We start from the raw sequence: 57671 nt of genomic DNA on the forward strand, positions 1-57671 counted from the left end.
TGGCGCCCATCAACAACGCTGCCAGGGGAAGATTCTGGGTCAGTGGCAAAACGACCACCAGGCGCATATCAAGCGCTTCATTTGCCAGGTCTGTGTTACCGCTGAGCTTGAAGGCTAGCGAAGGCCCCACAACCTGGAGTTCCGGATCCATGGTCAGCAGACCTTCGTTCAGCCTCGCCTTGCCTGAGATCGCATCAAACGCTACACCTCGCTCATACAGATCGGAAAAATCCAGTTTGAGCCTGCGCCACAGGGTATCGGCATTGAGCAGGTTGAATACCCGGAATATCTGGGCACTGTTGTTGCGCTCCAGAATCACACCATCATCCAGTCGTAAGCTGACCTCGCCGCTCAGCCCCGCAATCTCAAACTCATCCGGCCGACCTGGCCAGTCCAGTTCCAGCTGAACGTCCGTCTGCTTATTGGAAAGCGGGATATCCGTATCGAAGAGCTCGCCAAGATCCGCCAGCGCACCGCCAGAAACCGACCCGGTAAACCGGCTGGTTTCTCTGTTGTCTATTACGCCCCAGGTCATATCACCGAGAAGCGTGAGGGATTTTAACCGCCCCTCGATGCCGCTGATATTGAGTTGGGAGGGCTCTGGCCGCAGGTGGAAGGACCAACGCCCAAGGCTGCCCCCATTCAGTTGCAGTTCGGAAATATCTATATCCACATCTGGCCAGTTCGCTATATCCATCGCCCGGAAGGCTTCCAACTGCTGCTCGACCGTCAGCAATTCCGGCTCATCCTCCGCCGCAGCGCCGTCACTCCGGATAAGCCGTACTACTTCAAAATTTGCAGCTATGGGGCGATCGTCGGCCGGGAAAACGATTCTGCCGACCGCCCGCTCGGAGCGAGTTGTTAAAATCCAGCGATCGCCCAGATCGAGTGCTTCCAGGTGAATATTCGTGAGCGTCTGATCGCCGAGGTACAATTCGTCGAACGTCAGCTCAACACCGGAACTTTTCAGCAGCAGATCAAAGGTCGCCCGATCTTGCCAGCTCCCGGTGATGCCAACTCCGTCTGCCTCCGCCGGATCAATCTTTGCAACCAGCGGCGTCGCCTCTGCCGATTTTTTGGAAAACGGGCCGGGCCAGTCAATAGCCAATCCTTCAAGGGTTGAGCGAACGGTGATGATCGAAGCTGTATCTGCGTCCACATTGAGCTCCGCAGAATAATCAATACTCCCTTTCAACCCGTAATTGCTTTGTCCGCTGCCATTGTTCTCTCCCTCCTCAGCCAAACCGGCCTGACGGAGCGCGTCAGGTACAGACAGGGAGCCGGTTTGCCTGATGCTAAGCCCGTCGGCATCAGAAGCTTTATCTGAAGAGGATTGGCTGAACATAACCTCGACCGGCTCACCGAGAAACCGGGCACTGAGCGGATCTCCTGAAAAACCTTTCTCCGAGTGGTATTTCAGGGACCCGGAAATATCCTCCCAACTCAGGTCCGCACCCGGATACCCTACATAGCCGCTCGACGTACTGACATCGGCTTCCACGACCACGCCTTCAGCATTATCAAGTGGCAGGTCAATATCCAGATCAAGCAAGTAGTCGCCACCGTAATTCAGGTTTGAAGCCTGAGTGCCGGCCATCGCCCCAAACGGGCTGTCAGTCATCCAGAATGCGATAGCACTACCCGGCACAGGTGCTGACACATCCACTCGGACCCGCGCCCCGCCATCGCCGGGAATAACCGCAACGGTTGCGGGGTTCAGCGCCAATCCACCGGTTTTTCCCGACTCCAGAGACACCAGAGTGTCGCCATTCTGTATGGCAACTCTTCCACGTGCCTCCGTCACTTTCGGCCATTGTTCATCGTAGCGGACGATGCCGTTCTCGAATTCATACCACATGGAGGAAACAAACGACCCCGAAGGTGCGTCTCCACCAATCTGTCCATGGCCGTAGTACACACCCGAAGTAATATCTGCCTCTTCTATAGCGGAGGTAAGCCATTCGTAAAGGCCGGCATCCACGACCTTTGCAGGTACAAAGTCCGCCAACATGGATTCATCTGCATTCTCGACAGCCACTCGCAATCCGAGATCGTCCTCACCCTGCCTGTCCAGTTTCAGGTCAAAAGCGCCGGTCAGATGGGTGTCCTCGCCATAGGTCATGGTTATGTCTGACGCATATACCCGGGTTACAGATCCATCCAGCTTCCAGGCGACGGTAGCGGCAAGTTCGGGTAACGACCACTCGCTTCCAAAGAGTTGAGGAAAGCCGAGAGCAACAGGCTGACTGCCTGAGCGGGCCTCCACATAGCCTGATGTCTGATCAACGTAAATGAACCCGTTCACGTTCTGTACCGCTGGAGCACCCCCGTATGCGGCTGCCCCGACACCCCTGAGGCGCCCGGATAATTCGAAACTACTGCCTGTATTGCCCGGAATGCTGAGCGTCATACCATCGAGAAAACCGACGGGACGATACTGTTCGAGTGCTTCACGGGCCACATCAGGCAGCAGAGGCAGGGTTTCGGCAAGCCGTCTTAACGGGAGCAAGGGAAGAGCGTCAGCTGTTAAAGAGAACCCCTCGGGCTGGGGCGACAAAAGCAGACTGAACGGAGGCACTGTGTCACCATTCCAGGTCCAGGCCAGCTGTTTCAGGTGCCACTCCCCAATGGTTTCAGGTTGTGCGCTGGCACCCTCCTTTGCTTCGAGGACAGTATTATGGCGGCGCCAGCCGAATCGGGCGCTGATATCTTCTAGCGGCGCCAGAGACTCCCCTCCAACACCGAGCTGCAGGTACGGCGTCCTGACCGTCCCGTTGACTTGCTGCAAGACACCTGAACGGAAGGTAAGCCAGGCCTCACCACCCAGATCAAAGCCTTCTACGCGTATATCCTTCCATTGATACTCATCAATCAGGCCGTCGAACAGGCGTCCGGAATCCACATCGAGGTAAAGCTGGCCGGTAAAATCACCGCGAAAGAAGTGCTTCCCCACGAGCGTAAAACTGGCGAGCTGCTGGGTCGTTGCGGATCGCATAGCGCGCCCTGATGCACGAAAAAGGCCCTGTTGGTATCTCAGGTCAAGCTGGGGAATGTCGAGGTGCCTGAGCTGGCCCTGGTTATCCCGGATACCCAGGCTTACACGAGTGACTTTTATGTAAGGGTCTGACAGCCACTTTCCGGCAACTTCCAGCCAATACCGGAGTCGGTTGTTGAAGGGTTCCTGGAAATCCGCTCCTCGAACGCCGAGATCGCCACTGTCACGTTGATTCAGCGTCAAATCGAGCCCTTCAGCCTCAAAATCCTCGAATACAACTCTAAAACGCATCAACGAGGCCAATGCGTCAAACCGAATAGTCAGATGCTGCAGATGCAATGCCCGCACCCCGGTATCGGGGTTAGTGATCTCTATATTTTCCGCCGTAAAGGAAGGGTCAAGCCAGAACCAGCGAGAGGAGAGGCTGCCAATACTGACGTCGTGATCAAGGCGGGCGGATAGCTCGCGGGAAAGGTCATCCCGGAAGGCATCAATATTATGGGTGAGCTGCCTTCCGATTCCGGCGTAGAGAGCAAACAGCACCAGAGCAACCACCAACAGCCACCAGAAAGTGCTGGTCAGCAGCGCAATCAAACGGGCTGGCTGGCTGTCGGAAGGAGGCATCCGGGGTGTCACTCTAAGTCACCCCCTCCGCCGGTAGATTGCTCCAAAATCAGAGCAAAACCACATCGTATTGCTCCTGGCTATAAAATGGTTCCACCTGGAAACGGACCGTCTTGGCTATAAAGGTTTCAAGGTCAGCCACGTTGTCCGACTCCTCATCCAGCAGTCGATCAACCACACTCTGGGAAGCCATTACCAGATAGCTTTCGGCATCATAAACCCGGTTAACCCGGAGAATTTCCCGAAAAATCTCGAAACACACGGTTTCACTGGTTTTCAGGAAACCCCGGCCATCGCAGATCGGGCAAGGCTCGCAAAGAACCTGGCCAAGGCTTTCTGTGGTGCGCTTACGGGTCATCTCAACAAGGCCCAGCTCGGACACACCGGTAATCTTGGTTTTCGCGTGATCCCGCTCGAGCATCTTTTCCAGCATTCTGTGAACCTGGCGTTTATGCTCAGCGTCTTCCATGTCGATAAAATCGATGATGATAATGCCACCCAGATTGCGCAGGCGCAGTTGACGGCTGATCGCCCGGGCCGCTTCCAGATTGGTCTTGAAAATGGTCTCTTCCAGATTGCGATGCCCCACAAACGCACCGGTATTGATATCGATGGTTGTCATGGCTTCGGTCTGGTCAATGATCACATAACCGCCGGACTTGAGCTGAACTTTGCGGCTAAGCGCCCGCTGGATCTCATCCTCAACCGAATAGAGATCAAAAATAGGCCTCTCGCCCGGGTAGTATTCAACTTTATCGGCAAACTCTGTCACGAACTCTTCGACAAATTCCATCACGCGCTGATGGCTCTCGCGACTGTCGATACGCACTTTTTCAGTCTGAGGCCGGATAAGATCACGAATGGTGCGGATGAACAGGGGCAAATCTTTATACACAGCTGCAGGGGCCTGCACCTTTCCAATCCGTTCGTGAATGGACTGGCTGAGATGATGCAGGTAATTCATATCGGCCATCAGCTCTTCTTCCGATGCAGCCTCAGCCGCTGTGCGGATAATATAGCCTCCTTGCACATCGGCGTGTGCTGCAGCACCTTCCTCAACGAGAGCCTTCAAACGGTTACGTTCGGTCTCATCTTCAATCCGCTGGGAGATACCCACGTGGCTGACGTCTGGCATAAAGACCAGATACCGGGAGGGTATGGAAAGCTGAGTGGTTAGCCGGGCGCCTTTTGTGCCAATAGGATCCTTGGTTACCTGCACGACCAATGACTGGCCTTCTCGCAACAGGGTACGTATATCGGGAACCGTTTTTGGCCCTTCGCCGGAGTCTGCCGTGCCGGGCTGGTTCGCGACAACATCCGATGCATGAATGAAGGCGGCTCTTTCCAGGCCTATATCTACGAATGCTGCTTCCATGCCAGGAAGCACACGCACAACTTTGCCTTTGTAGATATTGCCGACAATTCCTTTGCGGCTGGCACGCTCGATATACGCTTCCTGCAGCATACCGTTCTCGACCAGCGCGACCCGGGTTTCAACCGGCGTTACGTTGATCAGGATTTCTTCGCTCATGATTGGCTCTCCCGACTACTCGGCCAGTGTTTCCAGACAGGGCAACCGGCATCGGCCAGCAAGGCAGCTGTTTCCTGCAACGGCAGGCCAACAACTGCACTGTAGCTCCCTTTGATTTCTTTCACAAAAATACCACCAAGGCCCTGAATTCCATAACTTCCAGCCTTGTCCATGGGCTCACCTGAAGCCACATAGGCTGCAATTTCTGGCTCCAGAAGCTTGCGGAACGTCACTTCTGTCGTCACCAAACGGGATTCACAACGCCCGCCCTGCACCAGCGCAATGGCTGTCATAACCCGGTGGGTTTTGGCAGACAACTCCGCCAGCATCGTTCCTGCTTCATACGCATCCGATGGCTTCCCGAGAATCACATTGTCCAGAACCACGGAAGTATCAGACCCGAGAATCAGCTTATCAGGAAAACTGATTGCAACAGCAAGGGCTTTTTCCCGAGCCAGCCGCTCAACGTAATCACCCGGCATTTCTACCGCTCGGGGTGTTTCGTCGATATGAGCAGGCTGCACAGTGAATGCAACACCGATCTGCTCAAGCAACTCCGCACGGCGCGGTGATGCAGAGGCAAGAATAATAGATGACATGGCTACCCCAGTTTCCGGTTGATGTTATCCATCAGGATGGAAAACAGGGGCCACACCAGAGCGCTGGTCAGTGCCGGCCACAAGTAACTGAAGCCGGCATCCTCGCCTCCGAACAGTTGCTTGAGGAAGTGCACCAGCATCTGATTGATGCCCAGAAGGAGAAACACCATGAGGCACTGTTGCGGCAGGGGGTACATCCGCAGCCGCTGGTGAACGGTAAGAACGAGAAACGCGATCAGCGCCATGCCCAAAGCATTGACGCCCAATGGCGTTGCCTCCAGCACATCGAGCAATAAGCCGAGGCACCAGGCAAACAGGATGCCGAACTGCCCCGGGGCCCGGAACGTCCAGTAAAACACTATCAAACCGAGCCACTCGGGCCGGAACTCGAACCAACCTACAGGAAACAAAGAAATGCTCAACACCAGTGACACGATCACTGACAGCGCAAAAACCGGATAACTGATTACAGATAACATCAGCCCTCACCCTCTTGCTCAGTAACCGAGTCAGACGACTCTGGCTGCGCCTCATCACCGATTGCAGGCTGAGACCGAAGCTCGCCTTTTGGCGGAAAAACCACCAGAGCGAGACGACTTTGATTGAGCTGAGCCTTAGGCCGCGCACGAATCGATACAAAGGGCTCGCCTGGTTCTTTGTTAATCAAGCTGACTTCTGCAACCGGATAACCCCTCGGGAAGCGCCCGCCAAGCCCGGAACTGACGAGAAGGTCGCCCTCACGAATATCCGCCGTGTCAGGCACATGAACCAGATCAAGGGCTCCTGAATCGCCAGTACCCAGAAGAACCGCCCTCAGCCCGTTCCGCACCACTTCAACCGGCACCGCATGACTGCTGTCGGAAACAAGAAGTACACGGGAGGTCACCTGACTGGTCTGTATGACCTGCCCCATCAGTCCATAGGCATCCAGTATCGCCTGCCCGACCTCCAAACCATCACTACGGCCTTTATTGATGATAATTTCATGGGAATAGGGGTCTGGCGACACGCTCACCACTTCACTGACGATAACGCGGTCATCCAGCAGTTCCGAGGAATTCATGAGGCGGCGGAGTTCGTTATTCTCAGACGCCAGGGCAGCGTACTTGAGCGCCCTTCTCTCAAGGATGAGAAGGCGGGCTTTCAGATCTTCGTTTTCCTGTTTCACATCTTCACGGGTGGTAAACAGGCCAGCAACCCAGTCACTGAACTGATAGGGCGCATTGCCAAGCCAGTAGACAGGGGTGAGGCCGGTTGCCAGAGTGCTTCGGACAGGCGTAACGCGGTCGAACTGCTGATCGGCAACAATCAGCGTTGCCGATACGATAATAACGAGCAGCAGCCTGAGGCCAGGAACTGGCCCCTGGACAAAAATGGTTTTAATGGCGATCCCTCCCCAAAGGATTATCCCTCCGGTGAGAACATTCCGATGCCACCCCGGTCAATCACTTCCAGCGCCTTGCCGCCACCACGGGCGACACAGGTAAGCGGATCCTCGGCAATAATAACCGGCAACCCGGTTTCTTCGCTGATCAGCTTGTCCAGCCCACGCAGCAGTGCACCGCCGCCGGTCAGAACAATGCCACGCTCTGCGATATCCGAAGCCAGCTCTGGCGGGGACTGCTCCAACGCACTTTTAACCGTTTGTACTATCTGAGCCAGTGACTCCTGAAGCGCGTCCAGGATTTCCTCACTGTTAAGGGTAAACGCCCGTGGCACGCCTTCAGCCAGGTTACGACCCCGAACATCGATTTCGAGAATCTCCAGCCCTTCATAGGCACAACCAATCTCATGCTTGATGCGCTCAGCAGTAGATTCACCAATCAGGCTGCCGTAATTACGACGCACATAGGTAACGATGGCTTCATCAAACTTGTCACCACCCACTCTTACGGAATCGGCATAGACGATGCCATTCAGGGAAATAATCGCAATTTCGGAGGTGCCGCCACCTACATCCACAATCATTGAGCCGCTAGCTTCTTCCACTGGCAAACCGGCACCGATCGCCGCGGCCATTGGTTCCTCAATCAGGAACACTTCACGAGCACCGGCGCCCAGCGCCGATTCGCGAATGGCCTTGCGCTCAACCTGAGTAGACTTGCTGGGAACACACACCAGAACCCGCGGGCTTGGCGTAATGAAGCTGTTCTCATGCACCTTGTGAATAAAGTGCTGTAGCATTTTCTCGGTCACCACAAAATCAGCAATCACGCCATCTTTCATCGGGCGAATAGCGGTGATGTTACCTGGCGTCCGGCCCAGCATACGCTTGGCTTCGGAGCCCACGGCGGCAACCATTTTCTGGGAATTCGTGGTACGAATGGCTACAACGGATGGCTCGTTCAGCACAATCCCGCGGTCACGCACGAAAATAAGGGTGTTGGCGGTGCCCAGATCAATGGACAGGTCGCTGGAGAATAAGCCTCGGAGTCTTTTAATCAACATTCGTGTAGTTTCAACCTGAGAGTTGCGGTTGCAGAAAGATGCGGCAACTTTAGCAGTGCCCCCCCGCTCAGGCAAGGCGCAGCCTGCTGTAAAGGCAAATGATATTGAACTTCGCGTGAACAATTGTTCATACGCCGACCCGAACAGAATTCCGCAGGCGGCAATTTACTGGTTGACGCAGGCGGCGAGTTGATCTTTGCTTCACTCAGAAGATAGCCTGAAACTCCTGAACCACAGGGTTCAACCTGCCACAAACGGGGCCACAATTGAGAACACCAGAAATCAGACTGCAACAGCGCCTCGGTGCAATAGTAGCAGTAAACGGTCGGCTGCTCCTTGCTCTGATATTGACCCTGACCGCATGCATACCTTCCCTTGCTCTGGCCCAGCAAAGTGAAACCGAACCTGCAGGCGCGATCTCCCTGCAACCAGGTGCTGACAGTGACGCCTTGATCGCAGAACGCATTGCCAGCATTTTTAATCAGATTCCACAGTTTGAATCACTGCAGGTTACGGTCAATAGCGGCGTAGTTGCACTATCAGGGCAGACTGCCAACGACACCCAGGCGCAACGGGCATTGAGCCTGGCCAGCCGGGTAGAGGGCGCCATCGCCGTTGACGACAGGGTTGTACGCACCCTGGATTTGCAGGATAACCTCAACCCCCTTTGGGACTCGCTGCAAAATACCCTGCGCGGCTGGATACGAGCCTTGCCGCTATTGTTGGTAGCGTTTGCCGTTTTTGCAGTCGTGGCTTTCGCCGGGCACCGGCTGGCCGGCCACACCCCCCTCTGGTCACGCTTAACGAGAAATCCCTTCCTGGCGGAACTCGCTGGCCACGCTGTCCGGCTGATTACAATACTGCTGGGCCTGATCCTTGCCCTGAACATTCTCGGCGCCACAGCGCTGATGGGCACATTGCTGGGAGGTGCGGGCGTGCTGGGCCTGGCTATCAGCTTTGCCGTCAAGGACTCAATGGAAAACTACATTTCCAGCATCATGTTGAGCATCCGCCAGCCGTTCCGGGCCCAGGAACATGTGGTTATCAACGACTACGAAGGTGTTGTGGTGCGGCTGACATCGCGCTCCACGGTATTAATGACTCTGGACGGCAACCATCTGCGCATCCCGAATGCTACCGTGTTCAAAGCCGTCATCCTGAACTACACACGCAACCCCCAGCGCCGCTTTGACTTTGTGCTTGGCGTTGATGCTGAAGACGACCCGGCCCAGGCCATTCAGACCGGGCTTGCCGCTATACAACAACTGGACTGGGTACTGGCGGACCCCGAGCCCCACGGAATTATCGAGTCCGTGGGCGACTCCAACATCCTGATCAAATTCATGGCATGGATTGACCAGCGCGAATCCGACTACGGCAAAGCCCGTAGCCTTTCCATTCGTGCGGCCAAGAATGCTCTGGAATCTGAGGGTTTCACCCTGCCCGAGCCCATTTACCGACTGCGCTTCGATCAGACACCGGCAACCCTGGCAGTAAACGAAGTGCCCGAAATGCCGGCGAAAACAGAGGAGCCGAGTTCTGGTGCCACCGGTAGCACAACATCTGCCAACACCAATTCATCACCTGATGAAGTATTGAATGTACGCCCGGACACTACTATTTCGCGACAAGTACACGAGGAACGCCGTGAGGCTGCTGTCGAAGACCTGCTGGACGATACCCGACCGATTGAATAGCTCTGACAGCCACGGGCCCTCCCGCTCAGCCGCGAATCTGTTACCATAACTGCCTTCTTAAAAACGCTGTTTTATACTTTTGGAGTCAACGTGACCATTTCCCGCGAAGACATTGAAAAAGTCGCCGTGCTGGCCCGTATTCGTCTCGACGAAGAGCAGATACCCGCACTGGAGAAAGACCTGGGCAACATACTCAGCCTTGTTGATGAGCTTAGCGCCGCCGATACCGATAACGTAGAGCCTCTGGCTCACCCGCTGGATGCGGTTCAGCGCCTGCGCGCCGACGAGGTGACCGAAAGCAACCAGCGCGAGGCTTTTCAAGCCATAGCTCCGGCCACCGAGAATGGCCTCTATCTCGTGCCCCGCGTTATTGAGTGATCTGACGAATCCCACCATCAGCCCAGCATCAGGATGGAACATGCATAACAAATCCGTAGCAGAGCTTTCCCGCGAACTGGAAAGCGGCAAGATTTCAAGCGTGGAACTGACCCGTGAGTTCCTCGATCGCATCAAGGCCGAAGACAGTCAATACAACAGCTTTATTACTGTCACCGAAGAGCAGGCAATGGCCGATGCCAAAGCCGCTGACGAAAAACGTGCCGCTGGAAAAGCGGAGGTTTGGACCGGTGTACCCTTTGCCCACAAAGATATCTTCTGCACCAATGGCGCAACCACCACCGCCGGTTCGAAAATGCTGGCCAACTTCGTGCCACCGTACGACGCCACGGTCACCGCCAATTTCCGCGCTGCTGGCGCAGTGTGTCTGGGCAAAACCAATATGGACGAGTTCGCGATGGGCTCTTCCAACGAGTCGAGCTTTTTCGGCCCGGTAACCAATCCCTGGGGCCTGAGCAACGGAGAGAAGCGAGTACCTGGCGGCTCCTCCGGCGGTTCCGCGGCTGCCATCGCGGCTCGCCTGACACCTGCAGCTACAGCCACCGATACTGGCGGCTCCATTCGCCAGCCAGCGGCCCTTTGTGGCATCACTGGCCTGAAACCGACCTATGGCCGGGTCTCGCGCTTTGGCATGATCGCCTTCGCCTCCAGCCTCGACCAGGGCGGCACCATGGCGCGCACGGCCGAAGACAACGCCCTGATGCTGAACGTGATGGCCGGATTCGACCCGAAGGATTCCACATCCGCTGATCGTGCCGTACCCGATTACACTGCGACCCTGAACGAACCTTTGAAAGGCCTGCGCGTTGGCCTGCCGAAAGAATACTTCTCCGATCAGCTCAGCCCCGCGATGGAACAACAGGTTCGCAATGCAGTGAAGGAATACGAAAAGCTGGGTGCGACAGTCAAAGAGGTGTCACTGCCCCATGCCAAGCTAGCCATTGCCGCCTATTACGTGATTGCGCCAGCTGAAGCCTCCGCCAACCTGTCACGGTTTGACGGTGTGCGCTACGGCTATCGTTGTGACGACCCCCGGGATCTCAGCGACCTCTATACCCGCACCCGCGCCGAGGGTTTCGGAGGCGAGGTGAAACGCCGCATTTTGGTCGGCACCTATGCGCTCTCCGCCGGCTATTTTGATGCCTATTACCTGAAGGCCCAGAAAGTACGACGGCTGATCCAGCAGGATTTCATCAACGCCTTCAAAGACGTGGATGTATTGATGAGCCCGGTTTCGCCCTCACCTGCGTTTGTCCAAGGCGAGAAAACCAACGACCCGGTCACCATGTACCTGGAAGATATTTTCACTATCGCCGTAAACCTTGCTGGCGTGCCTGCGATGTCGGTACCGGCAGGATTCGTTGATGGTTTACCGGTCGGTTTGCAGGTTATCGGGAACTACTTTGAAGAAGCCCGACTGTTGAACGTGGCTCATCAGTTCCAACAGGTAACTGACTGGCACCAGAAGCTTCCTCAGTAAGCCCGAATCAGGAGAACGTTTATGCAATGGGATATTGTGATCGGGCTGGAAATTCATGTTCAGCTTGCCACCAGAACCAAGATTTTTTCAGGCTCCAGCACTGCGTTTGGTGCCGAGCCTAATACCCAGGCCAGTGCCGTTGACCTGGCCATGCCGGGGACCTTGCCCGTTCCGAATGAGCAGGCATTCCGTTACGCAGTGATGTTCGGCCTGGCGGTAAACGCCGAAATCGGCCGGCGCTCTGTATTCGATCGTAAAAACTACTTCTACCCGGATTTGCCCAAAGGCTATCAGACCACACAGCTGGATCACCCTATCGTCGGCCCCGGCTTCGTGGATATTGATCTGGCCGACGGCAGCAGCAAACGGGTGCGCATTCACCACGCCCACCTGGAAGAAGACGCCGGCAAATCCCTGCACGAAGACTTTCATGGCATGACCGGTATCGATCTGAACCGCGCCGGCACTCCGCTAATCGAAATTGTCACCGAGCCGGACATGAACAGCGCGGAAGAAGCCGTAGCCTTCGCCAGGAAACTGCACAGCCTGGTATCCTCCATCGGTATTTGCGACGGAGACATGAGCCAGGGCTCCCTGCGTTTCGACGTCAACATTTCACTTAAGCCGAAAGGTTCAGACGAACTTGGCACCCGCACAGAAACCAAAAACCTGAACTCTTTCCGCTTTATGGAGCAAGCCATTGCCCATGAAGTGGAGCGACAAATGGACATTCTGGAAGACGGTGGCCGCATCATTCAGGAAACCCGCCTCTATAACGGCGACCGGGATGAATCCCGCTCCATGCGCAGCAAGGAAGAAGCCAACGATTACCGGTACTTCCCCTGCCCGGATTTGCTGCCCGTAGTGATTGATGACGCCTTTATTGAAAGCGCCCGCGATTTGTTACCGGAACTGCCGGACGAGCGCAAAGCACGATTCAAGGAACAGTACGGCCTGAACGATTACGACGCACGCTTGCTCAGCGACGATGCCCGTATGGCAGCGTTCTTTGAAGAAACAGCAGGCCATGGCAAAGACGCAAAACTCGCTGCCAACTGGGTGTTGGGTGAGTTCTCCGCACGCCTGAACTCTGACGACAAAACTGTGGCGCAAGCACCCATTACCGGCGAACAACTGGGCCAACTGGTGGCACGCATTGCCGACAACACTGTTTCTTCGTCCGGGGCCAAGAAAGTTTTCGAGGCACTCTGGAAGGGTGATGGGGACAACGCTGATGCCATTATTGAGGCCCAGGGCCTGAAACAGGTGTCGGACACCGGTGCGCTGGAACAGATGGTGGATGAGGTTCTCGCGGGCATGCCGGACCAGGTTGCGCAGTATCAGCAGGAAACCGACCCCAAGAAGCAGAAGAAAATGCTCGGGGGCTTTATGGGGCCTCTGATGAAAGCCTCCAAGGGACAGGGCAATCCAAAACTGTTCAATGAGATTTTGCTGAAAAAACTGAGCAATTAACCACTCAGGAAAGTGATTGAGTTGTCAGCCAGAGCACGCCGGTAATTCGCTGGTGCCTGGCTGACAACTCTTGTTAAGCAACCTTAATCTTGCGACCTCAATACGGTAACCTGATAGCGACCCGACGCCGCCGGCGCTGTGTTAAACATGACACACGTTCCTCAATCTGATTCTGGAAGGAGGCTCCATGTTTATTCAGACGTTCAAATCCGAAGGCTTGTCCCATCTTTCGTACCTGATTGGCAATAACGGCCAGGCCGCAGTTATCGATCCCCGCCGCGACTGTGAGGTCTATGCCGAAGCCGCCGCCGCAGAAGGCTGCCGAATAACACATATCTTTGAAACGCACCGCAATGAAGATCTCATATCCGGTGCGCCCATACTTGCGCAACTAACGGGCGCTATCGTCTTCCACGGACCGAATGCTGCGGGAACGGTGCGCTATGCAAAAACCACCCGGGAACACGATGAGTTCAGCTTCGGCAATCTGCAACTGCGGGTACTCGAGACACCAGGCCACACCGACGACAGCCTGTCGTTTGCGCTCTACGATACCGACTTCGGTGATGACGCCGTAGCTGTATTCACGGGCGATGCCCTGTTCGTAGGGGATGTTGGCCGGACAGACTTCTATCCGGAGCGCCCAGAAGAAGTTGCAGGCCTACTCTTTGACAGCCTGCAAAAGCTGACAAGCCTTGGCGACCAGGCGCTGATTTACCCCGCTCACGGCGCCGGTTCTGTATGCGGCGACAATATGGCTGACCGTGAATTCTCGAGCATTGGCTATGAACGCCGCAACAACCCTATGATGCAAATCCGTTCACGCGAGGAATTCATCAGCCTGAAAGTCCAGGAACATCATTACCAGCCGCCCTACTTCCGTGAAATGGAGCGTCTGAACATGGAAGGTGGTCGCGCAACAAGCTCGGTCCTGACTCCTGCAGCCCTCTCACCTGCCGCCTTCAAAGACCTGACAGACCAGACTGTGATCATCGACGTGCGCGGAATCAGTAGTTTCCTCGGAGCTCATATACCGGGCAGCCTGGCACTTCCGACACCCATGATTCCGGCCTTCGCAGGTTGGTTCCTGAGCCCTGAAGATAATCTGGCCCTGGTCGCTGTCAACGCGTCGGAAGCCGAGGTGGCTGCACGCCATCTTGCACGCATCGGCTTTGACAATGTACTCGGATATCTGGCTCCTGACATGCCCCAATGGGCCGCTATGGCAGAACCGTTCAGATCGGTACAAGTGATTGATCTGGAGGATTTCAAAAAACGCAGAGCCTCTCCTCCGGAGAACTGGAGCTTGCTGGATGTGCGGGGCAAAGGTGAAGTGGACGAAAATCCCGTTGACCGGGCCATTCACCACTACACCGGAAACCTGATGGAGGAGGCCCGTGAACTGGACCCTGGCAGGCACTACACCGTCATGTGTGGAAGTGGTGCACGGGCAGCGATCGCTGCGTCGGTTTTGATGCGCAGAGGCTTCAGAAACGTTGACGTATTCCTTGGGTCTGTGGGTGCGCTAATGACCGAGAAGACGTTGGTAGTCTAGCCAAACGCGAATAAGATGTGCTCACATAACGCCATACTCCCGGATTTAGACCGCGAGTGCCTGCAAGAGATCAAGAACGGCACCCTCAAACCGCCGGCATTCCTGTCCGTCGCGAAAGCTGTATTTGTCGCTGGGTGGCATGCCCGAGGAAGTAGTGCTTAACCCCCTGAACAAACCGAGGAAACATCATGGATCACATTGTTCGCGGCGTACTGAATTTTCACAAAAACATTTACCCGAAGCACAAAGACCTGTTTGGGGCCCTGGCCACCAGCCAGAGCCCGGATGTGCTGTTTATCACCTGTTCTGATTCCCGCATTGACCCGAATATGCTCACAGGCTCTCACCCAGGCGATCTATTCATTTGCAGAAACGCCGGAAATGTTATCCCTCCGCACAGCAACGAAACCGGCAGCATGACAGCGTCGATCGAATATGCCGTCGCGGTTCTCGGCGTACGCCACATTATTGTCTGTGGCCACACAGATTGCGGTGCCATCAAAGGCGCACTGGATATACCAGCATTGAAAGGCTTACCCCACGTCAAGGAATGGCTGGGCCATTGCCGTTCTGCCATGGAGATCGTCCGCGAACGGCACAATATTGCGACCGACGCCTGCCTGGACAGTAAGTACCTCAATGAAGCCATTGAGGAAAACGTGCAGCAACAGGTGCAGCACCTGCGCACGCACCCGGTCGTAGCTGCGAAACTGGCCACTGCTAAAATCGAAGTTCACGGTTGGGTATATGATATCAAGTCGGGGAGCATTCGCTGCTGTGGTCGCGACAGCCTGGAATTCAAGAGTTTTGATCAGTATTACGCCGACTACATCGCCACGTTCAGCGAATAAGCGCTAACTACAACGAAAAAGGCCCCAATATTCTGGGGCCTTTTGCACGTCACTTAACTCAGGCCAAAGTCGCCCACAAATCGTGTTCGTCGGCATGCTCAACAACTGCCTGAACAATCTGTCCCGGCTGCACACTTGTTACATCATTCAGATAAACCATGCCGTCGATTTCCGGCGCATCGGCTTTGGAGCGACCGATGGCGCCTTCTTCGTCTACTTCATCAATCAGCACATCAATGGTGGTGCCGATTTTCGCCTGCAGACGAGCAGCCGAGATTTCGGCCTGCTTGGCCATAAAGCGAGCCAGACGCTCTTCCTTGATCTCTTCCGGCACAGCGCCTTCAATTTCGTTAGCTTTAGCGCCCTCAACCGCACTGTAGGTAAAGGCACCCACGCGATCCAACTGAGCCTCATCCAACCAATCCAGCAGGTACTGGAAATCCTCTTCTGTCTCCCCAGGGAAACCCACAATGAAGGTGGAACGAATGGTCAGTTCCGGGCAGATTTCCCTCCACTTGCGGATGCGGTCAAGAGTTTTGCTATCGTGGGCCGGGCGCTTCATAGCCTTCAGCACCTTCGGGCTGGCGTGCTGGAACGGAATATCCAGATACGGAAGGATCTTACCTTCGGCCATCAGCGGAATAATATCGTCTACATGTGGGTATGGGTAAACATAGTGCAAGCGAACCCACACACCCATCTCGCCAAGGGCCTCACACAACGACTGCATTTTGGTTTTCAGTGGACGTCCTTGCCAGAAACCCGTGCGGTACTTGGTGTCTACACCGTAGGCCGAAGTGTCCTGGGAAATTACCAGTAGTTCTTTTACACCAGCGTCGACCAGGCGTTGGGCTTCATCCATCACGTCACCAATAGGCCGACTGACCAGATCGCCACGCATGGATGGAATAATGCAGAAGGTGCAGCGGTGGTTACAGCCCTCTGAAATCTTGAGATAAGCGTAGTGCCTTGGCGTCAGCTTGATCCCCTGAGGCGGCACCAGATCGGTGAACGGATCATGCTTTTTGGCTTGAGGGACAAACTGGTGCACCGCACCCACCACTTCCTCATAGGCATGAGGACCCGAGACTGCCAGCACACCTGGGTGGGTTTCGCGGATTTTGTCCGCTTCAACACCCATGCAACCGGTAACAATAACCTTGCCATTTTCGCTGATGGCCTCACCAATGGCGTCCAGAGACTCCTGCTTGGCTGCATCAATAAAACCGCAGGTGTTCACCACCACAATGTCTGCATCGTTGTAGGTCGGCACCACATCGTAGCCATCCAGTCGAAGCTGGGTCAGGATACGCTCTGAATCTACCAGTGCTTTCGGACACCCCAGACTGATAAAGCCAACCTTGCCGTTGCTGCCCACTGTGTTCTCGGTTTTTTCTGTCATAAAACGTTCAGGATTCCTGGCGCCCGAGGAGAGCACGCGAATGAATGGAGGCCGGGATTTTACACTAATAAAGCGCCTTTCTGCAGCAAAAGCCGAGATGCACGAAGGGCTAAAGGCTACTGATCTGAATCAAAACTGTGAACTCTTGTTCAGAAAAATATAATAAATCTGCAATAATATACGACACTCAAGTTGCTGATCAGAAAACAAACAACTACACTTTTTGTCGTTTACACGTTGTTCTGAAAGATTATTTAGACTTGAGCATGACCTAACAGTACCCACAAGAGCGCCCATGAAAGCTGCCACAATAAAGCCAAACCTGCGGAATCAGCAACGCGTGGATGTTGTGAGTGATATCCTTATCGAGAAGCCCGATGGATGCCAACTCACCTGCAAAATCTCCAACCTTTCCCGCACAGGCGTGATGGTTTCCTGCAACCAGGAAGCTGTGGACCAGCTCGTACCTCACCTGAAGGCCCCTGCCCCCGGCAACTGGATTGCCGTCAAAGCCCGGTTTTCTGTGCCGGTTCTCCCAACCCAACCGGTATCCATATTGGCCAACGGGAATATCATTCACCTGCGAAGAATGGCCCGGGATGAGTTTCAGCTGGGAATCCAGTTTTCAGATTTTGAAGGCAACGGATTTGATTACATAGACAGCTACGTGCGCGAACTGCTGGCCAACACGAGCAAACCAGCCTGACATCGCAAGATATAAAACACCTACACCTGTTCCCGAGCTAATCCACGTGATGCGCTATATTTCTATAACTTAAAACTCTAAACGCAAGCCTTCTTATAGCCTTATTGCCTCTGATATGATTGCCGTTCACATTTGCACGCCTTTACGGCCCGCTGCGACAACGGATTATCATGACCACATACAACCTCACGCATCTGAAACAACTGGAAGCGGAAAGCATCCATATCATCCGCGAAGTGGCCGCCGAGTTTGATAACCCGGTCATGCTCTACTCCATTGGCAAAGATTCTGCGGTTATGCTGCACCTGGCTCGCAAGGCCTTCTACCCAGGCAAGCTACCCTTCCCGTTGATGCACGTAGACACGACCTGGAAATTCCGGGATATGATTGATTTTCGGGAACGCAAGGTTAAGGAGTACGGTCTGGATCTGATTGTGCACACCAATCAGGATGGCGTGGACCAGGGCATCGGCCCGTTCACTCATGGCAGCGCCAAGCATACAGACGTAATGAAAACCCAGGCACTCAAGCAAGCCCTGGACAAACATGGCTTCGATGCCGCATTTGGTGGCGCTCGCCGGGACGAGGAAAAATCCCGCGCCAAAGAGCGGGTCTACTCCTTCCGCGACGAATATCACCGCTGGGACCCCAAAAACCAGCGTCCGGAACTCTGGAACACCTACAACGGCAAAGTTAATAAAGGCGAAAGTATTCGGGTGTTCCCTCTTTCCAACTGGACCGAGCTGGATATCTGGCAGTACATCTATCTGGAAAACATTGAAATTGTGCCGCTTTACTACTCAGCAGTACGCCCGGTTGTTGAGCGCGACGGATCTCTGATCATGGTGGACGACGACCGCATGCCTTTGAAAGAAGGCGAAAAACCTATGATGAAGTCCATCCGTTTCCGAACCCTTGGGTGTTACCCATTAACCGGCGCGATTGAATCCGAAGCGGACACATTGCCCGAAATCATTCAGGAAATGCTGCTGGCCACCAGCTCCGAGCGCCAGGGCCGCGTGATCGATCACGATTCGGCTGGCTCCATGGAACAGAAAAAGCGGGAAGGGTACTTCTGATATGTCACATCAATCTGATCTCATCGCCGACGATATTCAGGCTTACCTCAAGCAGCATGAAAACAAAGAACTACTGCGCCTGTTGACCTGCGGCAGCGTCGACGACGGCAAAAGCACCCTGATTGGCCGCCTGCTGCACGACACTAAAATGATCTACGAAGATCACATGGCCAGCCTGAAAACCGACAGCGCTAAAATGGGCACCACCGGTGAAAAGCTCGATCTTGCCTTACTGGTAGACGGCTTGCAGGCGGAGCGTGAACAGGGCATCACCATCGACGTTGCCTACCGTTACTTTTCGACCGACAAGCGCAAGTTCATCATTGCCGACACGCCGGGGCACGAGCAATACACCCGCAACATGGCTACCGGCGCATCTACCGCCCAGGTCGCCATCCTGATGATCGACGCCCGTCGCGGGGTGCTAACCCAGACTCGCCGGCATTCCTACATTGCCTCGTTACTTGGCATCCGGCATATCGTTGTAGCCGTTAACAAGATGGACCTGGTGGATTATAGCGAAGACCGCTTCAACGAAATCCGCGAGGAATATCTCGCATTCGCCGCCAAACTTGGGCTGAACGATATCCGTTTTGTGCCAATCTCCGCGCTGGAAGGCGACAACGTTGTGAACCGAAGCAAGAACATGCCGTGGTTCAACGGCCAGCCTTTGATGGAAATCCTCGAAACGGTGGAAGTGGGCCGCGACAAAAATCTGGAACATTTCCGGTTTCCGGTGCAATACGTAACCCGCCCCAATCTGAACTTCCGTGGGTTCTGCGGCACCATCGCCTCCGGCGTTATCCGCCCGGGCGAAAAGGTTATGGCTCTGCCCTCCCGGCGCACCAGCACCATTAAGGAAGTCGTGACTTTCGATGGTAACCTGGAAGAAGCTTACATTGATCAGGCCGTCACGCTGACACTTGCGGACGAGATCGATCTCAGCCGCGGCGACATGCTGGTAAAGCCCGAAGACGAGCCGGAAGTCGGCAACCGCTTCAAGGCCAATATCGTGTGGATGACGGATGCGCCTTTACAAACCGGTCGTCTGTATGACATCAAACTGGGCCCCACCTTTACCTCGGGCACGGTTCGGAAAATCCATTATCAGACCGACGTGAACACGCTGGAACAGCATGCAAACCCAGAGCTGCTGCAAGTGAATGAAATCGGCCTCTGTGACCTGACCCTGAGCCAGCCAATTGCATTTGATGCCTATCAGCGCAACCACGCCACAGGCAGTTTTATCGTAATTGACCGGCTATCCAACGTAACCGTTGGTGCCGGCATGATCGACAGCCTGGCAGATACTGTAGGAACCCTTGAGCCAGTTGGCCCGGAAGAACGCGAGCGCAGGCTGGCCCAGCAGCCGACGATTATCGGCTGCTCCGGCAAACAAGCTTCCGCACTTGCATTGGCAGTGGAGCGTGCACTGTTTGACCAGGGCAAGACCGCTGTGGTCCTGAGTGAAGATAATGCAGGTAATGCTGACGACCGCCGACGCACTGCGCAGTTGCTGACAGCCCATGGGCTGATTGCGATTGCTGTGAACCTTGGCACGGATGTAGCCAGCGTTTCTAGATCGGCTGACAGTACGGAGGAAGTCTCCGCTGTTGCTGCAGCTTTAGTGCAGGAGCTGGTTCGCGGAAAACGGGTTTAATCTGGGTTTTATAGTCAAAACTGGCTGATTAGGTGGGGGCCGCGGGGCGGGGTGTCTTTTCTTCTGGAAAAACAACCCGCTTCGCACAGACATTTTTTCCGGCAGAAAAGACACCCCGCCCCACGGCTATCAAGCTATCCAGTAATTCTCCCTTTTAGTCGTGAATGTAATCGTTGTACGTGGCAGAATCTGTGGCCCTGAAGGTTTCCTTCGGGGCATTTTTGTTTCTTTATCTGGGACTTTTCTGTTTATGGCCATCAAACACCTTCGCACCGCTTTTTCCAGCCAGTACCAGCCTGGGCAGCCGGCCCGCCTCCAAAGTGGTGAATCCCTGCAAGAACCGGGTGGCGACTATGAGGGTCTGCATAAGCAGATGAAGCGGCTGTTTAACAGCAAGCCGGGCAAGAAATACGGACGATTTTCGGATGACATCGGTGAGAGCCCATTTGCAAGCTGGCTGAAAGATTACCTTGAGGATAAGCAGAGTTTTGCGTCTCTTACTGACCGCTTGTTCGGGCAGTGGCAGGAACTGCTTACGGGTTGCCAGGAAGAATTTCAGGGGCAGTTAGTGGTTGTCCATGAGGCGCTGGCCGATTCAGATGTGGTTTATGTACTTGTCATGGAAAGCGATGGCGCCCTGCGGTTTGATGGTAACCAGACATTGGATACAACGGATGTGCTGAGCACATCGCGCCTGAACCTTGCGATGCGGGTTGAGCTTGACGACTGGCTGGGCGATAACGCGGCTGAGAACTATCTTACTCTGGTTCATGCCCGTGGCACTGGTGAACCGGGAGACCTATTCATACGCTTGTGCGGCTTCACTAACCATGTGGATGTTGAGAAAGAAACCCTGACGTTTCTCGATGCGGTGGAAGCTTTTGCCAAGTCTTCGGAGCCAGAGAAGGCCGGAGAGGTACGCACGCGGGCTTATGAGTTCTGCAAGGAGCAGCATGCGTTGGGTGAGCCGGTTGCCATTGAGGCGTTGTCTGGCTATTTGGACGAAGATAAACCTGAGCGTTTCAAGGAGTTTGCCAGCAAGACTACCGAGATGCCTGAAAGTGGCGTACTGCACCCGGATCATCGGAAGGTGAAGAAGCTGGTGCGGATCGCGGGTTCTGGTGGTGGCATGAGTGTTTCTTTTTCTTCGGACCTGGTGAATCAGGCGGTGTATTACGACCGGGATAAGGATGCGCTTACGATTACTCGCTTGCCCAAGGCGTTGCGGGAGCAGCTGGAGAGGTATCTTCAGACAAGAGAGGATTAACTGTCTCCCTTCACCCCGAAAAACGGGGCTGGCTTCCGTGGGGGCTGGCTCCGCGGCGCGGTGGCTTTTTTCTTCTGGAAAAAGCAACTCGCTGCGCTCAGATATCTTTTTCCGGCAGAAAAGAGCCGCCACACCACGGGCCGATCAGGCTGTTGAGGTTTATCCGTTTAGCCTGCTGATTCTGGGTTGTTGTCGGTCCACCTGGGGCGGTTTGCTCTTAGCACTCTTATATCCTGCATCCAGCTTACTCCGTCAACCAGCTCTCCGGTTTCGTGGTCGAGTGGTGGATATGGCAGATTGCGGTCGTCGCAATAGCGTTTGACGACAGGCTGACACCAGCTGAACAGCAGGCGGTTGTATTCTTCATCCGGTATGCGCCGAGTGTCGAACAGGCCGGCTTCTTTGCGCTGTCGCTGCGCTTCGGAGAGGATGATCGCACAGGCTGCGGAGACGTTAAGGGATTCGACCATGCCCATCATGGGGATGACGATGTGTTCGTCGGCCTGCGCGGCGGCACCGGCGCTGACACCATCCACTTCATTGCCCATGACGATGGTACAGGGCACGGTAAAGTCTGCGGAGCGGTAGTCAATGGCGCGGTCTGACAGCTGTGCCGCGTAGAGTTTGTGGCCCTGCCCTTTCAGGTTTGCTATGGCATCGTCCATGGTTCTGTGGGTGTGAGGTGTTACCCACTTGAAGCTACCACCGGCGGTTTTACGGAAGGCGCGGAAGCCTTCTTTAGGCCATACCACGTGCATATTGGCAAGCCCGAAAGCGTCGCAGGTTCGCAATATAGCCGAGAGGTTTCTGGGTTTATGAACCTGGTCGGTCAGGACACTCAGGTCTGGCTGACGGGTGTTCAAAACCTGTTTGATGCGGGCAAGGCGTTCAGGTGTCATCGTTTTCTACTGCTGCGTGGGAAGCGGTCATTACTCCGAAGCAAGACGAAGCGGTTGGTGCAGGGGCAGCCAAAAACGTGGAGCGCCAAGGATGGCGCGACCGAGCCCTACAGGGAAGTAGTTACGGGCGTTTTTTGGATGCCCCTGCACCAACCGCTGACACTCCGAAACTCGATAAACCGCGATAATACCACAGCAAAACTGGCAGATTACCGAGACAACGCTGGTTGCCGAATGATCACACCGTTATAATACGCAGTTCTCCTTTTTAGCGCGCCCGTTCCGGATATTTCAAAGCTCCGGGCGCCAAATACATCCAGTTATGTTGAGACCCATGGCCAAAAAGCTGTTTATCAAGACCCACGGTTGCCAGATGAATGAATACGATTCATCCCGCATGGCCGACCTGCTTAAAACCGGCGAAGCGGTTGAAATGACCGAATCCCCGGACGACGCCGACATCCTGCTGCTGAACACCTGCTCCATTCGTGAAAAAGCCCAGGAGAAGGTCTTTCACCAGCTGGGTCGCTGGAAAAAGCTGAAAGCGAATAAACCGGAACTGATTATCGGTGTCGGCGGCTGTGTTGCCAGCCAGGAAGGCCAGGCCATTCTCGACCGCGCGCCATATGTCGATATGGTCTTTGGCCCACAAACCCTGCACCGCCTGCCGGATATGATTACCGAAGTGCGCATGAAAGGTAATGGCGTAGGCGTAGTGGATGTGAGCTTTCCGGAAATCGAAAAGTTCGACAACTTGCCGGAACCGGGTGCCGATGGCCCCTCGGCGTTTGTATCCATCATGGAAGGCTGTAGCAAATACTGCACCTTCTGCGTGGTGCCCTATACCCGCGGCGAAGAAGTCAGCCGGCCTGCAGACGATGTGATTGCAGAAGTCGCTCATTTGGCAAGCCAGGGTGTACGCGAAGTGAATCTGCTGGGCCAGAACGTGAACGCCTATCGCGGTGAAACCCACGACGGCGATCACATGGACCTGGCAGAGCTTATTACCTTGATAGCCACTATCAACGGTATAGATCGCATCCGTTACACAACGTCGCACCCGGTTGAATTCACCGATGCGATGATAGACGTGTACGAACAGGTTCCCGAACTGGTCAGCCATTTGCACCTTCCGGTACAAAGCGGCTCGGATCGTATTCTGGCGGCGATGAAACGTGGCCATACGGCACTGGAGTACAAATCCAAGCTTCGTCGCCTGCGTAAAATCCGCCCCGACATCAGTTTTTCTTCAGACTTCATCATCGGTTTCCCCGGGGAAACCGAGAAAGACTTTGAAGACACGATGAAGCTGATCAACGATATCGGTTTCGACATGTCGTTCAGCTTCGTTTACAGCGCTCGCCCTGGAACTCCAGCCTCGGATCTGCCGGACGACACGGAAATGGAAGTGAAAAAGCAGCGCCTTAAGATTCTTCAGGATCGTATCAACCAGACAGTGATGGATATCAGTCGCAAGATGGTGGGTTCTACTCAACGCATTCTGGTAACCGGTCTTTCGAAGAAGGATCCTGGGGAGTATTCCGGGCGCACGGAGAACAACCGGATTGTGAATTTCCGGCACGAAAATCCGGAAATCGTAGGGCATTTCATCGACGTCGAGATTGTTGAGGCTTACGCTAACTCTTTGCGTGGTTTGCCTGTGGATTCTGAACTGTACTAGGCCTGCACTCCAATAGTACCCAAGCTTGAAATGCGTCCTCCCGAAAGGGAGTAAAACGGAGAAAATTTGAATACCAACGATTCCAGACAATTTGACTTACACCCCGCTGACCAGCGCAGGCTAACCACCCTTTGCGGGCAATTTGACGAGAACCTGAAACACGTCGAACGTCGCCTGCAAGTATCGATCAGCCGCCGAGGTCATCACTTCCGGGTGGAAGGTGAAACCGAACATGTTGCCGCCGCAGTGGAAGTCATCCGGCACCTGTACCGGGAAACTGAAGCTACCGATGACATTTCACCGGATACCGTACACCTGTATATCCGGGAAACAGGGTTCGAGCGGCTTCCGGAAGATGTGCCGTTTGATGGCGCGGTAACAATCATTAAAACCCCCAAGCTCACCGCCAAACCTCGGGGAGCAAATCAACAGAAGTACGTGCACAGCATTCGCTCCCACGACATCAATTTTGGTATTGGCCCTGCGGGCACAGGTAAAACCTGGCTGGCCGTCGCTTGCGCGGTGGAAGCACTGAAAGACGAGCAGGTGAAACGAATTCTTTTAGTGCGCCCTGCTGTCGAAGCGGGTGAGAAACTGGGCTTTCTGCCCGGTGACCTGGCACAGAAAGTAGACCCTTATCTTCGCCCCCTGTATGACGCGCTTTACGAGATGCTCGGGTTTGACCATGTCACCCGGCTGATTGAAAAAAGCGTGATCGAGATTGCACCGCTTGCATTCATGCGTGGCCGCACCCTCAATAACTCGTTTATTATTCTGGATGAGAGCCAGAACACTACCCGCGAGCAGATGAAAATGTTCCTGACGCGAATAGGCTTTGGCTCTACCGCTGTCATTACCGGCGACACGACTCAAGTCGATTTGCCGCGGGGCCAGAACTCCGGGCTGATACATGCAGCGGGTGTACTTAATAAGGTTACAGGCATTGGCTTTACCCGCTTTGAAGCCAAAGACGTTGTCCGGCATCCGCTGGTTCAGCGAATAGTAGAAGCCTATGACTCGCTCGATGAAACCAGTGGCACCAATAGTAAAGAGAGCGATCGTAAGCGGTGAGCAAACTGACGGTCGATTTCCAAAATGTGGTCGCCGGGCCCGAAGTGCCTGCCGAATCCCTGTTTCAGTCTTGGGCTCAGGCAGCCTGGCTGGGGCAGGAGCCGTCCGAGGTAACCATCCGCATTGTCGGTATTGATGAAAGCCAGGCACTGAATCATCAATATCGTGGTAAGGATAAACCAACCAATGTGTTGTCCTTTCCATTTGAAGCTCCACCCGGTATAACAATGCCGTTGGCCGGAGATCTCGTTATTTGTGCCCCGGTTGTGGAAGATGAGGCCAGGGAACAACACAAACAGACGGCAACTCACTGGGCACACATGGTGATCCACGGTATGTTGCATCTTCAGGGCTATGACCATATTAATGATGAAGACGCAGAGGCCATGGAGGCCCTGGAAATCCGGTTGCTGGCACAGTTTGGGTTCGGCAACCCTTATACAGCAGAGGAAACGGTAAAAGACTCATGAGCGACGATCAGTCGAGTCGCAGTCAGGGCTCCAACAAGTCCTGGCTGGAGCGAATATCACATGCCTTCTCCAGCGGACCAGAATCAATCGAGGATGTGCTGGAGATACTGCGGGATGCTGAATCCCAGGCTATCATCGACGTCGATGCCATGAGCATCATCGAAGGTGCCATGCAGGTTGTGGACATGCGGGTGGAAGAAATCATGATTCCCCGCTCCCAGATGGTCACGGTGCGGGCCCACCAGGATCCGAAAGACTTTCTGGATGAAGTCATTGCGTCTGCTCATAGCCGGTTCCCGGTTATTGGAGACAGCCAGGACGATGTTATTGGCGTGCTTCTCGCCAAAGACCTTTTGCCGCTCGCTCTCAACAACGACATGGACTGGTCTCATGTCCGTGAGATCTTGCGCCCGCCAACGTTTGTTCCAGAGAGCAAGCGCCTGAACCAGCTTCTCAAGCAGTTCAAGGAAAACCGCAATCACATGGCAATCGTTGTGGATGAGTACGGCGGAACGGCAGGGTTGATCACCATTGAAGATGTGCTGGAGCAAATCGTCGGAGAAATCGAGGACGAGCACGATTTCGATGAAGAAACCCACATCAAGGCTCGCGGTGACGGTTCCTATGCGGTGAAAGCCGTAACACCCGTCGATGACTTCAATGAGTTCTTCAAGACGGGGCTGGATGAAGAAGACTTCGATACTATTGGCGGCGTAGTGCTCAAGGAATTCGGACACCTGCCCAGACGAGGCGAAACGGTTGAATTCGGTGGTTTGCGGTTTACCATTGCCAACGCTGATAACCGTGTCATCCGTCTGTTACAGGTAACCCGTAGTGAGCAGTGACGACTTAAAACCTCTCATTTCCTCCGCTCACCCTTTATTGCCCAACCGCTGGTTCAGTATGGCAACCCTTTTGGTTGCCGGCGCGCTGCAGACCCTGACCTTCTCACCCTTTCACCTGTGGTGGCTTGGCCCGGTTTCCATTTTGCTTATTTTGCTGGTCACCATCCCCCTTCCGGCGAAAAAGCTCTTCGCCGCTGGCTGGCTGACCGGATTGGGCCTGTTCGCTTCTGGCGCGAGCTGGGTTTACATCAGTATCAGCGAATTCGGCAACACGCCCATTCCCGTTTCAGTTTTGCTCACCGCGGCGTTTGTGGCGGGCCTGGCTCTGTTTCCTGCTATCGCCTTCTGGTTCTGGGGCAACTTGGCGAAAGCAAGTGCTGTGCGGCGCCTTATCCTCTTCCCGGCCATCTGGATTCTCGGGGATTGGCTGCGAGGCTGGCTGCTTACCGGCTTTCCCTGGCTGTATCTGGGCACAGCTCACACTGATGGCCCCTTGGCCGGTCTTGCCCCGGTTGTTGGCGTGCATGGCCTCACCTTTTGGATCGCGACCAGTGGCGCGGCAATCTTTGCGGCCGGCTGGCTTATCGCAAAGCAACGTCATACAAGCGCCGGAATTCTGATAGTGGCAACCCTTGTCCCCTGGCTTGCAGCACCTGCTCTGAACCGCGTTGACTGGACGGACATTAGTAACGAACCCACCTCGGTTGCTGCCATGCAGGGCAATATTCCACAGTTAATGAAATGGGACCCGGAGTTTCTGAAGGATCAGATTGTGGCGTATCTGGGTATGACCGAGCCGTATTGGGATACCGATTTGATTCTCTGGCCCGAGACCGCCATTCCCATCCCCCAGGATCAGGCGGGAAAAATCATTGAGCACATCAAAGAGAACCTTGGGGAAGACAGCACTCTGATCACCGGCATTCCCTGGTATGGCGTCAGCGCCCGGACGGGCGAATTCACGTATCACAACAGCATTACGGCCATCGGCAATGGTAACGGGATCTATCACAAGCAAAAACTGGTGCCTTTTGGAGAGTATGTTCCGCTGGAGGGTATTCTTCGGGGGCTTATCGGCTTTTTTGATCTGCCGATGTCGAGCTTTACACCTGGTCCGCAGAGCCAGGGACCGTTAATAGCCAATAACACCCGGGTAATGCCTTTTATTTGCTATGAGGTCGCTTACCCGGATTTTCTGGCCCGCAATGCGGTAAATTCGGATTTGCTACTAACGATCAGTAACGATGGCTGGTTCGGGGATTCGGTAGGGCCGTTACAGCATTTGCAAATTGCTCGCATGAGGGCGCTGGAAACCGGTCGTTATATGATTCGCGGCACCAACAATGGAGTGACGGCGATCATTGATCACAGAGGACAGATCACGGCACGCATTCCGCAATTTGAGCGTGCGGTGCTTACGGGAGATGTATTCAAGGCCAGCGGCAGTACCCCTTACATGATGACGGCTTCCTGGCCGGTTTTGACTTTGGCGTTGATCCTGATCGTGTTTGTTCGCGAGCGGGTTATTCCTAAGAACTGACTCTGTTCAGGTTTTGGTGCCTGCAATTGTATCCGGGGTGTCACCACCCCAGTTGTCAGGCTGGTATCAGCTTTCTTTCCTCGGCCAACGGCTGGTCACCCGCTTGTAGTATTGTGAACCGCAAGCTTCGCAAGGCTCCAGGTGACTTGTGGAGGTGAGGCACAGCATGTGCTTGCAGTTCAGGCATTGGAACATGCCGGCGGTTGCAACTTCACCGGCGATATACTTTCCTGCATCGTGACTTTCGAGCTTTTGCCGCAGCGCCAGCGTGTCCACCATGGTCTGATCTGCGACTGACAGCAAACGCTCAGTGAGGCCCGTTTCCAAAAGTGATATATCGAGCTGAAGCCATTCCGCGAGCCCTTCACCAGTTTCATCCACAAAATGTATGAGGTGCTCCAGATCCCTCTGAAGGTAAGCCCCAAGGAGGCCGATTTCGTCCCTGGTCATCTTCTCCAGTTCCGCTTCCACTTCTATCGCCCTATCAACCTCCTCTTCCAGGGTTTCCAGCGTGGTGTCCTGCGCTGTACGCAAGCGGCTCTGAACCTGCTCAAGCATACGGTCATAAGCTTCAAGAGCCTGGCCCGAGAGATGGTGTCTTTCCGGACGAGTCATAGCATTTTCCTTTTGTGAATGCCCTTGCTTCATTGTGGTCCATGATCTGCAGCCGAACAAGCACCAGGCAGCAGTTGTGGCAACATGTTTCACGTCCGAGCAGCCGGACTACCTGTTACGCCTTGTGTGCGTTAGAATGTTCGGCCGCTCCGCACATCATTTTATACAGGGTAACTTTGGTAATGGCAGGTATGGACGAGCAGTACAATCCCCGTGACGTAGAACAGAATGCGCGCACCTTCTGGGAAGAGAACAAAACCTTTGAAGTCAGGGAAGAGCCGGGTAAGCCGAAATACTACTGCCTCTCCATGTTCCCCTACCCCAGTGGCAAGCTCCACATGGGACACGTTCGAAACTATACCATCGGAGACGTGATCTCACGCTACCAGCGCATGCAAGGCAAAAACGTGATGCAGCCCATGGGCTGGGACGCGTTTGGGTTACCCGCGGAGAACGCGGCCATTGCCAACAAGACTGCACCAGCCAAGTGGACCTACGCCAATATCGAATACATGAAAAACCAGCTAAAACAGCTGGGTTTCGGGTACGACTGGAACCGCGAACTGGCTACCTGCAAGCCGGATTATTACCGCTGGGAACAATGGTTCTTTGCGCGCCTTTATGAAAAAGGCCTGGTTTACAAGAAAATGTCTACCGTGAACTGGGATCCTGTCGACCAAACCGTTCTTGCAAATGAACAGGTTGTTGATGGCCGGGGATGGCGCTCTGGTGCCCTGGTTGAGCAGAAAAAGATACCCCAGTGGTTTATCCGCATTACCGATTACGCCGAAGAGCTGCTGAACGACATGGACGATCTGGATGGGTGGCCGGAGCAGGTCAAGACCATGCAGCGCAACTGGATCGGCAAGTCTGTAGGTACAGAGCTGACCTTCCCTCTGAAGGACAGCGAGGACAGCCTGACGGTCTATACTACGCGCCCTGACACCCTGATGGGTGTGAGTTATATGGCAGTCGCTGCGGAGCACCCGCTGGCCAAAGCTGCCGCTGAGCGCCATCAGAATGTTGCCAGCTTTGTGGCTGAGTGCGGTAACAGCAAGGTTGCCGAAGCTGACATGGCCACCATGGAAAAGAAAGGCGTTGACACCGGATTCAAAGCCATTAATCCGCTTACGCATGAAGAGATACCGGTGTGGGTCGCCAATTTTGTACTCACCGATTACGGTACCGGCGCCCTGATGGCGGTCCCGGGCCATGATGAACGCGACCACGAGTTTGCGCTCAAGTATCGCTTGCCGATCAAACAGGTTATTGCGGCCACCGACGGTCGTGAGATAGACGTGCAAGAGGAGGCCTTTACAGGCAAAGGTGTACTGGTTTCTTCCGGGAAATACACTGGCCTGACCAGCGACGAGGCCTTTGACGCCATTGCCGACCATTTGGAAGAGACCGGCATTGGCAAACGCACCGTAAACTATCGCCTTCGTGACTGGGGTGTGTCTCGCCAGCGTTACTGGGGTGCGCCCATTCCCATGATGACCATGGAGGATGGCACCCAACGCCCGGTACCGGATGATCAGCTACCGGTTCGCCTGCCTGAAGATGTCGAGATGGACGGCGTGCAGTCCCCGATCAAAGCCGACCCCGAATGGGCAAAAACTTCTTTCAATGGCCAGCCGGCAACGCTGGAAACCGATACCTTCGACACCTTCATGGAGTCGTCCTGGTACTACGCCCGCTTCTGCAGCCCGAACTACGACAAAGGCATGCTGGACCCTGCGGCTGCGAACTACTGGCTACCGGTAGATCAGTATATAGGTGGTATCGAACACGCCATTCTCCACCTGCTTTACGCGCGCTTCTTCCATAAGCTGTTGCGTGACGTTGGTCTGGTGACCAGCTCCGAGCCTTTCAAGCAGTTGCTGACTCAGGGAATGGTGCTTGCAGACACTTACTATCGCGACGACGAAAAAGGCGGCAAGGTCTGGATTGCGCCCGCAGATGTTATTGTAGAACGGGACGAAAAAGGACACGCAGTTGGCGCTGTTCACAAGGACGACGGGCAACCTGTTATCGCCGGCGGCGTAACCAAGATGTCCAAATCAAAGAACAATGGCATAGATCCGCAATCGATCATTGATGCTCACGGCGCCGACACCGTGCGCCTGTTCATGATGTTTGCCGCACCCCCCGAGCAGTCTCTTGAGTGGTCAGACAGCGCCGTAGAGGGCGCACACCGCTTCCTGAAGCGTCTTTGGCGGCTGGTGCATGAGCAGGTGGCCGGCGGAGGCGCACCCGCTCTGGACGTAGGTGCGCTGAATAGTGCCCAGAAAGACCTGCGACGCAAAACCCACGAAACTATAACCAAGGTTAGCGACGATATAAGCCGTCGCCTGACCTTCAATACAGCCATTGCTGCGGTGATGGAGTTATTGAATGATGTTAGCCGCCTGAATGGCGACGAACCGCAAACGCGGGCCGTCCGCCAGGAGGCACTGGAAGCCGCAGTTGTTATGCTGGCACCGATTGTGCCGCACATATGCCATACCCTCTGGGAGGCTCTTGACCATCAGGGTCCCGTTGTTGATGCGCCCTGGCCGGTAGCAGATGAGGCCGCCATGGTCCGAAGCGAGATTCAAGTAGTGCTTCAGGTTAATGGTAAGGTGCGCGCCAAAGCAGACGTTCCCGCAGACATCAGCAAGCCTGATCTCGAAGCGCTGGCCCTGGAAAACGAAAATGTTTTGCGTTTTATTGAAGGCGTGACCGTTCGCAAAGTGATTGTTGTGCCCGGTAAACTGGTTAACGTGGTGGCTAACTGATATGCGGCTTTGCACCTTGCAGCTAAACGCAGCCAGACTGATTGCCATCAGTGTGATGGCGGCCAGTCTGGGAGCCTGTGGTTTTCAGTTACGGGGTGCATCACCAGTTTCGTCGGCTCTTGAACCTCTGCATCTCGATTGCCAAGCCCCTGTACCCACCGCCCTATGTGTGGCGGTTCGGAATCAGCTTGAGCTTGGTGGTGTGCTGCTGGCTTCGGACGAAGAAGCAAAATATCACCTCAAGATCCGAAACTTCGAACAGGATCGCCGAGCCTCCGCAATTACCGTTCAGGCTGCGGCCGCCGAATACACTCTCAGACACTCGGTTAACCTAGAAGTGATCAGTGGCGATGGCATTCCTATTATCGCCAGTACTCGCCTCTCAACGTCTGAAAGTTACAGGTACGATGAAACCAACGTGTTAGCCAAACAACGCGAGGAAGAAAACCTGCAACAGCAACTGAGCGACCGTCTGGCGCAGCAGATCATCTTCCGCCTTGTGCCCCTCACTCAGGAACGGCTACAGGAGATCCGGAACAGCCACAATAAGGCTACTACCCCGGCTAACGATCAACCACCTGTCAAACCATGAAGACGAATCCGGGCCAACTGTCACAGTTGCTGCGCAAAGGCCTGGCTCCGGTCTATCTGGTTTCCGGAGATGAGCCTCTGTTGGTACAGGAGTGCTGTGATCAGATCCGGGGTGCTGCAAGAGAAGCTGGCTTCGAGGACCGCCTGACCTTTCACGCTGATCAGCAACTCGACTGGAATATCGTTGCCGACGAATTCAATGCCATGTCCCTGTTTGCCGAGCGCCGTCGAATCGAAATCCGTTTGCCTACAGGAAAGCTGGGAGATGGCCGCGCGGTTCTTGAACGGGTGCTTGCTCAGCCTCCCGAGGATATCATTGTCCTTCTGATCAGCACGCGCCTGGACGCAGCAGAAACCAGACGCAAATGGTACAAGGAACTGCAATCTAAAGGCGTTCACGTACCTGTATGGCCGGTGGATGCAGACAAGTTTCAGGGCTGGCTTCAGCAAAGAGCGGGAAACCGGGGGCTGAGCCTGACCCGGGGAGCCCTGGCGATGCTGGCAGAAAGGCTTGAGGGCAATTTGCTCGCTGCCAGCCAGGAGCTTGACCGGTTATCGCTTCTTACCAACGGGAACACCATTGACGAGGAGACGATTGAACAGGCCGTTCAGGACAGTTCACGCTTCAATGGTTTCGAACTTGTTACCGAGCTTATCAGTGGGCGTGCGCCCCATGCCGGGAAGATGATTGGTGTACTGCAACAGGAAGGTGAAAACCCCCTCGGCCTTCTTGCAGTATTGAGCCGTGACCTCAATCTTTTGCTGGAACTGAAGACCGGCGAGAACAGAACAGAAAACCCGTCGGCATTTTTCAAGAAACGTGGCGTCTTTCAACCCCAACGAGCCAGGGCATTGGAGCAGGCAGCCCGGCGCCTGAATCCGATGCAACTGCAGGAAGCCATAAAACTATGCAGCCAGATAGATCGCGCAGCTAAAGGCTTTGACGAACTCTCCCCCTGGCATTATCTGAGGGATATGTCTGCACTGCTCGCAGCCAGATCCTGACATGGGTCAAAAGCACCCGATATAGGGCCTTCTTGGCCTATCTGTCACTTGACAGTTTTTCGTGACCAAGCGCATGGTTAAGGCATCACTAACTCAAAGAGGTGCCTGGCATGGGTCTTCAAGAAGAACTCAAAACTCTCTCGGATAAAATCAAACAGTATCGTGATGAGGCTCGCGTGCAACTCCACCTGGCTCGTCAGGACGTTAAGGATGAGTTCGATGAGCTCGATCAGGAGTGGGATAAGTTCAGAGCCCGTTTTGATCAGGTAATGGACGATGCAAACGAAGTATCCCAGGAAGCACGCCAGACAGCCAAGAAACTGGGAGAAGATCTTAAGACGGGTTACGAGAGCATTCGCAATAAAATGAAGTAAAGTGTTAAACCGTTAACAGAACGCTACAAAACTTTACCTTTAGGGGCCCCGGTACCGAGGCCCTTGTGTCATAGTTCCTCTAGAAGTGAATCGAGCGTCATTGTTTTTATGACGGCACCGCCTGGTCGTATGCTCCAAGACCAAATAAGGCCTGTTCCGCCAAGACGCCCGCAGACGCTGAGAGGTATAAATGACATATGAAAAAGTTGTTGATCATCCCCATCGCCCTCGCTTTTATGCTGACCGCGACTTTTGTTATCGGTCAGAACACCCGCTTTAGTGACCCGGCAACCGTTATCAAAGAACAGTTCTGGGGCAACCTGTATGCGAGCGGTGGCCAGTCATTTTTCTGCGATGCGCCATTTTCCCGAAAAAGCTTCACGCTGACGGAAGGCTACATTTATCCGCTTGCGGATGTGCGTAACGCGCTCTCATGTGGCACCGCACGCCAGTGCGAGCAGGACAACCGCTATCGCCAGATAGCTTCTGATCTTCACAACATGATTCCGGTGCGGAGTCGTACCGAGCTTCGGCGGAGGAATGCCCGCTACGAAGACCTTGGAGAAACGGTCAAACAAGATGACTGTGGTATCCGGGAAAGCAGCCAGTTCTTTGAACCGCCCACCAGAGTCAAAGGTGATGTTGCCCGAAGCATGAGCTATATGGTTAACACCTACAGCCTTCCCTGGCTTGGATCCGCACATGTATTCCAGAATTGGAACCGTGCGGATCCTCCTGACGACAGAGAAGTGTCCCGCCACAAAAGAGTTGCGGAAATTCAGGGCAATGAAAACCCCTATATAACCGACCCAACTCGGATTGAGCACCTTTAACGCTGCGGCTGATTGAGTCAGGCCTCGCACAACTGAAATAGCAAAAAAAAAGCAGGCCCAAGGGCCTGCTTTTTTCATTCCGCCGGAGGTATCAGAACTCCTCGGCAGTTAGCGCCATCATGGATTCACTGCCGCTACGAATACCCTCTGCAAGCGAAACGGTTTTCGGCAACAGACGATCGAAATAGAAACGTGCGGTTTTCAGCTTGCCACTGTAGAAGCCGGAGGTGTCGTCACCGGCTTTCGGTGCCGCCGCCTTAACAATACGCGCCCACATGTAGCCCAATGCGGTCAACCCGAACAGGTCGAGATAATCTACTGAAGCCGCGCCAATGGCATCGGGATTGTCAGAAGCCTGTTTGATAACGTGCTCGGTGACGTCCGAGAGGCGTTCGAGTGCGGCAGCAAGCGGTTCCAGATATGGACGCAAGCTCTCTTCGCCGCTGTTTTCCTCAATAAAGGCGGCCATATCCTCGGCAAACAACTCATACAGCTTACCCTGGCTTCCAACCACCTTGCGCCCCATGAGATCCAGTGCCTGAATGCCGTTGGTGCCTTCGTAGATCTGGGTAATGCGACAGTCACGAACCAACTGTTCCTGGCCCCATTCACGGATAAACCCGTGGCCGCCAAACACTTGCTGGCCCATGATGCAGGTATCCAGGCCGCGGTCTGTCAGAAATGCTTTTGCAACCGGCGTCAGCAGCGCAACCAGGCCTTCAGCGTGGGTGCGACGATCCTGTTCAGCAGCATCAGCGTATTTGGAGATGTCCAACCACTGCGCCACATACGTTGAGAAGGCGCGACCGCCTTCGACGTAGCCCTTCATCGTCAACAGCATGCGGCGCACATCCGGGTGTACCAGAATTGGATCTGCCGCTTTATCAGGCTGTTGCGCGCCGGTAGGGGCGCGGCTCTGAATACGTTCCATGGCGTATTCCCGGGCGCTTTGCAGGGAAGCTTCTGCAGCGCCGATACCCTGGATACCTACGCCCAGACGCTCATAGTTCATCATGGTGAACATGGCGTTCAGACCCTTGTTCTCCTCACCCACGAGCCAGCCTTTGGCTCCGTCAAAGTTCATTACGCAGGTCGCAGAGCCTTTGATGCCCATCTTTTTCTCGATGGAGCCGCAGCTCAGACTGTTACGCTCGCCCAGCGAACCATCATCGTTCACCATGAACTTGGGCACCAGGAGCAGAGAGATACCCTTGGGACCTTTGGGCGCGCCGGGCAACTTGGCCAGTACGAGGTGAATAATGTTTTCCGCCATGTCGTGATCGCCCCAAGTTATAAAAATCTTGGTGCCAGTCACATTGAACGAGCCATCGCCATTGGGTTCAGCTTTCGTGCGGATGATACCCAGATCAGTTCCTGCGTGCGGCTCCGTCAGATCCATTGCACCGGACCAGACACCCGAGTACATATTGGGGAGGTACTTTTCCTTCAGTTCCTGGCTGCCATGGGCATCCAATGAGAGGCAGGCACCGGCGGTCAGCATGGGGGCCAGGCCAAACGCCATATTCGCGCCCTGTAGCATTTCCTCAAACTGGGCAACCAGCGTTTTTGGCATGCCCATACCACCAAACTCGGGGTTGCCACCGAGGCCGTTCCAGCCGCCTTCTACAATCGTTTGGTAAGCTTCTTTAAAACCATCTGGCGTAGTTACTTCGCCTTCGGTCCATTTGCAGCCCTGCTCGTCCCCTTCGCGGTTCAGGGGTGCCAGCACGCCACTCGTAATTTTGCCGGCTTCTTCAAGGATCGCATCTGCGGTTTCGGGGTCCACGTTTTCAGCGACCTTTGGCAATGATGCCCAAAGTGCCGGAGCATCAAAAACTTCGTTCAGGATAAAACGCATGTCACGCAATGGTGCCTGATAATCAGCCATCAAAACTCTCCAATTTCATAACAGTCTGTCTGTGCAGATGGCAGCAGTGCAAAGCCAGCTCACCTGCTCGGTCCGTGTGTCCGGGGTTGTTATATTTTATTGGCGCACATTCTAACTCAAACCCGGCCGTAACTCATGAAAAAAGCCCGGCTCCTGAGAGCACGGGCTTTTTTTGCCGGTTAATCAGCAACGCTTTCCGGAATCAGATCGCGAAAGCTTCTTCCGGCATATCCAGCAGGGTGTCAGCACCCGCCAGCATAGTCACAGCGTGCGTCTTGGTGCGCGGCAGCATGCGGGCGAAATAGAAGCGTGCAGTCTGCAACTTGGCGTTGTAGAACAGCTCTTCCGTAGTACCTTCTGCCAGTTTTTCCTGGGCGATCTTCGCCATACGAGCCCAAAGGTAGCCAAATACCGCATAGCCAGAGTACATCAGGTAATCAACAGACGCGGCACCGACTTCTTCACGGTTCTTCATGGCAGTCATGCCCACTTTCATGGTCAGGTCGCCCCACTCCTTGTTGATCGCGCCCAGCGGCTCGATGAACGGCTTCATCTGCTCATTGTCAGCGTTTTCTTTGCAGAAGGTGTGAACCAGCTTGGTGAAGCCTTTCAGAGACTCGCCCTGGGTCATCAATACTTTACGACCCAACAGATCCAGCGCCTGGATGCCGGTAGTACCCTCGTAGATCATGCCGATGCGGGAATCACGAACATTCTGTTCCATTCCCCACTCGGAGATAAACCCGTGGCCACCAAACACTTGCATTCCCAGGTTAGCCGCTTCATAGCCAATTTCGGTCAGAAACGCCTTGGCAATCGGGGTCAGGAAGCCAAGCAACTCATCGGCCTCTTTACGCTCTTCATCTGACTTGCCACGCTCAACCAGATCGGCTTTTTGGGCAGTCATGTAGATCAGTGCACGTGCGCCTTCTGCGACGGCTTTCTGGGTCAGCAGCATGCGACGAACGTCCGGGTGAACGATAATCGGGTCTGCAATGCCTTCCGGATTCTTGGCGCCACTCAGGGAACGCATGGCCAGACGGTCTTTGGCGTAGGCCAGTGACCCCTGGAAGCCCAGCTCCGCAGCGCCGAGGCCCTGAATGGCCGTACCAATACGGGCGACATTCATAAAGGTGAACATGCAGTTCAGGCCCTTGTTCTCTGGCCCGATCAGCCAACCTTTGGCACCGTCAAAGTTCATGACACAGGTAGCGTTGCCATGGATACCCATCTTATGTTCGATAGAACCACAGGATACCGCGTTGCGCTCTCCGGCAGAGCCATCTGCCGCGGGCAAGCACTTGGGTACGATGAACAGGGAAATGCCCTTGGTACCTTCTGGTGCGCCTGGCAAACGTGCCAAAACAACGTGAACGATGTTGTCGGTCAGGTCATGTTCACCGGCCGAGATAAAGATTTTGGTGCCGGTGATACTATAGGAACCGTCTGCGTTGGGCTCTGCCTTGGTGCGCAGAGTGCCTAGATCCGAACCACAGTGAGCTTCAGTCAGGCACATGGTGCCAGTCCACTCACCGCTGATCATTTTGGTAAGGTAAGTCTGCTTCTGCTCTTCAGTGCCGTGCGCTTCAAGCGTGTTAATCGCACCATGGCTGAGGCCCGGGTACATGCCCCAGGACCAGTTTGATGTGCCATTCATTTCGCTCATGACAATACCAAGCGAACTCGGGAGGCCCTGGCCACCGTAATTAGGGTCTGCAGCAAGCGCCGGCCAGCCGCCTTCAACGTACTGGTTGTATGCTTCTTTGAAGCCTGTCGGTGTTTTTACACCGTTTTCGCTCCAGGTGCAGCCTTCCCTGTCACCAACGGTGTTCAGTGGGGACAGTACCTGTTCAGCAAACTTCGCACCTTCCTGAATAATGGCATCAACCATATCCGGAGTTGCGTCTTCCGCGCCTTCCAGACTGGCGTAGTGGGTCTCGCTGTCGAGCAGCTCGTTCATTACGAATTTGATATCACGCAGGGGCGCTTTGTACTCAGGCATGTAAACCACCTCGGTTTTCGGTCTTGGCTGAAAAGAAATAACAGCTTGTGGCCTTGGGTTTGCTCAGACACCGCAGCCTAGTGTGCTGCAGCATTAATTAAACACTTGTTTGAAACATACGTTTAGAGGCACGGAATTGTCAATAGCCGGGCGAATAATTTGTGCAGGAATTGGGCACCGACGCAGATTTCCCGGGTGTATTCAAAACGCACACACAAGCCACCAATGGCGCCTCGACGGGCGGTGACCGGCTGCGAATCCTCAATAGGGTTTAAACGAAAGTTGCCTGCCAGCCCAAAGGCTGACAAGTGATCAAATCAGACTGAAATGGGTAGAAACCCGTCTTTACCGGAGATGGGTTCTGGCACGAAACCGGCGATATCCTGATAGATACTACGGGCCTGCTGGCTGGCTCTGGACAGTTGCTCAGCAGAGCTTTCCGACGCACTGGAACTATCACGGGAATCAGAAGATACACCGTCATCAACGCGGGCTGACACTTCCCCCTCAGAGTTGGAGGAACCCTGTTCTGAGGCAAGTTCAGACTGAGCCTGCAGCATGGTCTGCATCGCCTGGGCCGCGACTGCGCGGTCCTGGCCTGAGGGTTCCGCAGGTGCCATTGCAGCTGCGCGAACCACACGCATTTTTTCGATGGTTGCCTGGGGGTCGCCGTTAACAGGAGAAACATCAATGGACACTTCTCCACCTACCGCGTATTGGGCGCCGTCTGCGCCACGCTGATACGTAAACGACATGCTGCCTGCGTATTGGCCTCCCACCGCCTGATGCGCTGCTTCATGGGCACGCACTTCGCGATCTCTTGCCTTGAGCTCGGATAACTCTTTCAGCTCCGCCTCATTCAGCCCACCGACCTCTTTGTCGGAGGTTGGCGGCTCACCTGCCTTGCGGTTTGTTCCCGTAGCTTCGCTTTCGTCTGCAGCGCGAACCGCCCGGTTACCGGTCTCCACGGGCGATTCACTATCCACATTGCCGGCACCACGCGGCTCACGGACAACAGGGGACTGGGAGATGAATGTCGATACGGGAGGGAGGGACGAAAGTGAGTTCAAGGATTCAGAACTCAGACCATAATATCTAAAAGTGACCCGAGCGTCTCATCGGCAGTTTTTACTACCTGGGCAGACGCCTCGACGCTACGTTCGTAAAGCTTGAGATCGACAATCGGCTCAATAAGACTGCTCCCGCTGTCGGCACTACCCTGAGGGCCATCAACGCCAGCGCGAGCGATTTTACGAGCGGCATTTTCCATGCCGTACATACCATCCTGAATACCCTGGATGCCAATAGCGAGCGTATTATTGATCATGACTGCCACTTCCCCTGACCATTAATTGACACCATTAGGCCACACTACTGGTCAATTTTCAAACAGCACATCAATACCAAGACAGCCACTCAGGGTTGTCGGCTCAGCACCTTTAACCCAGGGCATCACACCCAGGCAAGGAGCCCGGATATGCTTCATGAGATAATCCAGTGTTTCCTGCTCACAGCTCATTGCTGCGGATTCTGCATGGTTCGCAACCCAACCGGCCAATACCAATCCATCGTTTCGAATAGCCTCCGCGGTCAGCAGTGCCTGATTAATGCACCCAAGCCTGAGGGCAACAACAAGAATAACCGGCACACCAAGCGCCCTGGGCACAGCCGAGTATGTTTCCCGTTCGTTCAATGGCACTCGCCAGCCACCCGCGCCTTCAATCAGCAAAAGGTCCGCCGGGCGCATCTGCAAACCCCGACAGAAGCCCACCAGGCGATCCGCCGAAATGACTCTTCCAGCTTGCTCAGCGGCAACATGAGGTGCGATGGCAGGAGCTAACGCAATGGGGTTCACAAGATCATAGGCCAGGGATTCTGTGGTCACCCGTTGGAGAATCAATGCATCTTCATTGCGCAGCCCCTCCGGTGTCTTCTCGCAACCAGAGGCGACAGGCTTCATGCCCAGTGTACGCCTGCCAGCCGCTTTCGCGGCCTCGAGAATCGTAGCAGACACCATGGTTTTCCCTACCCCTGTGTCTGTGCCAGTCACGAAAAACGTTTTCTTAGCCATATAAGCTGGTTTGCCCCATCCTCGTGTCAATTTGCGTCTTGTCGTTGATATCCGGGCTTGACCAGTAAACCCATGCAGCCTCATAGCTGGCCACAAAGCCACCCTCAGGCTCTACCGGGTAATTCCGGCACATAGCCCGCAAACGGCCTGGAGCTGTGACCGTCATGCGTCTGTTCGCCGCTTTATAACCCGCCCCCAGTTGCTTCAGCTCTGCTGCCAAGGCGAGTGGCGAGGAATAGGGTAAGCGTAGAGTTTTTGTCTCGATTTTCGCTTCCGATAACTCACGGGATACAGCCGCCCGAAACGCCGCCTCAGGCTCGAACCGGTTTATATGCTTCTGACCAGGGTCCGCTTGATTCCACGCCTGATCAAGCTCCCAAAGAGTACCCTCAAGAAGCGTTGAAATCGCCAGGCGACCTCCCGGCCTGAGAACCCGCCGGCACTCTCTCAACACCGTGGCAGGGTCAGTACACCACTGAATCATGAGATTGCTGAAGATCAGGTCGCAGCTCTGATCCGGCAGAGGAATCGATTCGGCATCTCCAACAACCCAGTCGATGCCTGAAGGGGAACTTGCGCCGGCATGATCAATCATGCCGGGCGAAAGATCCATACCCATTATGGATACGACACACCCAAGCCCGACCAGCTTGCGAGTAAACCAACCTGTACCGCAGCCAAGGTCCAATACATGGCAAGGCAGATTGTTCTGGCTAGCCGAGGGCTGCTGAAGCTCCTCGAACATAGCGTTGCCCATAAGGCGCTGCAACCGGGATACGCTCTCATAGGTGGCCCGTGCAGTGCCAAATCCACGAGCTATATCGGTTTTGCTGGCCAGGTACGCGTCAATCATTTTTTGGGCACTCGAGCCTTCGAGGGATCGTCACAAAACTGTACTCCTGCTATCCAGAAGATATCGGCATTCCCACAGCGCCTGCATCAGATAGTCCAGATCTCCACAGGAGTGATCAGCACTAAACGTAACCCGCAAGCGCGCCTCACCTTCGGGCACCGTTGGGGGCCGGATCGCCGTCACCAGAAGCCCACGCTCTTCAAGAGCCTGGCTTAGCGCCAGAACCACATGGTTGTCACCAATCATGATGGGTTGAATAGGCGTATACGAGGGCATGAGTTCATACCCCAGGCCAACAGCCTCTTTTCGGAACCGCCCAATCAGACTCTGCAGGTGAGTTCGTCGCTCGTCACCCTGTTCAATCAGGTCAAGATTGGCACAGGTTGCCAGCGCCAACGCCGGAGGCATCGCCGTGGTGTAAATATAGGTACGGGCCTTTTGCACCAGGTAGTCCATCAATAGTGCCGGACCAGCCACAAACGCCCCGCTGGTACCTGCGGCCTTCCCCAGAGTTCCTATGAGGATCGGCACATTTTCTTCAGACAACCCGAACTCCGCCAGGCTTCCCTGCCCATGCGGCCCAAGAACCCCAAAACCATGCGCATCATCCACCACAAGCAAGGCACCGTGCTCCCGACAAACCGAAGATAGCTCAACCAGAGGGGCCACATCCCCATCCATACTGAACACGCCGTCGGTAACCACCAGCTTGTGGCCGGACGTCTCAGCAAGCATGGTCGCAAGTGTCGACACGTCTCCATGTGCATACCTGCGCACCTTTGCCCGGCTCAGGACACAGCCATCAATAATTGAGGCATGGTTCAGGCGATCCGAGAAAATCGTGTCCCCACGCCCCGCCAGTGCAGAAATCACACCCATATTGGCCATATAACCAGTGGAGAAAAATAACGCCGAACTGCGGCTGGTAAAGGCAGCAAGGCGCTCCTCCAACAGATGGTGAGCATCATGATGGCCACAGATGAGATGCGAAGCCGCACCACCAAGCCCTGTCTCTGGCAGGGCATTCCGGAGCGCTTCAATACTTGAAGGATGATTGGCCAGGCCAAGGTAGTCATTACTGCAAAACGAAAGTAATTGCTTACCGTTGGACGTTAAAACTGGTTTCTGCGGGCCAGAAATTCGCCGGCGAGTCCTGTACAGACCCGCCTGCTTTCGTTGTTCCAGTTCAGCGAAGAAATCGCGCACGAATGATTATCCTGAGAAGTCACAGGTGTATATGGCTGCCGGTTGTTTGCACCAATACAAACTAGGCAGATTCTCGGGTGGCGTCATAAAACAAATGCCGCGCTGCTTCCTGCTCCAGGGCCCCGACAATCGTCTCTTCATTCTGCGCTTCAGACACGCATTGCTCCCGCTGCTCGGGCCTGATACCCAAACGGCGGAACAGCGCCATATCCGCATCCGCCTCCGGGTTCGAAGTCGTCAGCAATTTCTCGCCGTAAAAAATTGAATTGGCACCCGCCAGGAAACACAGCGCCTGCATCTGTTCGTTCATCGTCTCCCGACCCGCAGACAAACGCACATGGGAAGCTGGCATCATGATGCGAGCTACTGCAAGAACGCGAATAAACTCAAACGGATCCAGATCGTCCACATTCTCCATAGGTGTGCCCTTCACTTTTACCAGCATGTTCACCGGCACACTTTCCGGGTGATGTGGCAGGTTTGCGAGCTGAACCAGCAAACCAACCCGATCATCTTCCTCCTCACCCATACCCATAATGCCGCCACAACACACCTTCATGCCTGCGTTGCGAACGTTATCAAGCGTATCCAGCCGATCCTGGTAGGTGCGAGTTGTAATAATGTGGCTGTAGTATTTCTCGGACGTATCAAGGTTGTGGTTGTAATAATCCAGCCCTGCCGTCGCAAGCTCGTCCGCCTGCTCGGGCTTGAGCATGCCCAGTGTCATGCAGGTTTCAAGACCCAGAGATTTCACCTGCCGGATCATATCCAGCACATAGGGCATATCCTTCTCTGCAGGGCTGCGCCATGCAGCGCCCATACAGAAACGCGAAGCGCCTTTTTCCTTTGCGGCGCGGGCTTCCGCAACCACTTTCTCCAGTTCCAGTAACTTTTCCTTTTCCAGACCGGTGTTGTAGTGACCGCTTTGGGGGCAGTATTTACAGTCCTCCGGGCAGGCTCCGGTTTTAATCGACAGCAAGGTGCTGACCTGAACTTCATTAGGGTCAAAATGCTGCCGGTGCACCGACTGGGCACGAAACAGAAGATCATTAAAGGGCAGTTCAAAAAGTGACCGTGCTTCCTGGAGCGTCCAGTCGTGGCGTATCGATGTGGCAGTCATGCAGAAGTCCTGTTAACCTTTTTCGGTCGCTTGGTTTACGGATGAATCAGATGATAAAGGGACTGCATCGGCTGTCAACCCTAAAGTCAACCTGGGTTAACAGAGATAACACCAAAGGCCTATGCGTTGGTTGCCTTTCCGCCAATGCTGGCAACGGCTTATGCCACCTTTGCAAGGCTGACCTCCCGGTTAACCAATGGCATTGTTACTGCTGTGCCCTGCCGCTGGCATTCCCGGGAGCCGGTACTCTTTGTGGCGACTGCCTGCAGTCACCACCGCCGTTCGATCGCTCTCTCATACCCTGGCGCTATCAGTATCCGGTCGACAGCATGATCAGCCGCTATAAATATAACGGCCAACGTAAATTTGCCCGGCCATTGATCGCAGGTTTATCAGAGCACCTGCATACCGCTATTCTGGAATCCGGTGAAGCCAAACCGGACATATTAATTCCGTCCCCCATGTTCCCCGCTCGTCGTCGAAAACGCGGCTTCAACCAGGCCCGGGATATCGCAGAAAGCCTGGGTAAGGCGCTAAGCATTCCGGTTGACACCGGAGTCGTTCGCCGCGTGCATAAAGTCCAGGCCCAAAGGGGCCTGAGCAGAGAGGCAAGGCTGGCTAATCTTCGCGGGGTTTTTAAAGTGTGTGCAGCGGTGCCAGAACGAGTTGCCATCGTTGACGATGTGGTAACGACCGGTGCAACGGTGCGGGTACTTGCATCAGCTCTGAGGGAGGCCGGAGCAAAGGAGATTCAGATCTGGGCACTGGCAAGGACGCCAGGGTAGGCTGGCTTTGGTTATGCCAGTTTGTTCTTTACCAGGCCGGCAATCGCCAGGCAGGATGTCAGCCCCGGCGACTCGATCCCGAAAAGGTTTACCAGCCCCGGAACACCGTGCTCATCGGGACCATCGACTCTGAAATCGAAAAAACCGCCCTTTGCGTCTTTCAATTTCGGCCGGATGCCAGCGTATGCAGGCTGAAGGCGGCCAACCTCAAGACCGGGCCACCACTGTTTTATGCCTGCGGCAAAACCACCTACCCGCTCAGGATCGACCGAATAGTCTTCTCGTTCAATCCACTCTACGTCCGGGCCAAAGCGCGCCTGCCCGGCCAGGTCAAGGGTAAGATGAACACCCAGCCCACCTGGCTCGGGAACCGGATAGATCAGGTTTCTGAATGGGTGGCGCCCGCTGTAGCTGAAGTAGACTCCCCTGGCGAGCCATTGGGAGGGCCGTTGCTCATCGGGAAACCCCAACCAGCTTCGAGTCAGTGGAACCGCCCCTAAACCGGCGGCGTTCACAAGACTACGGACTTTTAGTGTGCACGGAGAAGCGCCGGCAACCTGGAGCAGATGATAGTCACCCGCCGATTCAATCCGCTCGACCGGGGAGTGCAATGCGAGTGAGCCCCCCGCATCCTCCAGCTCACCCAGTAGCGCAAGCATCAGGCCATGGGTATCCAGAATGCCCGTTTCCGGCGACCAGAGCCCCGCAGTTACCCGGACGCCCGGTAACTGCCGCGCAACGTCCTTGCCACCCACAAGGGAAAGCGGGACATCATTGGCTGCAGCGTGCGATTGAATCCCTTCAAGCAAACGATTTTGCGCGTCATTGGTAGCTATTACCCACTTTCCGCACTTACGGTAGCCTACCTGGTGGCTTTCACAGAAGTCATACAGTTGCCTGCGACCTTCCACGCAAAGACGGGCTTTCAGCGAGTTCTGTGGATAATAGATTCCGGCATGGATGACTTCACTGTTACGTGAAGAAATGCCTTCACCGAAACGACTTCCTGCCTCGAGAACAATCACTTCCCTGCCTGACCGGGCAAGTGTCCGCGCCACTGCAAGCCCGACAACGCCGGCTCCGATCACAAGGGTATCCACTTCCAGAAGATCGCTTGTCACGTGATATTCCTGTTGCCTTTTTGATTGCCGACAGCCAGTTTCCGGAAGCCGAAAACCGTTGAAGCCTAAGGTACCCCAATACCCGCCGGGCCGGAACCCATGGAAACATCCCGTTCCCGCATTACGAGAGCACTGCCAAGAAGGTATACTTGGGGCCAAATTTACCAGCCTGGCTTCGTTTTATGATTAACGCCTCTCCCCACCCCTACGATGCCCTGACACCGGATGTCATTCTGGATGCCATGGAAGAGGTTGGTTTTGCGGTAAGTGGCCGGCTATTTGCTCTGAACAGCTATGAAAACCGGGTTTATCAAGTAGGGTTGGACGAAGGCGCCCCCATGATTGCCAAGTTCTATCGTCCCGGTCGCTGGACCGAAGAGCAAATACGGGAAGAGCACGAATATACTCTGGAATTGCTCGCCGCCGATATCCCTGTTGTCGCACCGCTGCTAATGCCATCCGGCGATACACTCGGCAAGCATGGTGACTTTTTCTTCGCGGTGTTCGATCAGCGTGGCGGCCAGGCACCTGATACCAGTGTTACCGACACCCTCTACCGATTGGGACAGTGGCTCGGCCAGATTCACAACATCGGCGCCCTGAAGCCATTTCAACATCGTGTCGCTCTCTCACCCCTGGACGGCATTGAAGCGAGCAACCAACTATTACTTGAAGGAAACTGGATTCCTAAGGACCTTCGGCCAGCCTGGGACAGCCTGATCCCGGACTTACTGAACCATTGTCGCGCCCGGATGGAAGATGCCGGAGAAGTTGAAACACTGCGACTGCACGGAGACTGCCACGCCGGTAATATATTGTGCCGCGATGAGCAGATGCTCTTCGTGGACCTGGACGATTGCCGTTCCGGCCCCGCCATCCAGGACATGTGGCTGCTACTGAATGGAGAGGATAGCGAGCGTGGCGCGCAGCTGGGCGAGTTACTGGAAGGCTATGAAATGTTCCGGGATTACAATCGTCGAGAGAGGCATTTGATTGAGCCTTTGCGCTGTTATCGGCAGATCAGCCATTGTGCGTGGCTTGCAAAGCGCTGGGATGATCCTGCGTTTCCGCGATTTTTCCCATGGTTTGCCCAGCCCAGATTCTGGTCAGATCAGGTGCTGTCCCTCAGAGAGCAGTTAGCTGCTCTGCAGGCGCCCTCCATAGCACTCCCCGGTCAATACTGAATATTCACTCACGTTTAAATTGAGGTAGGCATGAGCCAGAACGAGGCCCGTTACACCATCCGAAGCCTTTTTGTGACCGCTCTGGTCACTATTGTCGGTACCGTACTGGTGCTGGAGGTCAGCGGAAACATCAAGCATTCGGACAACAAGGATCATGTGCCTGTTGGCGACTTTCAGGCGATCCATATAACGCCGGGCGAGAGCTTCCGCATGTCACCCAAGGCCTCCGAGCTCCACGCCGCTTGTGAAAACGGGTACCTGGCTATCGCTGCTGATATAGACCCATCTTTCCGTGGCATCCTTGTCGACTACAAAAACCGCGGTGTACGCTGCTACCGGCCCACAGCCACGGCCCCGGCGGTCGTACCGCAACATGATGCACCGGATCAACAAGAGAACCCTGCCAGCGATGAGTAAGACCGACCGCTCTCCAGAACAGCAGACAGACCGGCTTTTCGCCACCGAACGACAGCCTGAAGACTTCCGGTTTGATGCGGCGGTTGCCCGCGTATTCCCGGATATGATCCGTCGCTCCGTGCCCGGATACACCACGATCATACCGATGATCGAAGTCATCACCGAACAGTATGCCCAGGCCAACTCCAACTGTTATGACCTGGGCTGCTCTCTTGGCGCCTCAACCCTGGCCATGCGCCACGGCATTTCGTTTGACAGCTGTTCTCTGGTGGGTGTTGATAACTCAGAAGCAATGATCGAGCGCTGCGAGCACTACATAGCCCTCGATGATCACGCCCAGCCGGTCAGCCTTCGCTGCGAGAACATTCAGGAGACGGAACTTACCAACGCATCCGTAACGACCCTGAATTTCACTCTGCAATTTGTTCCGCCGGGGCAGCGAAGCAGCCTGTTAAGTAAAATCGCTGCGGCTACCCGGCCTGGAGGCGTCCTGATCCTTTCGGAAAAAATCTGCTTCGACTCAGAGGAAGAACAGGCCATTCAGACACGCCTTCATCATGAATTCAAACGTGCGAATGGATATTCGGACCTGGAGATCAGTCAGAAGCGCAGCGCCATTGAACAGGTATTGATTCCGGAAACACTGGATGCACACAAGCAGCGCCTTGAAGAGGCGGGGTTTGACCGTGTTCTGGTCTGGTATCAGTGCTTCAACTTCGTATCCATGCTGGCGATCAAGGCCGACTGAACCCTATACGGAGAGCGACCAGAGAACATGCCGAATTTTGACTGGAAAACCTGTTTCAGACAGCTCCTGACTGAACTGGACGATACCGGCCAAAGCGACTGGGCAGATCTAATCAGAGCCCAGCTAAGCCGCCGTTTTGAGGATAATCCCCACGGTGACCTTGGCCGCTGGCAAACAGCCCTGGGCAGCCTCCCTGTCATTGCCGAAACAACCGCCGAGCTCAACACCTCCTCCATTACGCTTCGCTCAGCGGCTCCCCTGAACCCTGACCAACAGGATGACCTTGAGAAAGGACTCAGGGGGCTTATGCCCTGGCGCAAGGGCCCTTTCGATTTTTTCGGCACCCACATTGATACCGAATGGCGTTCCGACTGGAAGTGGGATCGGATTTCACCTTATATTTCTGACCTTAAGGGGCGCCGCATTCTGGACGTGGGGTGTGGCTCCGGATACCACTGCTGGCGCATGCTGGGTGAAGGCGCTGAGCGGGCAATCGGTATAGATCCGGGATTACTGTTCATGTTCCAGTTTCTCAGCGTAAAACGCTATTTGCCTGAGTCTCCGGTGGATCTATTACCGATACGCATGGAAGACCTCCCTCAAGGGCTCGAAGCCTTTGATACCACCTTCTCCATGGGCGTGCTCTACCACCGCCGGTCACCCCTCGATCACCTGCTGGAGCTCAAAGGCACCTTACGCAGGGGTGGTGAACTGGTACTCGAAACTCTGATCGTGGATGGGCCGGAAGGTTACAGCCTGATGCCTGAGGACCGCTATGGGCAGATGCGCAACGTATGGTTTTTACCGAGCTGTGACACTTTACTAAGGTGGCTGGACCGGGCCGGATTCCGCAACGCCCGCGTTGTGGATGTCTCGGTAACCAGCACTGACGAGCAGCGCAGCACAGACTGGATGCGTTTCAATTCGCTTCATGACTTTCTGGACCCGGATGATCCCACAAAAACCATCGAAGGTTATCCCGGGCCAAAGCGGGCCACGATTATTGCTGAGAAACCCTGAACATAAAAAAAGAGCACAAAAAACCCGCTGTGCCGATTTGGCAGAGCGGGTTTTCCCTTCTCTTAGCGCTTAGCAGCCAAAAGGATGACGCAGTACAATCGTTTCAATGCGGTCTGGGCCGGTTGAAATAATATCGATTGGCGCTTCAATCTGCTGCTCAAGGAAACGGATATAGGCTTTAGCATTTTCCGGCAACTGATCGAGTTCAGTCAGCCCGAATGTGCTTTCGTTCCAGCCCGGCAACTCTGCATATACCGGCTCAATATCCTTATAGCTGTCGCAACCGATCGGTGGACGGGTGATTTCACCTTTTGGGGTTTTATAGCCCACGCAAACCTTCACGGTTTCAAGCCCATCAAGAACATCCAGCTTGGTAAGACAAATGCCGGATACACTGTTGATCTGGATAGCATGGCGAAGAGCAACTGCATCAAACCAGCCACAACGGCGTGAGCGACCGGTTGTAGTACCGACTTCGTTGCCTTTCACCGCCAGATGCTGCCCCATGTCATCAAAAAGCTCAGTGGGGAACGGGCCAGAACCCACGCGAGTGGTATAGGCTTTTGTAATACCAAGTACATAATCCAGATACAGAGGACCGAAACCAGAGCCCGTAGCTGTGCCGCCAGCAGTCGTATTGGAAGAGGTTACATACGGATAGGTTCCCAGGTCTATATCGAGCAATGAGCCCTGGGCGCCCTCAAACATAATATCCTGACCACGCTTGCGATAGTCATGGAGCAAGTCGGTAACATCCGCTGCCATCGGCAGGATTTCTTTACCCATTTGCATCAGCTCTTCCAGAGCCGCATCGACATCTTCAGCTTCTTCCTTGAAGTACTCGGTCAGCACGAAGTTGTGATAGGACATGATTTCCCGCAGCTTCACTTCAAAGTCTGCCGGGCTGTGGAGATCACCAAGACGAACTCCGCGGCGTGAAACCTTGTCTTCATAAGCCGGACCTATGCCCCGGCCAGTGGTACCGATCTTGTCGTTTCCTTTCGCGCGTTCACGGGCCTGATCAATTCGCACGTGTGTGCGCAGTATGATCGGGCATGCCAGACTGATACGCAGACGGTCGCGAACCGCTACACCAGAGGCTTCCAGCCCACGGACTTCCTTGAGAAGAGCCTCCGGCGACAAAACCACGCCGTTTCCAATCAGGCACTGAACGTTTTGCCGGAGAATGCCTGAGGGAATCAGATGCAGAGCCGTTTTTTTGCCGTCAATTACCAGAGTGTGGCCCGCATTGTGGCCGCCCTGAAAACGAACTACCGCTCCGACTTTTTCAGTCAGAAGATCGACGATTTTACCCTTGCCTTCATCACCCCACTGGGTGCCCAGCACAACAACGTTTTTACCCATGATTATCTCTCAATGCGCACACGGCATGGCGTGCGTCTTGCAAATTTGGCAAATGTACTTTCACACGTTCGTAACAACTCGCCGACTTCAGCTGAGCGACTGAACGACCCAATGATCACCCTGTTTTACCAGCTTCCGATCACACCCCCGGGTCAAGGGATTCACCCCGCTGTCTTCTGGTAGCGCCCGGACAACGACATCGGTCATCCGTAGTTCCGAGACGGCCTGTTCCAGCGCTACATCATTGTCTGCAGGCGCCCAAACCGCTTTGCTGCGACAAACCGAACGTTTACCCAGAGCGACCAGAGCCCGAATATCCAGGCTAAACCCCGTAGCCGGGCGGGCACGCCCAAAATCACTGCCAATGGCGTCGTAACGGCCACCTTTTGCCACTGAGTCGCCATGACCAGGGACATAAGCCGCAAACACCAGACCGGTGTGGTAGTTGTATCCCCGCAGCTCGCAGAAATCGAAACCAAAGCTGACTTCCGGGAAGTCTCTTTCCAGCATCTCTGCAACCCGACCCAGTTGATCCAGCGCCGCGCTGAGGTTATCTGACGCACCACTCAGTATTCGACGTGCCTCAGCCAGCGCTTCCGGACCGCCGCTGACGCGAGCAAGCTCACGAAGCCTCGCTCCCGCCGACCCACTCGGGCAGTCACCAAGAAGCCTGTCCAACTCGGGTACAGACTTCCGCGCCATAGCGTCAAAGATAGCCGCACTGGTATCACGATCAAATTCGGCTTCACCAATGAGGCTTTCGTAAATGGACACATGAGCCAGATCCAGATGGACTCTCGGGAGGCCGGCAACGCGAAGGGCCTCCAGCATCAGGCTGATCACTTCCAGATCCGCAGATTCAGAGGCACTGCCAAACAGCTCACAACCCGCCTGAATCGGCGTACGCCCCGTCAGCATATGTTTCGGACGGGTATGCAGCACATGCCCGGCATAACAGAGACGAGTAACTCCCTCCTGACCCAGAGTGTGAGCATCAATGCGCGCAGCCTGAGGCGTCATATCGGCACGAACACCCATCATGCGCCCCGTCAGCTGATCAGTCAGCTTGAAGGTCTGCAACTCCAGGTCATGTCCTGTGCCGGTAAAAAGGGATTCGAGGTATTCGATAAGCGGAGGAATTACCAGTTGGTAGCCCCAGCGCTGGCAGGTATCCATTACATCCCGGCGCAGGGATTCTATCTGTCCGGCCAGGGGCGGCAAAATATCTTCTACCCCGTCCGGCAGTAACCAGCGATCAGATACTGTCATGAGATTCCGTAGTCCATCCCGCACACTCCTGTCAGTGGTTCAGAAGAAGTATGCAGATTTGTAGGGTGACATTCGGGGCAGAGAAACCCGAACCAAAACCTGAGGGATTTTACACTGTTGGCGCGCACAAAAAAACCGGAATACCAAGGTATTCCGGTTTTCAGGCGTGCAGGGCGAGTTTTAGCTTCCGCCCTTCGAATCCTTCATGAATTTCAGGAATTCACTGTTGGAGTCGATAACCATTACGTCGTCTTTGCTGGAAAAGGTGTTCCTGTAAGCCTGCAGGCTACGGTAGAAGCTGTAGAACTCCGGATTGGAGCCGTAGGCCTCCGCGTAGATACGGGCCGCTTCGCCATCGCCTTCGCCTCGCGTTTCTTCTGCGGATGCGAATGCTGCCGCCAGGGTAACCGTTTTCTGACGGTCGGCATCAGCGCGAATGCCTTCGCCCAACTCACGTCCCCTGGAGCGGAACTCCTGCGCCAGTTTTTCACGCTCAGTAGCCATACGGCGATAAACGTTTTCACTGACCTGCCCCGGAAACTCGATAGCCTTGACACGGATGTCTATCACATCGATACCAAATTCCTTGACGGACGTTTCATTAACGCGGTCACGCAGAGTGTGCATCAGTTCGTCGCGCTGACCTGAAACCACCTCATGCATGGTACGGACACCAAATTCATCTCGCAGGCCATTATCCACCCGGGACAACAGAAGCGACTGAGCGCGGAACTCGTCTCCACCTGTGGCCCGGTAGAACTGGTCCACATCCCGAATTTTCCAGGCGATGTAGGAGGTAACATCCAGCGGTTTCTTCTCAACCGTCAGATACTGCCGCGAAGGCAGATCCATGGTGAGAAGCCGGATATCAAACTCCCTGACCTGATCGATGACCGGCACCTTGAAGTGAATGCCAGCCTTGATGTCGGTCTCAACCAACTCACCAAATCTCAGCATTACCCCACGATGGGTTTCCGGAATAATGTAAACGCTCGAAAGTACCAGCAGGACAACGATAAGAGCGCCTGCAAGACCCACTACACTTTTAGGTCCCATAATTATCTGCTCCTCCGGGTATTAGTGTCCTGCCTGGTTCGAATTTCCTGGATAACCTGGTCTGTAACCGTCTGGATATCCATATCGCTACCGCTGCTGGAAGACTGGTTTCCGCTGCGTGGCAGAGCGCCCTGAGTCATGCGATCCAACGGCAGAAGCATCATGTTGCCACTGCTTTCGGTATCCACGAGAATCTTGCTGCTGTTAGACAGAACCGTTTCCAGTGTCTGCAGGTACATGCGTTCACGGGTTACATTCGGCGCCATCTGATAAACCGCCAACAACTCGAGGAAACGTGCGGTTTCACCGCGAGCCCTTTCGGTAACCTCTTCTTTATAGGCGCTGGCTTCTTCAATCATGCGCTGGGCTTGACCACGGGCTTCCGGAACAACCTTGTTACGGTAGGTTTCCGCTTCTTCCTTCACACGCTGTTCATCCTCACGAGCTCGCTGAACCTCACGGAAAGCGTCCTGTACAGCTGGTGGCGGCTGGGTACTTTCAACGTTAACCCGAACAATCTGAAGACCAGTTTCGTACTCCTGAAGAAAGCCCTGGAGACGTTGTTCAACCCGAACAGCCAGTTCAGCCCGCCCCTCTGTGAGCACGTCATCCAGCGTCGAACTGCCAACCTCGTGGCGCAGAGCACTGTCTGTTGCGAAAGCCAAAGCCTGGTTTGAGTCCCTGACATTCAGCACATAGTCACGTGCATCGCCGACCCGGTACTGTACTTGAAGGTCAACCGTTACCAGATTCTCGTCCTGGGTCAGCATCTGGCCGCTGGACTGGGCAGTTCTGACACTTGTGACCAATACCTTGGTGACATCATCAATCAGAGGCACCTTGAATCTCAGGCCGGGGTTTTCAGTTTTGGAAAACTCGCCGAACCGCAACACAACAGCGCGCTCCTGCTCGTTTACCGTATAGAAGGACTGAAAAATCACGTAACCCACGACAAGAATAGCTGCGAGTGCGAGAACCGCACCAAAGCTGCCTGCTGCACCTGAACCGCCGCCACTGTTGCCGCCGTCGCCTCCGGATTTCTTGCCTTTACCACCCAGCATTTTGTTCAGTTTGTCGAGGCCTTTTTTCAGTGCCTCATCAAGGTCTGGTGGTCCCTGATCATTGCCGCGACGACCACCACCAGTTCCCCATGGGTCATTGTCGTTGCGGTTTCCACCCGGTTCATTCCAGGCCATAGTGCTCTCCGTTCCTAACGTGTCGAATGGTTGCAAATACTAGGGACTTATCATCGCCCCGGCAATAGCTGCTATGGTTTCAGGCGTGCCCGTCATCCAGGCGCACTGTTTCTTCATTCACGCCCGCACGGCTCAGCAATTGCAGCCAGTCCCGGCGTTGCAGTCGGATTTCGAGTACCGTATCCCCGGTTTCCCGGTATTCTTCACTCAGCACCGAACCTGCCTCATGCAGGAGCGCCCGGAGCTTGCCATCGGCAGGCCCGAGCAAAACAAATTGGTGTACAACGTCTTCAGCCAGTCTCTCGACGATGGCATCGTAGAGCCCATCCAGCCCCTCGCCTGTAACAGCCGAAACCCAGGCTCGGACAGGCACACCCTCTTCGTTGCGCTCAACCCGAGGCGCAAAATCATCTAACAAATCGATTTTATTGAACACCTGAAGCACAGGAATTTCGTCGGCACCAATTTCCGCCAGCACTTCCTCAACTTGCTCAATATTTTCGTCACGACGGCTGTCGTGACAGTCAACAATGTGCAACAGAATGGTAGCTTCCGTGGTCTCTTCGAGAGTTGCCCGGAAGGCTTCAACCAGTTTGTGCGGCAGATGCCTGATAAAACCCACCGTATCCGCCATTACGACCGCCCCGATATCCGGAAGTTCCAAACGCCGGATGGTTGGATCCAGAGTCGCGAACAACTTGTCCGCAGCATATACGGAGGACGTGGTAATTTGGTTGAAAAGAGTGGATTTTCCGGCGTTGGTGTAGCCTACCAGAGATACCGTAGGAATATCAGCGCGCTTGCGCGCCCGACGACCCTGATTACGTTGGCTGCGAACCTTCTCAAGCCGCTTGTTAATGGACTTGATGCGCTCGCGCAGCAACCTGCGGTCGGTTTCCAGCTGGGTCTCACCCGGGCCACGCAGACCAATACCGCCTTTCTGCCGCTCAAGGTGTGTCCAGCCGCGTATCAGGCGCGTCGACATATGTTCAAGCTGCGCCAACTCTACCTGCAATTTGCCTTCGTGCGTGCGAGCACGCTGAGCAAAAATATCCAGAATAACGCCCGTTCGATCCAACACACGGCATTTGAGCTCATGTTCAATATTTCGCTCCTGGCTGGGCCTCAGAGCATGATTGAACAGAACGACATCGGCATCGTGCAGCGCTACCGCATCGCGAATTTCCTCAAGCTTGCCTTCCCCAACAAACAACTTTGGGCTGGGCTGCTTACGGGAACCGGTTACAATTCCAACCGACTCAACTCCGGCCGATGACACAAGCTCCCGGAATTCATCCGGATCTTCCGAGCCGTCATGGGACGTAAAATCGATGTGCACGAGTATCGCTCGCTCACCTACATCCGGGCGTTCAAACAATGGGTATCAACTCCGAAACAGTCAGGCTGTTATCCTCTTAAAAACAAACACCCGCGGCCATCGGAGCCAGAAGGCTCGTCAGGGGCGCGGGTGACAATGCTGGAAAACTGAATTGGTTCAGTCTTCAGGTTCACCATCTTCCGCCGGGTTCTGCTGGGGAATGCGAACATTCCTGGCAGGAACGACAGTAGAGATTGCATGCTTGTAAACCATCTGGCTGACGGTATTTTTCAGTAAAATCACAAATTGGTCAAAAGACTCTACCTGCCCTTGCAGTTTGATGCCGTTAACCAGAAAAATGGAAACCGGAATGCGTTCCTTGCGTAAGGCATTGAGGTAAGGGTCTTGTAGTGAGTGCCCTTTTGACATGTATGTTCTCCTGTTTATTGGTAAATGCAGATCGTCAATATTCTGAATTCAATGTGGTGCGAAGTCTGACTTTTTTCAAGGCTGCCTCAGCGATAAAACCGTCTTCGCTATCCAACCAGTTCAAATCCGACCACTTTCGAAGCCACGTGAGCTGCCGTTTGGCAAGCTGACGAGTGGCTGCGACACCTTTACTTACAAATGCGTCATAATCATCAGCACCGGCCAAATGGCTCCATGCCTGTCGATAACCGACACAGCGCATGGACGGAAGTTCCGGATATAAATCACTTCTGGCCATCAGTGCCCGAACCTCGTCGAGGAAGCCCGCTTCCAGCATATTGAGGAAGCGCGTATGTATCCTCTCATGAAGCACCCGCCTATCTGAGGGCGCCACAGCTAACTGCGTTACAGTATACGGAAGCGATAAACTTTCGTCTGCCTGCCATTTAGTATAGTAGGTGTAATCCTTAATGCCTTGTTGGCCTGCCTCTTGCCGCTGCGGCTGGCTGCTCTCCGCTTCCCAGAACGAGGAAATCGGTCGGCCTGTCAGGCGAATCACCTCCAGGGCTCGCAGGAGACGCTGGCGATTATTCGGGTGAATCAGCTCTGCTGCTATAGGATCTTTGGCCAGCAGCTCTTCATGGAGGGCAAGCCACCCCTTCGCATCGGCCTCCATTTCCAGGGCTTTACGAAGTTCGGGGCTGGCAGAAGGCAGCCCAGACATTCCATGTAAAAGCGCTTTGAAGTACATCATGGTTCCGCCGACTAACAATGGAATACGGCCTGCCCTGGCGACCAGATCCATTTCAACCAGCGCATCCCTACGAAAGTCAGCAGCGGAATAGGTTTCTGCGGGGTCGCAGATATCGATCAGCCGGTGCGGTGCGTGTGCCAGCTCATCCGCACTGGGCTTGGCCGTGCCTATATCCATCCCGCGATAGATCATCGCTGAGTCTACGCTGATGATGTCACAAGGCAGTTGTTCGCAAAGCGCCATGGCCAAATCTGTTTTACCAGACGCTGTAGGCCCCATCAGAAAGATGGCGGGTGGTGCTTTGGAGAGCTCTCTCGACGGCACCCTAGCGACCCCGCAGAAATAGCTTATCCAGCTCCGCGAGCGTCACGAGCGTCCAGGTGGGGCGCCCATGGTTACACTGGCCACTGCGCTCCGTTGCTTCCATGTCCCGTAGTAGCGAGTTCATTTCCGGAATGGTCAATTGACGATTTGCCCGCACCGAACCGTGGCAGGCCATGGTACCGAGAAGCTCGTGGGTAACCGCTTCAACCCGGTCGCTCTGGCCGTGCTCGATCAGGTCCGAAAGAACATCCCTTACGAGCTGTTCGGTATCCGCTCCCCGCAGCAGGGCGGGCACTTGACGGACGGCAAGCGTTTCGGGACCTATACGCTCAATCTGCAGCCCGAGCTGCTGTAACTCTTCTCCGTGAGTCTCCGCCAAAGCAGCCTCTTTCTGACTCACAGCAAGAGACAAAGGCACCAGCAGCGGCTGGCTTTTGAGATCCTGCTCGGCCAAAGCACGCTTCATTCGCTCATAGGTAATCCTTTCGTGGGCGGCGTGCATGTCTACCACGATCATCCCGGCACTGCTCTGGGCCAGCACATAGATACCGTGCAACTGCGCAATAGCGTAACCCAGAGGCGGCTCCTCATGACCACCTGTGCTGGCAGCATGATCCAGCGGAGAAGTCGCGATAGCTGCCGCATCTCCAAACGATGTCGGCTCGTGCGGAGCACTGACACCCCCACCACCAAGGGACTGGTAAAAAGCCATCTGATCACTGGCCCGCCATTCCTGCTGCGGTGCCGCCTGGCCGCCAAAACTGGTCGCAGCAGCATGACCTCCACTGGCAGGCATCGCAGGCTGACCATTCCAGGGCTGAGCCTGAGCCAATGATTCGCCCGCTACCGCTTCTCCCTGCCCCGAACCTTCGCGACCGAAGGACTGCGCCACTGCGCCACGAAAGTGGTCATCCGGTCGGACATCCGCCAACGCCTTATGCAACGTGCGGAATATAAAATCGTGCACCAGTCGACCGTCACGGAAGCGCACTTCGTGTTTGGTCGGGTGCACGTTCACATCAACCGTAGCCGGATCAACTTCAAGATAGAGAACAAAAGCCGGATGGCGATTGTTGTACAG

General features: G+C 54.8%; 51 protein-coding genes (2 of these 51 only partly in view). 25 read left to right on the forward strand and 26 right to left on the reverse strand.

Annotated elements, in window-relative coordinates; genetic code table 11:
- The 6 genes in view from Q4501_RS16510 to Q4501_RS16535 are tightly spaced (at most 37 nt apart) and all read right to left on the reverse strand, a layout consistent with a single transcriptional unit that may run on beyond the window.
- Positions 1–3631: the 5' portion of a YhdP family protein gene (locus Q4501_RS16510; protein WP_368497909.1), read on the reverse strand. It extends 146 nt beyond the left edge of the window; the window shows 3631 of its 3777 coding nt (coding positions 1–3631); its start codon is at positions 3629–3631; its stop codon lies off the left edge, out of view.
- Positions 3632–3668: 37 nt separating this feature from the next.
- Entirely contained in the window at positions 3669–5150 is a 1482-nt protein-coding gene (gene rng, locus Q4501_RS16515) for a ribonuclease G (protein ID WP_303597362.1), read from the reverse strand.
- Positions 5147–5749 (reverse strand): nucleoside triphosphate pyrophosphatase, encoded by a 603-nt coding sequence (locus Q4501_RS16520; RefSeq protein ID WP_303597363.1) that lies wholly within the window; start codon positions 5747–5749, stop codon positions 5147–5149. Before Q4501_RS16520 ends, rng begins: the two co-directional genes overlap by 4 nt.
- Before the next feature lie 2 nt (positions 5750–5751).
- Positions 5752–6228 carry a rod shape-determining protein MreD gene (mreD, locus tag Q4501_RS16525; protein WP_303597364.1) on the reverse strand — a complete coding sequence of 159 codons (477 nt, stop codon included), beginning with the start codon at positions 6226–6228 and terminating at the stop codon, positions 5752–5754.
- A complete protein-coding gene (gene mreC, locus Q4501_RS16530; RefSeq protein ID WP_303597424.1) occupies positions 6228–7124 on the reverse strand; it encodes a rod shape-determining protein MreC in 897 nt (298 codons plus the stop codon). The genes mreD and mreC overlap by 1 nt, the downstream gene beginning before the upstream one ends.
- Before the next feature lie 29 nt (positions 7125–7153).
- Positions 7154–8194 carry a rod shape-determining protein gene (locus Q4501_RS16535; RefSeq protein ID WP_303597425.1) on the reverse strand — a complete coding sequence of 347 codons (1041 nt, stop codon included), beginning with the start codon at positions 8192–8194 and terminating at the stop codon, positions 7154–7156.
- A gap of 269 nt (positions 8195–8463) precedes the next feature.
- On the opposite strand from Q4501_RS16535, the gene Q4501_RS16540 reads away from it, so the two are divergent.
- The 6 genes from Q4501_RS16540 (at position 8464) to Q4501_RS16565 (ending at position 15649) form a co-directional block, all read left to right on the forward strand.
- Complete coding sequence (locus Q4501_RS16540; RefSeq protein WP_303597365.1) at positions 8464–9894, forward strand: mechanosensitive ion channel family protein; 1431 nt, start codon at positions 8464–8466, stop codon at positions 9892–9894.
- A gap of 90 nt (positions 9895–9984) precedes the next feature.
- The gene (gene gatC / locus Q4501_RS16545; RefSeq protein WP_303597366.1) at positions 9985–10272 is read left to right on the forward strand and encodes an Asp-tRNA(Asn)/Glu-tRNA(Gln) amidotransferase subunit GatC; all 288 of its coding nucleotides are present in this window, start codon (positions 9985–9987) and stop codon (positions 10270–10272) included.
- A 40-nt stretch (positions 10273–10312) separates the two neighbouring features.
- Entirely contained in the window at positions 10313–11770 is a 1458-nt protein-coding gene (gatA, locus tag Q4501_RS16550; RefSeq protein ID WP_303597367.1) for an Asp-tRNA(Asn)/Glu-tRNA(Gln) amidotransferase subunit GatA, read from the forward strand.
- Between the two features lie 6 nt (positions 11771–11776).
- On the forward strand, positions 11777–13243 hold the full coding sequence (gatB, locus tag Q4501_RS16555) for an Asp-tRNA(Asn)/Glu-tRNA(Gln) amidotransferase subunit GatB (protein ID WP_303597426.1): 1467 nt from the start codon (positions 11777–11779) through the stop codon (positions 13241–13243).
- A gap of 187 nt (positions 13244–13430) precedes the next feature.
- Entirely contained in the window at positions 13431–14798 is a 1368-nt protein-coding gene (locus Q4501_RS16560; RefSeq protein WP_303597368.1) for a rhodanese-like domain-containing protein, read from the forward strand.
- Between the two features lie 188 nt (positions 14799–14986).
- The gene (locus Q4501_RS16565; RefSeq protein ID WP_303597369.1) at positions 14987–15649 is read left to right on the forward strand and encodes a carbonic anhydrase; all 663 of its coding nucleotides are present in this window, start codon (positions 14987–14989) and stop codon (positions 15647–15649) included.
- Between the two features lie 58 nt (positions 15650–15707).
- Here the strand turns inward: Q4501_RS16565 and rimO are convergent, their stop codons facing one another.
- Positions 15708–17051, reverse strand: coding sequence for a 30S ribosomal protein S12 methylthiotransferase RimO (rimO, locus tag Q4501_RS16570; protein ID WP_303597370.1), 1344 nt, complete (start codon positions 17049–17051; stop codon positions 15708–15710).
- A 295-nt stretch (positions 17052–17346) separates the two neighbouring features.
- Here rimO and Q4501_RS16575 point away from each other — a divergent pair, with 295 nt between their 5' ends.
- The 4 genes from Q4501_RS16575 (at position 17347) to Q4501_RS16590 (ending at position 21763) form a co-directional block, all read left to right on the forward strand.
- Positions 17347–17757 carry a PilZ domain-containing protein gene (locus Q4501_RS16575; RefSeq protein WP_303597371.1) on the forward strand — a complete coding sequence of 137 codons (411 nt, stop codon included), beginning with the start codon at positions 17347–17349 and terminating at the stop codon, positions 17755–17757.
- Between the two features lie 170 nt (positions 17758–17927).
- A complete protein-coding gene (gene cysD, locus Q4501_RS16580) occupies positions 17928–18836 on the forward strand; it encodes a sulfate adenylyltransferase subunit CysD (protein ID WP_303597372.1) in 909 nt (302 codons plus the stop codon).
- Between the two features lies 1 nt (position 18837).
- Complete coding sequence (cysN, locus tag Q4501_RS16585) at positions 18838–20496, forward strand: sulfate adenylyltransferase subunit CysN (protein ID WP_303597373.1); 1659 nt, start codon at positions 18838–18840, stop codon at positions 20494–20496.
- A 250-nt stretch (positions 20497–20746) separates the two neighbouring features.
- Positions 20747–21763, forward strand: coding sequence for a nucleoid-associated protein (locus Q4501_RS16590; RefSeq protein WP_303597374.1), 1017 nt, complete (start codon positions 20747–20749; stop codon positions 21761–21763).
- Between the two features lie 167 nt (positions 21764–21930).
- On the opposite strand, the gene trmH is transcribed toward Q4501_RS16590, so the two are convergent.
- Complete coding sequence (trmH, locus tag Q4501_RS16595; protein WP_303597375.1) at positions 21931–22662, reverse strand: tRNA (guanosine(18)-2'-O)-methyltransferase TrmH; 732 nt, start codon at positions 22660–22662, stop codon at positions 21931–21933.
- 334 nt (positions 22663–22996) lie between these two features.
- On the opposite strand from trmH, the gene miaB reads away from it, so the two are divergent.
- The 5 genes from miaB (at position 22997) to lnt (ending at position 28269) form a co-directional block, all read left to right on the forward strand.
- Positions 22997–24343, forward strand: coding sequence for a tRNA (N6-isopentenyl adenosine(37)-C2)-methylthiotransferase MiaB (gene miaB, locus Q4501_RS16600; protein WP_303597376.1), 1347 nt, complete (start codon positions 22997–22999; stop codon positions 24341–24343).
- A 66-nt stretch (positions 24344–24409) separates the two neighbouring features.
- Positions 24410–25414: a PhoH family protein gene (locus Q4501_RS16605; protein ID WP_303597377.1), complete on the forward strand. Its 1005-nt coding sequence runs from the start codon at positions 24410–24412 to the stop codon at positions 25412–25414.
- Positions 25411–25884, forward strand: a complete 474-nt coding sequence (gene ybeY / locus Q4501_RS16610; protein WP_303597378.1) for an rRNA maturation RNase YbeY — start codon at positions 25411–25413, stop codon at positions 25882–25884. The genes Q4501_RS16605 and ybeY overlap by 4 nt, the downstream gene beginning before the upstream one ends.
- Positions 25881–26729 carry an HlyC/CorC family transporter gene (locus tag Q4501_RS16615; protein ID WP_303597379.1) on the forward strand — a complete coding sequence of 283 codons (849 nt, stop codon included), beginning with the start codon at positions 25881–25883 and terminating at the stop codon, positions 26727–26729. Before ybeY ends, Q4501_RS16615 begins: the two co-directional genes overlap by 4 nt.
- A 58-nt stretch (positions 26730–26787) precedes the next feature.
- Positions 26788–28269: an apolipoprotein N-acyltransferase gene (lnt, locus tag Q4501_RS16620; protein ID WP_303597380.1), complete on the forward strand. Its 1482-nt coding sequence runs from the start codon at positions 26788–26790 to the stop codon at positions 28267–28269.
- Between the two features lie 66 nt (positions 28270–28335).
- Here the strand turns inward: lnt and Q4501_RS16625 are convergent, their stop codons facing one another.
- Positions 28336–28884, reverse strand: coding sequence for a zinc ribbon-containing protein (locus Q4501_RS16625; protein ID WP_303597381.1), 549 nt, complete (start codon positions 28882–28884; stop codon positions 28336–28338).
- Between the two features lie 191 nt (positions 28885–29075).
- On the opposite strand from Q4501_RS16625, the gene leuS reads away from it, so the two are divergent.
- From leuS to Q4501_RS16650, 5 genes are all read left to right on the forward strand, one after another.
- Complete coding sequence (gene leuS, locus Q4501_RS16630) at positions 29076–31661, forward strand: leucine--tRNA ligase (RefSeq protein ID WP_303597427.1); 2586 nt, start codon at positions 29076–29078, stop codon at positions 31659–31661.
- Between the two features lie 16 nt (positions 31662–31677).
- Complete coding sequence (gene lptE / locus Q4501_RS16635; protein WP_303597382.1) at positions 31678–32253, forward strand: LPS assembly lipoprotein LptE; 576 nt, start codon at positions 31678–31680, stop codon at positions 32251–32253.
- Positions 32250–33257, forward strand: a complete 1008-nt coding sequence (gene holA / locus Q4501_RS16640; RefSeq protein WP_303597383.1) for a DNA polymerase III subunit delta — start codon at positions 32250–32252, stop codon at positions 33255–33257. Before lptE ends, holA begins: the two co-directional genes overlap by 4 nt.
- Before the next feature lie 110 nt (positions 33258–33367).
- Positions 33368–33631 (forward strand): hypothetical protein, encoded by a 264-nt coding sequence (locus Q4501_RS16645; RefSeq protein WP_303597384.1) that lies wholly within the window; start codon positions 33368–33370, stop codon positions 33629–33631.
- A gap of 197 nt (positions 33632–33828) precedes the next feature.
- Positions 33829–34464 (forward strand): endonuclease, encoded by a 636-nt coding sequence (locus tag Q4501_RS16650; protein WP_303597385.1) that lies wholly within the window; start codon positions 33829–33831, stop codon positions 34462–34464.
- A 91-nt stretch (positions 34465–34555) separates the two neighbouring features.
- Here the strand turns inward: Q4501_RS16650 and Q4501_RS16655 are convergent, their stop codons facing one another.
- The 8 genes from Q4501_RS16655 to bioB form a co-directional block, all read right to left on the reverse strand.
- Complete coding sequence (locus Q4501_RS16655) at positions 34556–36352, reverse strand: acyl-CoA dehydrogenase C-terminal domain-containing protein (protein WP_303597386.1); 1797 nt, start codon at positions 36350–36352, stop codon at positions 34556–34558.
- A gap of 202 nt (positions 36353–36554) precedes the next feature.
- Complete coding sequence (locus tag Q4501_RS16660) at positions 36555–38354, reverse strand: acyl-CoA dehydrogenase C-terminal domain-containing protein (protein WP_303597387.1); 1800 nt, start codon at positions 38352–38354, stop codon at positions 36555–36557.
- A 317-nt stretch (positions 38355–38671) separates the two neighbouring features.
- Positions 38672–39340 (reverse strand): putative metalloprotease CJM1_0395 family protein, encoded by a 669-nt coding sequence (locus tag Q4501_RS16665; RefSeq protein ID WP_368497920.1) that lies wholly within the window; start codon positions 39338–39340, stop codon positions 38672–38674.
- A 95-nt stretch (positions 39341–39435) separates the two neighbouring features.
- On the reverse strand, positions 39436–39681 hold the full coding sequence (locus Q4501_RS16670; protein ID WP_303597389.1) for a flagellar basal body rod C-terminal domain-containing protein: 246 nt from the start codon (positions 39679–39681) through the stop codon (positions 39436–39438).
- A gap of 51 nt (positions 39682–39732) precedes the next feature.
- The gene (bioD, locus tag Q4501_RS16675) at positions 39733–40425 is read right to left on the reverse strand and encodes a dethiobiotin synthase (RefSeq protein WP_303597390.1); all 693 of its coding nucleotides are present in this window, start codon (positions 40423–40425) and stop codon (positions 39733–39735) included.
- Positions 40418–41278, reverse strand: coding sequence for a malonyl-ACP O-methyltransferase BioC (bioC, locus tag Q4501_RS16680; protein WP_303597391.1), 861 nt, complete (start codon positions 41276–41278; stop codon positions 40418–40420). The genes bioD and bioC overlap by 8 nt, the downstream gene beginning before the upstream one ends.
- A 30-nt stretch (positions 41279–41308) precedes the next feature.
- On the reverse strand, positions 41309–42484 hold the full coding sequence (gene bioF, locus Q4501_RS16685; RefSeq protein WP_303597392.1) for an 8-amino-7-oxononanoate synthase: 1176 nt from the start codon (positions 42482–42484) through the stop codon (positions 41309–41311).
- Positions 42485–42545: 61 nt separating this feature from the next.
- On the reverse strand, positions 42546–43604 hold the full coding sequence (gene bioB, locus Q4501_RS16690; RefSeq protein ID WP_303597393.1) for a biotin synthase BioB: 1059 nt from the start codon (positions 43602–43604) through the stop codon (positions 42546–42548).
- Between the two features lie 329 nt (positions 43605–43933).
- On the opposite strand from bioB, the gene Q4501_RS16695 reads away from it, so the two are divergent.
- Complete coding sequence (locus Q4501_RS16695; protein ID WP_303597394.1) at positions 43934–44389, forward strand: ComF family protein; 456 nt, start codon at positions 43934–43936, stop codon at positions 44387–44389.
- A gap of 11 nt (positions 44390–44400) precedes the next feature.
- Here Q4501_RS16695 and Q4501_RS16700 read toward each other — a convergent pair whose 3' ends face one another.
- Positions 44401–45669 (reverse strand): NAD(P)/FAD-dependent oxidoreductase, encoded by a 1269-nt coding sequence (locus tag Q4501_RS16700; RefSeq protein ID WP_303597395.1) that lies wholly within the window; start codon positions 45667–45669, stop codon positions 44401–44403.
- Positions 45670–45692: 23 nt separating this feature from the next.
- Between Q4501_RS16700 and Q4501_RS16705 the strand changes: the two genes are divergently transcribed.
- Genes Q4501_RS16705 through cmoB form a run of 4 tightly spaced genes read left to right on the forward strand, consistent with a single transcriptional unit; the run spans position 45693 to position 48879 of the window.
- Positions 45693–46694: a serine/threonine protein kinase gene (locus Q4501_RS16705; protein WP_303597396.1), complete on the forward strand. Its 1002-nt coding sequence runs from the start codon at positions 45693–45695 to the stop codon at positions 46692–46694.
- Between the two features lie 30 nt (positions 46695–46724).
- Positions 46725–47111 (forward strand): kinase, encoded by a 387-nt coding sequence (locus Q4501_RS16710; protein WP_303597397.1) that lies wholly within the window; start codon positions 46725–46727, stop codon positions 47109–47111.
- Positions 47104–47859: a carboxy-S-adenosyl-L-methionine synthase CmoA gene (gene cmoA / locus Q4501_RS16715; RefSeq protein WP_303597398.1), complete on the forward strand. Its 756-nt coding sequence runs from the start codon at positions 47104–47106 to the stop codon at positions 47857–47859. The genes Q4501_RS16710 and cmoA overlap by 8 nt, the downstream gene beginning before the upstream one ends.
- A gap of 27 nt (positions 47860–47886) precedes the next feature.
- The gene (gene cmoB, locus Q4501_RS16720; RefSeq protein ID WP_303597399.1) at positions 47887–48879 is read left to right on the forward strand and encodes a tRNA 5-methoxyuridine(34)/uridine 5-oxyacetic acid(34) synthase CmoB; all 993 of its coding nucleotides are present in this window, start codon (positions 47887–47889) and stop codon (positions 48877–48879) included.
- 69 nt (positions 48880–48948) lie between these two features.
- On the opposite strand, the gene Q4501_RS16725 is transcribed toward cmoB, so the two are convergent.
- From Q4501_RS16725 to mutL, 8 genes are all read right to left on the reverse strand, one after another.
- The gene (locus Q4501_RS16725; protein WP_303597400.1) at positions 48949–50244 is read right to left on the reverse strand and encodes an adenylosuccinate synthase; all 1296 of its coding nucleotides are present in this window, start codon (positions 50242–50244) and stop codon (positions 48949–48951) included.
- An 87-nt stretch (positions 50245–50331) separates the two neighbouring features.
- A complete protein-coding gene (locus Q4501_RS16730) occupies positions 50332–51513 on the reverse strand; it encodes an ATP phosphoribosyltransferase regulatory subunit (protein ID WP_303597401.1) in 1182 nt (393 codons plus the stop codon).
- Between the two features lie 180 nt (positions 51514–51693).
- Complete coding sequence (hflC, locus tag Q4501_RS16735; protein ID WP_303597402.1) at positions 51694–52569, reverse strand: protease modulator HflC; 876 nt, start codon at positions 52567–52569, stop codon at positions 51694–51696.
- A gap of 2 nt (positions 52570–52571) precedes the next feature.
- Complete coding sequence (hflK, locus tag Q4501_RS16740; RefSeq protein ID WP_303597403.1) at positions 52572–53765, reverse strand: FtsH protease activity modulator HflK; 1194 nt, start codon at positions 53763–53765, stop codon at positions 52572–52574.
- A 79-nt stretch (positions 53766–53844) separates the two neighbouring features.
- Positions 53845–55143: a ribosome rescue GTPase HflX gene (gene hflX / locus Q4501_RS16745; protein WP_303597404.1), complete on the reverse strand. Its 1299-nt coding sequence runs from the start codon at positions 55141–55143 to the stop codon at positions 53845–53847.
- Positions 55144–55260: 117 nt separating this feature from the next.
- Positions 55261–55512, reverse strand: coding sequence for an RNA chaperone Hfq (gene hfq / locus Q4501_RS16750; RefSeq protein WP_072796627.1), 252 nt, complete (start codon positions 55510–55512; stop codon positions 55261–55263).
- A 34-nt stretch (positions 55513–55546) separates the two neighbouring features.
- Entirely contained in the window at positions 55547–56545 is a 999-nt protein-coding gene (gene miaA, locus Q4501_RS16755; RefSeq protein WP_303597428.1) for a tRNA (adenosine(37)-N6)-dimethylallyltransferase MiaA, read from the reverse strand.
- A 46-nt stretch (positions 56546–56591) separates the two neighbouring features.
- Positions 56592–57671 carry the 3' portion of a DNA mismatch repair endonuclease MutL gene (gene mutL, locus Q4501_RS16760; protein ID WP_303597405.1) on the reverse strand. The gene runs 837 nt beyond the window's last position, so only the last 1080 of its 1917 coding nucleotides appear in the window; its start codon lies off the right edge, out of view — the gene reads right to left on this strand; it ends in the stop codon at positions 56592–56594.

Source organism: Marinobacter sp. 2_MG-2023 (assembly GCF_030546935.1).
In the GTDB taxonomy this organism is placed as follows: domain Bacteria; phylum Pseudomonadota; class Gammaproteobacteria; order Pseudomonadales; family Oleiphilaceae; genus Marinobacter.

Bases quoted from the DNA above. Each gene is read 5' to 3' on its own strand.
- Q4501_RS16670 (WP_303597389.1), bottom strand. From the start codon at position 39,681: ATGATCAATAATACGCTCGCTATTGGCATCCAGGGTATTCAGGATGGT.
- mreD (WP_303597364.1), bottom strand. From the start codon at position 6,228: ATGTTATCTGTAATCAGTTATCCGGTTTTTGCGCTGTCAGTGATCGTG.
- Q4501_RS16650 (WP_303597385.1), top strand. From the start codon at position 33,829: ATGAAAAAGTTGTTGATCATCCCCATCGCCCTCGCTTTTATGCTGACC.
- rng (WP_303597362.1), bottom strand. From the start codon at position 5,150: ATGAGCGAAGAAATCCTGATCAACGTAACGCCGGTTGAAACCCGGGTC.
- cysD (WP_303597372.1), top strand. From the start codon at position 17,928: ATGACCACATACAACCTCACGCATCTGAAACAACTGGAAGCGGAAAGC.
- holA (WP_303597383.1), top strand. From the start codon at position 32,250: ATGAAGACGAATCCGGGCCAACTGTCACAGTTGCTGCGCAAAGGCCTG.
- hfq (WP_072796627.1), bottom strand. From the start codon at position 55,512: ATGTCAAAAGGGCACTCACTACAAGACCCTTACCTCAATGCCTTACGC.
- Q4501_RS16695 (WP_303597394.1), top strand. From the start codon at position 43,934: ATGATCAGCCGCTATAAATATAACGGCCAACGTAAATTTGCCCGGCCA.
- Q4501_RS16560 (WP_303597368.1), top strand. From the start codon at position 13,431: ATGTTTATTCAGACGTTCAAATCCGAAGGCTTGTCCCATCTTTCGTAC.
- hflK (WP_303597403.1), bottom strand. From the start codon at position 53,765: ATGGCCTGGAATGAACCGGGTGGAAACCGCAACGACAATGACCCATGG.
- Q4501_RS16590 (WP_303597374.1), top strand. From the start codon at position 20,747: ATGGCCATCAAACACCTTCGCACCGCTTTTTCCAGCCAGTACCAGCCT.
- trmH (WP_303597375.1), bottom strand. From the start codon at position 22,662: ATGACACCTGAACGCCTTGCCCGCATCAAACAGGTTTTGAACACCCGT.
- Q4501_RS16520 (WP_303597363.1), bottom strand. From the start codon at position 5,749: ATGTCATCTATTATTCTTGCCTCTGCATCACCGCGCCGTGCGGAGTTG.
- Q4501_RS16660 (WP_303597387.1), bottom strand. From the start codon at position 38,354: ATGCCTGAGTACAAAGCGCCCCTGCGTGATATCAAATTCGTAATGAAC.
- miaA (WP_303597428.1), bottom strand. From the start codon at position 56,545: ATGGGGCCTACAGCGTCTGGTAAAACAGATTTGGCCATGGCGCTTTGC.
- Q4501_RS16565 (WP_303597369.1), top strand. From the start codon at position 14,987: ATGGATCACATTGTTCGCGGCGTACTGAATTTTCACAAAAACATTTAC.
- cysN (WP_303597373.1), top strand. From the start codon at position 18,838: ATGTCACATCAATCTGATCTCATCGCCGACGATATTCAGGCTTACCTC.
- miaB (WP_303597376.1), top strand. From the start codon at position 22,997: ATGGCCAAAAAGCTGTTTATCAAGACCCACGGTTGCCAGATGAATGAA.
- cmoA (WP_303597398.1), top strand. From the start codon at position 47,104: ATGAGTAAGACCGACCGCTCTCCAGAACAGCAGACAGACCGGCTTTTC.
- rimO (WP_303597370.1), bottom strand. From the start codon at position 17,051: ATGACAGAAAAAACCGAGAACACAGTGGGCAGCAACGGCAAGGTTGGC.
- Q4501_RS16705 (WP_303597396.1), top strand. From the start codon at position 45,693: ATGATTAACGCCTCTCCCCACCCCTACGATGCCCTGACACCGGATGTC.
- Q4501_RS16730 (WP_303597401.1), bottom strand. From the start codon at position 51,513: ATGACAGTATCTGATCGCTGGTTACTGCCGGACGGGGTAGAAGATATT.
- bioB (WP_303597393.1), bottom strand. From the start codon at position 43,604: ATGACTGCCACATCGATACGCCACGACTGGACGCTCCAGGAAGCACGG.
- cmoB (WP_303597399.1), top strand. From the start codon at position 47,887: ATGCCGAATTTTGACTGGAAAACCTGTTTCAGACAGCTCCTGACTGAA.
- Q4501_RS16625 (WP_303597381.1), bottom strand. From the start codon at position 28,884: ATGACTCGTCCGGAAAGACACCATCTCTCGGGCCAGGCTCTTGAAGCT.
- Q4501_RS16655 (WP_303597386.1), bottom strand. From the start codon at position 36,352: ATGGCTGATTATCAGGCACCATTGCGTGACATGCGTTTTATCCTGAAC.
- leuS (WP_303597427.1), top strand. From the start codon at position 29,076: ATGGACGAGCAGTACAATCCCCGTGACGTAGAACAGAATGCGCGCACC.
- Q4501_RS16645 (WP_303597384.1), top strand. From the start codon at position 33,368: ATGGGTCTTCAAGAAGAACTCAAAACTCTCTCGGATAAAATCAAACAG.
- Q4501_RS16575 (WP_303597371.1), top strand. From the start codon at position 17,347: ATGAAAGCTGCCACAATAAAGCCAAACCTGCGGAATCAGCAACGCGTG.
- bioC (WP_303597391.1), bottom strand. From the start codon at position 41,278: ATGATTGACGCGTACCTGGCCAGCAAAACCGATATAGCTCGTGGATTT.
- hflC (WP_303597402.1), bottom strand. From the start codon at position 52,569: ATGGGACCTAAAAGTGTAGTGGGTCTTGCAGGCGCTCTTATCGTTGTC.
- bioD (WP_303597390.1), bottom strand. From the start codon at position 40,425: ATGGCTAAGAAAACGTTTTTCGTGACTGGCACAGACACAGGGGTAGGG.
- Q4501_RS16725 (WP_303597400.1), bottom strand. From the start codon at position 50,244: ATGGGTAAAAACGTTGTTGTGCTGGGCACCCAGTGGGGTGATGAAGGC.
- lnt (WP_303597380.1), top strand. From the start codon at position 26,788: ATGGCAACCCTTTTGGTTGCCGGCGCGCTGCAGACCCTGACCTTCTCA.
- Q4501_RS16710 (WP_303597397.1), top strand. From the start codon at position 46,725: ATGAGCCAGAACGAGGCCCGTTACACCATCCGAAGCCTTTTTGTGACC.
- Q4501_RS16615 (WP_303597379.1), top strand. From the start codon at position 25,881: ATGAGCGACGATCAGTCGAGTCGCAGTCAGGGCTCCAACAAGTCCTGG.
- gatA (WP_303597367.1), top strand. From the start codon at position 10,313: ATGCATAACAAATCCGTAGCAGAGCTTTCCCGCGAACTGGAAAGCGGC.